Here is a 57,007-nt window from a genome sequence, read left to right as displayed (position 1 = left end):
CCGTAGGCCGCATCCCGGTACGGGACGTACGGCCGGCCGTGGAGCGCGGGAGGCATCCGGCGAAGGCGGTCGTCGGGGAGACCTTCGAGGTCACCGCCACCGTGTTCCGGGAGGGCCACGACGCCGTGGCCGCCAACGTCGTGCTGACCGATCCGAAGGGCCGCCCGGGTCCCTGGACGCCGATGCACGAGCTCGCGCCGGGCTCCGACCGCTGGGGCGCCAAGGTGACCCCGTCGGCGGTGGGGCTCTGGACGTTCCATGTGGAGGCCTGGAGCGACCCGGTGGCCACCTGGCGGCACACCGCCCGGATCAAGGTGCCGGCCGGGATCGACGTCGGGCTGGTGCTGGAGGAGGGCGGCGAGCTGTACGAGCGCGCCGCCGCCGGTGTGCCCGACCCGTCGGAGCGGTCGGCACTGCTCGCCGCCGCCGAGGCCCTGCGGGACGACTCCCTGCCTCCGGTGTCCCGGCTGTCGGCGGCCTTCGCGGCCAATGTGGACGCGGTGCTCGGCCGGTATCCGGTGCGGGATCTGGTGACGGCGTCGGAGGCGTTGCCGTTGCTGGTGGAGCGGGAGCGGGCGCTGTTCGGGTCGTGGTACGAGTTCTTCCCCCGGTCGGAGGGCACCCCGGAGCGGCCGCACGGGACGTTCGAGACGGCGGCGCGCCGGCTCCCGGCGATCGCCGCGATGGGCTTCGACGTCGTGTATCTCCCGCCGATCCATCCGATCGGGACGACGTTCCGCAAGGGCCCCGACAACACGCTGTCCGCCGGCCCGGACGATGTCGGGGTGCCGTGGGCGATCGGCTCGCCCGAGGGCGGGCACGACGCCGTGCACCCGGAACTGGGCACGATCGAGGACTTCGACCGGTTCGTGGCCCGCGCGCGGGAGTTGGGGCTGGAGATCGCGCTGGACTTCGCGCTGCAGTGCTCGCCGGACCATCCGTGGGTGTCCAAGCATCCGGAGTGGTTCCACCACCGCCCCGACGGCACGATCGCGTACGCGGAGAACCCGCCGAAGAAGTACCAGGACATCTACCCGATCGCGTTCGACGCGGACATGGACGGGCTGGTCGCGGAGACCCTGCGGATCCTGCGGCACTGGATGGGCCACGGGGTGCGGATCTTCCGGGTGGACAATCCGCACACCAAGCCGGTGGTGTTCTGGCAGCGGGTCATCGCCGACATCAACCGCACCGACCCCGATGTCATCTTCCTGGCGGAGGCGTTCACCCGCCCGGCGATGATGCACACGCTGGCGCAGATCGGCTTCCAGCAGTCGTACACGTACTTCACCTGGCGGACCGGCAAGCAGGAGCTGACGGAGTATCTGACCGAACTGTCGGGGGAGGCGGCCGCCTACATGCGGCCCAACTTCTTCGTCAACACCCCCGACATCCTGCACGCCTACCTCCAGCACGGACACCGCCCCGCCTTCGAGGTCCGCGCCGTCCTGGCCGCCACCCTCTCCCCCACCTGGGGCGTCTACAGCGGCTACGAACTGTGCGAGAACACCCCCCTGCGCGAAGGCAGCGAGGAGTACCTCAACAGCGAGAAGTACCAGCTGCGCCAACGCGACTGGGAGACCGCCGAACGCGAGGGCCGCACCATCACCCCCCTCATCACCCGGCTCAACACCATCCGCAGGTGCCACCCTGCGCTCCACCGGCTGCGCAATCTGCGCTTCCACCACACCGACAACGACGCCCTCATCGCGTACAGCAAACGCACGGGCCCCGACACGGTGCTGGTGGTCGCCAACCTCGATCCTCAGCACCCCCAGGAGGCCACGGTCTCGTTGGACATGCCGCACCTCGGGCTGGACTGGGACGCCTCCCTGTCCGTGCTCGACGAACTGACGGGTGAGACCTACCGCTGGGGCAGGGCCAACTACGTACGGCTGGAGCCCGGTAGGGCCCCCGCACACGTCTTCCACGTCCAGGCATCGCCACCGCAGATCGGAGGGTCCTCCACCTCATGACCGTCAACGAGCCCGTCCTGGACACCTTCGAGGACACCCCCGTCAAGGACCGTGATCCCGACTGGTTCAAGCGCGCCGTCTTCTACGAGGTCCTGGTCCGCTCCTTCCAGGACAGCAACGGCGACGGCGTGGGCGACCTCAAGGGCCTGACCGCCAAGCTCGACTACCTGCAATGGCTCGGCGTGGACTGCCTGTGGCTGCCGCCCTTCTTCAAGTCCCCGCTGCGCGACGGCGGCTACGACGTCTCCGACTACACCTCCGTGCTCCCCGAGTTCGGCGACCTCGCGGACTTCGTGGAGTTCGTGGACGCCGCGCACCAACGCGGGATGCGGGTCATCATCGACTTCGTCATGAACCACACGAGTGATCAGCACCCGTGGTTCCAGGAGTCCCGCAAGGACCCCGAAGGCCCCTACGGCGACTACTACATGTGGGCCGACGACGACAAGGCCTACCCCGACGCCCGCATCATCTTCGTCGACACCGAGGCCTCCAACTGGACCTTCGACCCGGTCCGCAAGCAGTACTACTTCCACCGCTTCTTCTCCCACCAGCCCGACCTCAACTACGAGAACCCGGCCGTGCAGGAGGAGATCCTCTCCGCCCTGAAGTTCTGGCTCGACCTCGGCATCGACGGCTTCCGCCTCGACGCCGTCCCCTACCTCTACGCCGAGGAAGGGACGAACTGCGAGAACCTCCCGGCGACCCACGCCTTCCTCAAGCGGGTCCGGCGCGAGATCGACGCCATGTACCCCGACACGGTGCTGCTGGCCGAGGCGAACCAGTGGCCCGAGGACGTCGTCGACTACTTCGGCGACTACGCCTCCGGCGGCGACGAGTGCCACATGGCCTTCCACTTCCCGGTCATGCCCCGCATCTTCATGGCGGTGCGCCGCGAGTCCCGCTATCCCGTCTCGGAAATCCTCGCGAAGACCCCGGCGATCCCGTCGGGCTGCCAGTGGGGCATCTTCCTGCGCAACCACGACGAGCTGACCCTGGAGATGGTCACCGACGAGGAGCGCGACTACATGTGGGCGGAATACGCCAAGGACCCCCGCATGCGCGCCAACATCGGCATCCGGCGCAGACTCGCACCCCTGCTGGACAACGACCGGCACTCCATCGAGCTGTTCACCGCCCTGCTGCTCTCGCTGCCCGGTTCGCCGATCCTCTACTACGGCGACGAGATCGGCATGGGCGACAACATCTGGCTCGGCGACCGCGACGCCGTCCGCACCCCCATGCAGTGGACGCCCGACCGCAACGCCGGCTTCTCCACGTGTGACCCCGGACGGCTCTGCCTGCCGACGATCATGGACCCGGTCTACGGCTACCAGGTGACGAACGTCGAGGCGTCGATGTCCTCGCCGTCCTCGCTGCTGCACTGGACCCGGCGCATGATCGAGATCCGCAAGCAGAACCCCGCCTTCGGACTCGGCTCCTACACCGAGCTGAACTCCTCCAACCCGGCCGTCCTCGCCTTCCTGCGCGAGTACGAGGACGACCTGGTGCTCTGCGTGCACAACTTCGCCCGCTTCTCGCAGCCCACCGAACTCGACCTGCGCGAGTTCAGCGGACGCGTCCCCGTCGAACTGTTCGGCGGCGTCCGCTTCCCCGCCATCGGCGAGCTGCCGTATCTGCTGACCCTCGGGGGCCACGGCTTCTACTGGTTCCGGCTCACCCGAGTCGCATCCCGCATCGGCAGACGATCTTGAGCCTGAGCTTCGAGCGACTGCCGAGGAAAGGACGCGTCACCATGCAGAAGACCGCAATCGCCCGACCGGGCCGTACCACCGACGCCGGCCCCATGGCGTCGCTCTCCGGCCTGCTGCGCGAATGGCTGCCCCGGCAGCGCTGGTTCGCCGGCAAGGACCGGCCGGTCACGGACCTCGCCCTGCTGTCCATGACCGAGCTCTTCCCGGGCTGTCTGCACCTGCTGGTGCACGCCGGTCACTCGGCCGTCCCCTCCCCCGGCGGCGCCCCGCCGGCCGGCGACTGCTACCAGCTGCTGCTCGGCGTACGGCAGCATCCGTCGCCGCGGCTCGGCCGGGCGCTGATCGGTAGGGCGGAGGAAGGCCCGCTGGCCGGGATGACGGTCTTCGACGCGCTGCAGGACCCCCGCTCGGCGCAGCTGCTCCTGGAGCGGCTGCGGCATCCCGGGGCCGCGGGTCCGCTGCGCTTCGAGGGCGATCCGGCCGTGCCGGTGCCGGCCGGTCTCGTGCCCCGGCTGCTGGACGCGGAGCAGTCCAACTCCTCGCTGGTGTACGGCGACGCGTTCATCCTGAAGCTGTTCCGGCGCATCCAGCCGGGGGTCAACCCCGATCTGGAGCTGTCCGGGGCGCTGGCCGGCCAGGGCTGCCGGCGGGTGCCGGCCCCGGTGGCCTGGTTCCGTACGACGAGCCCCTGGGAGGCCACGCTCGGGGTGCTCCAGCCGTTCCTGCGGAACGCCTCGGACGGCTGGACGCTGGCGCTCTCGGCGCTCGCCTCCGGTGACGAGTTCACCGCCGAGGCGCGCCAGCTGGGCCGGGCGACGGCCGAGGTGCATCTGGCGCTGGCGTCGGCGTTCCCGTCCCGGGCGCACGGCGAGAACAGCCGGATGGCGGCGGCCATGACGGAGCGTCTGGAGCTCGCCGCGCACTTCGTGCCCGCGCTCCAGCCCCATGTCCCCGGGCTGCGCACGGCCTTCGGCGCGCTCGCGGGCTGCGACCCGGGCCCGCCGGACCAGCGCATCCACGGCGACCTGCATCTGGGGCAGGTGCTGCGGGCCGGGCGGGAGTGGTTCGTCATCGACTTCGAGGGCGAGCCGTCCCGGCCGCTGGCGGAGCGGCGTGGTGTGCACTCCCCGGTACGCGACATCGCCGGGATGCTCCGCTCCTTCGACTACGCCGCCCGGCAGCGCCGCCCGTGGCGTCCGGAGTGGGCGCGCCGCTGCCGCGAGGCCTACTGCGCGGGCTACGCGTCGCTCGCCGGATGGGACCCGCGCAAGAAGCACGGACTGCTCCGTGCCTATGAGACCGACCGCGCCGTGTACGAGGTGCTGTACGAGGCCCGGCACCGACCCGACTGGTTGCCCGTACCTATGGCGGCGATCGAACGCCTCGCCGTGAGAGGAGCCTGACCGATGGCCCTGCACGAGACCTCGCGCCCCGAGTCCGCCGGAGCCAGCCGGAGCCTGACCGCCCCGGCCCTGGATCCCGGCGACCGCGACCGCCTGCTGGCGGGCACCCACCACGATCCGCACGCCCTGCTCGGGGCGCATCCCGTCCCCGGCGGGATCGCGGTGCGCGCGCTGCGCCCGTTCGCGCGGTCGGTGAGCGTGCTGGTGGACGGTGAGCGCACCGCGCTGGTCTCGGAGGGCGGCGGGCTGTTCTCCGCGCTGCTGCCGCTGCCGCGGATCCCCGCGTACACGCTGCTGGTGTCGTACCAGGAGGACGGCGGCGACGAGCACGAGACGCATGATCCGTACCGCTTCCTGCCGGCCCTGGGCGAGCTGGACCTCCATCTGATCCGGGAGGGCCGGCACGAGGAGCTGTGGAAGGCGCTCGGCGCCGAGCCCATGGAGCACCAGGGCGTGGCCGGCACCCGCTTCACCGTCTGGGCGCCGAACGCGCAGGGTGTGCGGGTCGCCGGGGACTTCTGCCACTGGGACGGGACGGCGTTCCCGATGCGGTCCCTCGGCGCGTCCGGGGTGTGGGAGCTGTTCCTGCCCGGCATCGGTGAGGGCACCCGGTACAAGTTCGAGATCACCTCCCGGTACGGCCACCGCTTCCTGAAGGCCGACCCGATGGCGCGGCGCGCGGAGGTGCCGCCGGACACGGCGTCGATCGTGCACGCCTCGCGCTACGAGTGGGGCGACGCGCGGTGGATGGCGCACCGCGGCGACGTCCCGGTGCACGAGGCCCCGTTCTCCGTGTACGAGGTGCATCTGCCGTCGTGGCGGCCGGGGCTGACGTACCGGCAGCTCGCCGAGGAGCTGCCCGCGTATGTCGCCGACCTCGGTTTCACGCATGTCGAGCTGATGCCGGTGGCGCAGCACCCGTTCGCGGGCTCGTGGGGCTACCAGGTCACCGGGTTCTACGCGCCCCTGTCCCGGCTGGGCGGTCCCGACGACTTCAAGTACCTGGTCGACTCGCTGCACCGGGCCGGGATCGGCGTGATCATGGACTGGGTCCCGGCGCACTTCCCGAAGGACGACTGGGCGCTGGCCCGGTTCGACGGGGACCCGCTGTACGAGCCCGGGGACGCCCGGCGGGCCGAGCACCCGGACTGGGGGACCTTCGAGTTCGACTTCGGGCGGACCGAGGTGCGCAACTTCCTGGTCGCCAACGCGACGTACTGGTGCGAGGAGTTCCACATCGACGGCCTGCGGGTGGACGCCGTCGCCTCCATGCTCTATCTGGACTACTCGCGTGAATCCGGGGGGTGGGCGCCCAACGCCTACGGCGGGCGGGAGGACCTGGCCGCGATGGCGTTCCTGCAGGAGATGAACGCGACGGTGTACCGGCGCAATCCGGGTGTCGTCACGATCGCGGAGGAGTCCACGGCGTGGGGCGGGGTGACCCGGCCGACGGACAGCGGCGGGCTGGGCTTCGGGCTGAAGTGGAACATGGGCTGGATGCACGACTCGCTGGAGTACATCGCCAAGGAGCCGGTGCACCGCAAGTACCACCACAACGAGATGACGTTCTCGATGGTGTACGCGTACAGCGAGAACTACGTCCTGCCCATCTCGCACGACGAGGTCGTGCACGGCAAGCAGGCGCTGGTGTCGAAGATGCCCGGGGACTGGTGGCAGCGGCGGGCCAACCACCGTGCCTATCTGGGCTTCATGTGGGCCCACCCGGGCAAGCAACTGCTGTTCATGGGGCAGGAGTTCGCGCAGGGCGCGGAGTGGTCGGAGGCGCACGGCCCGGAGTGGTGGCTGACGGACCCGGGGTACGCCTCGGCCGGGGACCACGTCGGGGTGCGTGATCTGGTCCGTGATCTCAACACCGTGTACCAGGCCACCCCGGCGCTGTGGCAGCGGGACACCGATCCCGCCGGCTTCCAGTGGTCGCTGGGGGACGCCGCCGACGACAACGTCTTCGCGTTCCTGCGGTACGACGCCGAGGGCGCGCCGCTGTTCTGCGTCTCGAACTTCTCGCCCGTGGTCCGGCACGACTACGCCCTGTGGGTCCCGGACCACGTCACGGCGTGGCGCGAGACCCTGAACACGGACGCGGCGCGGTACGGCGGCAGCGATGTCACCAATCCCGGCCCGCTCAAGCCGGAGGACGGGCGGCTGCGGCTGACGCTGCCTCCGCTGGCCACGGTGTGGCTCACACCGGGTCTCTGACGGGCCCCGGTCCGGGTCCAAGGATCAGGTCAGAAGATCAGGATCAGGGCGTAGACGAGGAAGAACGCGGCGATCAGGGCCGTGCCGAGGAGGATCAGGGTCAGGGGGGCCTTGGCCCACCCGGTGGGCGGGTTGTGGGTCTCCCGGGGGCCCGCTCCGGACATGCTGCTCTCCGCGGGCGGGGTCTCGCCGGGCGGTACGGAGCCGCCCGGTTCGAGGCCGGTGGTGCGCTCGGGTTCCGGGTCGGGGTTGGAGGGCCGACCGGGTTCTGAATCGGGTTGGGGGGTCGCGTGTGTCATGCCCTCCGGGTTCCCCCATGCGGCCGAGATCACCGAACGACGTCAATTGTCAGATCAGGGCACCGCGCGCTCCCGGCTGGGCTAGATTCGGGCGACGCCGATAACAGAGCTCATCGGTGATGTCACACCCGGTACATATCAGGAGCAGCGCATGCGCGACCTCGGCCTCGCTCCCCCGCCCGTTCGCCCGCTGACTGGAGGGCTCGCCGACAGCCTCTTCGAGACGGCCGCCACCGATCCCACGCTCCCGTTGCTCGCGCGCCGCCCCCACCCCTCCTCCTCCACATGGGAGGAGGTGACCGCCGTGGAGGTGCGCGACGAGGTCACCGCGGTCGCCAAGGGCCTGATCGCGTCCGGGATCTCGCCGGGCCACCGGGTGGCCGTGATGGCCCGCACCCGCTACGAGTGGACGGTGTTCAGCTACGCGCTGTGGGCGGTGGGCGCCGAGGTGGTGCCGATCTATCCGACGTCGTCGCGCGACCAGGTCGAGTGGATCCTCCGGGACGCCGAGTGCGTGGCCGTGGTGGTCGAGGACGAGCAGGCGATCATGACGGTCGGCTCGGTGTGCGGGACGCTGCCCCGGCTGCGGCATGTGTGGCAGCTGGACGCCGGCGGGCTCCAGCAGCTCGTCGAGGCGGGCGAGTTCGTGCCGTTCGCGACGGTGGAGTCGCTGCGCCGGATCGTGCTGCCGGACTCCACCGCGGCGATCATGTACACCTCCGGCACGACGGGCCGCCCGCTGGGCTGCGCGCTCAGCCACCGGGGTCTGGCGAGCCCCTGCGACACGCTCCTCGCCGGGTGGGGCCACACGGTCGTGCCGCCCGGCGAGCGGCAGGGCTCGGTCCTCGCCTTTCTGCCGTTCTCCCATGTGTACGGGCTGCTGGTGCAGGGGCTGTGCGTCCGCGGCGGGCTGCTGATGGGGCACGAGCCGGATCTCAGCGGGGAGGCGCTCGCCTCGGCGCTGCGGACGTTCCGGCCGACGTACTTCACGGCCGTCCCGTCGATCTTCGAGAAGATCTACAAGAACTTCCTGCGCACGGCGCAGCAGTCCGGCCGGGGCGCGCTGTTCGAGCGGGCCGCGGACACCGCCCGGGACTTCGCGGCGGCGCTGGAGCGCCACCGGCTGGGCGGCGGGCCCGGCCCCGGCTTCGATCTGCGGCTGCAGCACGCCCTGTACGAGCGGACGGTGTACCGCAAGCTGCGGGAGGCGCTGGGCGGGCGGATCTGCCGGGCGACCTCCGGCGGCTCCCCTCTCAACCGTGAACTGTCGCTGTTCTACGAGGGCATCGGCATCTATGTGAACGACGGCTACGGCCTGACCGAGACCTGTGGCGGGGTGACCGCGCAGCCGCTGGGCCGGGAGATGTCGGGCACGGTGGGTCAGGCGCTGCCGGGCGTGGACATCAGGGTGGCCGACGACGGGGAGATCCTGGTGCGCGGGCCCTCGGTGTTCCAGGGCTACGTCAACAACGAGGCCGCGACACGGGCCGCGTTGCGCGGCGGCTGGCTGGCGACCGGGGACCTCGGACGGCTGGACTCCGACGGCTACTTGACGATCACGGGCCGCAAGAAGGACGTCATCATCACGAGCAGCGGAAAGAGCGTCTCGCCGGCGCTCCTGGAGCAGCGGCTGCGGCAGCATCCGCTGGTCCACCAGGCCGTGGTGGTGGGTGACAACCGGCCCTGTATCGGGGCGCTCATCACGCTGGACCCGGAGTTCCTGGCGTTCTGGCGGGACTCCCTGGCGGCCCGCAGCGACGCGCGGGCCCGCGAGGCACGGGAGGAGAACGCGCTGCGGGAGGAGATCGGCCGGGCGGTGGCCGCCGCCAACAGCGCGGTGTCGCGCCCGGAGTCGATCCGGGTGTTCCGGGTGCTGCCGGAGCCGTTCGACGTGGCCAGCGGGCTGCTGACGCCGTCGATGAAGCTGCGCCGGGACGCGATCGTGCGGCACTACGAGGCGCAGATCGACGCCATGTACCAGGCGCGGTCGCGGATGCCCCGGGAGCATCTGTCGGACGACGTGGCGCACTGGGACGAGGGGGACAGCGTCTTCGGCTGAGTCACCGGGCGGGCTCACTCGCCCGTGGTCAGCCGGACGACGCCGGACCGCTCGCCCAGGACGAAGGCGCGGACGCGGTAGGCCGCGCCGCGTTCGCCGGGCAGCGGGAGGAAGTCGGTGGCCTCGGTGTCGGGGGCGAGCACGGCGACCGGGTCGTACCGGTCGCCGTCCCTGGGGCGCAGTTCCAGGAGGTGGCCGTCCTCGCCGCGTGCGCGGTCGGTCCAGGTGAGGTGCTGGGCGCCGTCCGGTCCCGTTGTCCGGCGGGGCCGGGTGGTGGGGCCGGTGTAGGGGCGCAGCCGGTAGTGGAAGGTGGTGTGCGGCATCAGGTCGGGGTGGCGGTAGGTGGTCACCTGCGGGGCCAGGTACTGGAGCACCGTCCAGGGGCCGGCCTCCTCGGTGGCGAACTCCAGGACGTGGCCGGCGACGCCGGGGCGGGTGTCCCGCCAGCGCAGGTCGACGTCGGTGGGGGTGGTGAGGGCGCCGGTCAGGGACAGGGCCGGGGGTGTGCCGGCGGAGCAGGCCGGCAGCGCCAGGATCAGCGCCGCCGGCACCGCGACGAGCCTTCCTCTCATACGGCGGCCGCTACTTGCGCCAGAAGCGGATGTTGCTCCACTCCACGGTGGCGGTGCCGTTGCCGCTGTTGGTGCGGTAGGCGCCGAACTTGTCGTAGAAGCTGCCGCCGGGGCTGGCGTAGGTGTGCTTGAGGGAGCCGTTGATGTAGGTGCGGTGCTGGGAGCCGACCTGGTGGACGGTGTTGACCCGGACGGTCGCGCCGACGGTCCCGGCGTTCGACAGGGTGGTGCCGCCGTGGACGGCGTACAGACGGCCGCCGCGTTCGACGGCGAGCATGAAGTACGGGCCGGAGGCGGACTCGTGGAACGTCTGCTTGAGGCTGATCCGGGTGCCGTTCAGGCCCGTGATGCGGAAGTAGCCCTCGAACTGGCGGGTGCCTCCGGTGTAGGTGGCGTAGCGGCGTTCAGCCCGTTGGTCGCCGCTCGCGGTGGAGCAGGTGAGCCGGAAGGTCAGGCCGTCGATCTGCCCGCACCCCCGCTCCTGCTCGGTGAAGGTCGGCGACACGGACTGCCAGCCGCCGGGTTCGACCTCCGCGGCGGCGGGTGGTGCGGTGAGGAGCGCCGTGGCGCACAGGGCGGGGGCGACGGCGAGGGTGAGGGTGCGCAGGCGTGGGAGCATCCTGCCTCCTGTCCGGGTGGGGGGTGACCGTGCGTGTGGTCATGAGTGTGAACGACGGTCCCGTATTTGGACGAGCGCTTCGGAAGGTAGGTCCGGACCAACGGACCGTCAAGAGGCCGCGCACACACGTCTTTGCCGTCCGGACCGGTGTAGGCGGGGGCGAGCCGGGGCACAGTGGGCGGCGTCGCGTTCATCTGCCTGCCGCGCCCGGCTGGCGGAACGCCCCGGGGCGCGGTGGGATCGAGGCGTGCGAAGCAGCGATTCAGGGGCAGGCGAACGACATCGAGGCAGACCGCCTGGAGCCGCAGAAGGGATGATCAGCGTGACACGACCCAGGATCCTGGTGGTTGGCGCGGGCTTCGCGGGAGTCGGATGCGTACGCCGGCTCGAACGCAGGCTCTCCCCCGACGAGGCCGAGATCACCTTGGTGACCCCGTCCTCCTTCCAGCTCTATCTGCCGCTGCTGCCCCAGGTGGCCTCCGGTGTGCTGACCCCGCAGTCCATCGCCCTGTCCCTGCGCCGCAGCCGCAGGTACCGCACCCGGATCATCCCGGGCGGCGCCATCGGCGTGGACCTCGCGGCCAAGGTGTGCGTGGTGCGCACCATCACCGACCGCATCGTCAACGAGCCGTACGACTACATCGTGCTGGCGCCCGGCAGTGTCACCCGCACCTTCGACATCCCGGGGCTCGTCGACCACGGGTTCGGGATGAAGACGCTGGCGGAGGCCGCCTATCTGCGCGACCACGTCATCTCGCAGCTCGATCTCGCCGACGCCTGCCAGGACCCCGCCGAGCGGGCCGCCCGGCTGCAGTTCGTCGTGGTCGGCGGCGGCTACGCCGGCACCGAGACCGCGGCCTGCCTGCAGATCCTCACCCACAACGCGGTCAAGCGGTATCCGCGGCTCGACCCGCGGCTGATCAAGTGGCATCTGATCGACGTCGCCCCGAAGCTGATGCCCGAACTCGGCGACAAGCTGGGCCGGGACGCGCAGGAGATCCTGCGCCGGCGCGGTATCGAGATCTCCCTCGGCGTGTCCATCGCGAAGGCCGGGCCCGAGGAGGTCACCTTCACCGACGGCCGGGTGGTGCCCACGCACACGCTGATCTGGACCGCCGGTGTCGTCGCCAGCCCGCTGATCGGCACGCTCGGCGCGGAGACCGTCCGCGGCCGGCTCGCGGTCAACGCCGAGATGCGGCTGCCCGGGCACGACGGTGTCTTCGCGCTCGGCGACGCCGCCGCGGTGCCGGACGTGGCCAAGGACGAGGAGGGCGCGGTGTGCCCGCCGACCGCCCAGCACGCCATGCGCCAGGGCAAGGTCGCCGCCGACAACGTCATCGCGTCGATGCGCGGTCAGTCGCTGCAGCCGTACGAGCACAAGGACCTCGGGCTGGTCGTCGACCTCGGCGGGTTCGACGGGGTGGCCAAGCCGCTCGGCGTCGAGCTGAAGGGGCTGCCCGCGGTGGTCGTGGCCCGCGGCTACCACTGGTCGGCGCTGCGCACCAACGTCGCCAAGGCCCGCGTCATGACGAACTGGCTGCTCAACGCCGTCGCCGGGGACGATTTCGTGCGCACCGGGTTCCAGGCGCGCCGGCCCGCCAAGCTGAAGGACTTCGAGTTCACCAACGCCTATCTGACGCCGGAGCAGCTCAAGAAGCAGGTCACCGCGCAGGGCGGGGGTGGGACCGCCGACGGGCCGGCGTAACGGGGCGGCCGGGGCGCGGCCGACGACGGACCAGCGAGGCGGGGAAGTGAGCGGGACGGCGTGAGGGCAGCGGAGGAGACGGTCCGGACGCGACTGAGGGACCGCGTCGCGGCCTCGGACCCCGGTCTGCTGAGACTGGCGGCGGCCCTGCGGCCGGTGGGGTCGATCGCGCTGACCGTCACGGTGCTCACGGTGCTCGGCACCGATCTGCCGCACCTGGTGACCGGGGCGCTGGTGGCGATGGTGTCCACCTTCGCCATCCGTGAGAAGCAGCGCTCCAAGCAGGCGGTAACCCTGGCACTGGGGCTGCCGGTGGCGCTGGCGTCGATGACGCTGGCGTCGCTGCTGCACCACCGGCTGCTGGCCGGTGACCTGGTCTTCGTGCTGCTGATCTTCTGTGCCGTCTACGGACGCAGATTCGGCGACCGGGGCACCGGGCTCGGCCTGATCGGCTTCCAGATGTACTTCGTGGCCCTCTTCGTCGGTGCCACGCCCGGTCAGCTGCCCGAGCTGTACACCTCGGTCGCGGTGGGCTTCGGGTGCAGTGCGCTGATCCGGTTCGCGGTGATCCCGGAGACACCGGTCGGGGTGCTAGAACGGCTGCGGGCCGCCTTCCGGGCCCGGATGGCGCAACTGCTGGACGCGCAGATCGAACTGCTGGACGCCGGTCCCGAGGAGGCGGACCGGGCGCTGCGGCGGGTGCGCGAGGGCACCGCGCGGCTGCACGAGACCGCGCTGCTGATCCAGGGGCGGCTGTCGGACGGCACCGCCGACGAGGCGGTGGCCCGGCTGGTCCAGCGGCGGATCGCGGACGCGGAGATCGCCGCCGAGCGGCTGGGCCTGTCGCTGCTGCGGGCGCGCGGCGCCGAGCGGGTGGACACGCTGGCGCTGCATCTGCCGGGCGCGCCGGTGCCCTCGGGCGGCCGGCAGCCGGTGCGGGAGGAGGCGACGGAGACGCTGCGCCGCGACCTGGACGCCCTGCGGGTCCTCGTGCTGCGTCCGGCCGAGGCGGGCGGCGGGACGGGCGTGGCCCAGCTGCGCAACCGGCTCCTCGGCTACCGCGACGAGGAGAACGTGCCCGTGGCGTCCCCGGCCGTGCAGGACGCGTTCCGCGCCGTCGGCGAGACCGCGCGGGCCGTGCTCGGGCTGCGGATCGCGCTGGGCGGGGCCCAGGACGAGTCGGACGACTCCCCGGCGACGGCGCGTTCGCGGGAGGAGCTGGACGCGGAGGACGCCGTCCTCGACGCGGACGAGGAGGAGGCCAAGGAGGAGCCGACCGGGCTGGAGCGGCGCACCACCCGGGCCGCCGTGCAGGTCGCCGTGGGGTCGCTGCTGGCCATGGTCGGCGGGGAGCTGCTGTCCCGGGACCGCTGGCACTGGGCGGTGCTGACCTGCTGGATCGTGTTCCTCAACACCGCCTCCACGGGCGAGATCCTGGTCAAGGGCTCCCGCCGGCTGCTCGGCACGGTGCTGGGCGTCCTGGCGGGCATCGTGCTGGCGGGTGCCGTCGGGCACCACACGTGGACGGCGTTCGCGCTGGTGCTGCTCTGCGTGTTCGCGATGTTCTACTCGGCGCCCCTGTCGTACACGCTGTCGTCGTTCTTCGTGACGGCGGCGCTCGGGCTGCTCTACACGCTGCTGCACACCTACAGCCTGTCGGTGCTGGTGCTGCGGATCGGGGAGACGGCGCTGGGCGCGGTGTGCGGGGTGATCGCGGCGGCGTTCGTGCTGCCGGTGCAGACCGACCGACGGACCAACGACCTGCTCGCCACCGTGCTGCGCCGGCTCCGCGAGGTCACCGACAGCGCCGTGGAGCAGCTCAGCGGCGGGCCGCCCGGGGACCTGATGGACCAGGCCCGCGACCTGGACCAGGCGCTGGCCGATCTGCGGGCCGCCGTGCAGCCGCTGACGCATCCGGCGACGCCGCTGCGGGCCCGCAAGGAGACGGCCCGCTATGTCGTCGCGCTGCTGGAGACGTGCGCGTACCACGCACGCACCCTGGCCGCGACGACCGAGCTGCTGCTCAGCCGCCCCTCGATCGTGCCCGACCCCCGGCTGCGCGCCGCGACCGGCCGGATCGGGCGGAATCTGGAGGCGATCACCGCGCATGTCACCGAGGAGCACACGGACGCCGTGATCGAGACCGGGCCGAGCATCGCCTCGCTGCTGGGTCCGAGCACTCCGCTCCCGCCTGGTCAGGGCCGGGTCACCGACCATGTGCTGCGCCATCTGCAGCGCCTGGACGAGGCGGTGACCGGTCTGGCCCGTCCGCTGGACGTGCCGGTGAAGACGTCGGAGGGATGAGCGCATCGGGCTTTCGCTGGGTAGGCGGTGTGCATGACCGATGTCGTGGACGCAGACGAACTGTTGCGGCGGATGCAGCGTGCGCGGGCGTGGGCCCGGCAGGAGGAGCGGACGTGGCGGGGGCGGAGCGAGCATCTGCGCGCCACCGACCCGGAGGGGGCGCGGGACGCCGCCGTACGGACGCTGACGTACGAGGCGGTGCTCACCGTGCTGGACGAGATCCTCACCCCGGGAAAGCACGCGGAGCAGCCGTGAGAACGGGAGCCGAGTGAAACGGGTCACGTACCCCGGTCTCGATTACCGAGACGCCGAGGAAATGGTTTACGGTTCATCCATACGTGGTCACGGGGTCGACCGCATCCGTCCCCCCTGAACCACCTCTGACAGCCCTGGCTGGCTTCCCCCGTCCAGCCAGGGCTTTTTCATGCCCTCGCACACCGTGCCGCACCGGTCCGGGACCGGAATGTCCGGCCGCCGAGGTGCCCACCGCCGCCGCAGCCGCTCCAATGGACGCAGGGAAACACCGGAATGCCGTTCGTCGGTGAGGAGCCCCCTGCCATGACCAAAGCGATCAAACTGCTGACCGCCCTACCGCCGCCCCAGCGTGAGCGCCTGATGGAGCTGGCCCGGGAGACGTCCTTCCCGGAGGACACCCGGATCTTCGAGGCGGGCGGCACGGCCGACTGCTTCTGGGTCATCCGCTCGGGAGCCGTCACCCTGGACCAGCAGGTGTCGCCCCTGCAGCGGATCACCGTGGCCAGCCTGGGCGCCGGCGACCTGCTGGGCTGGTCCTGGCTGTTCCCGCCGTACCGGTGGGACTTCGGCGCGGAGGCCTTCAGCCCGGTGCGCGCCTACGAGTTCGAGGCGGCGGCGGTGCTGCGGCTGTGCGACGAGGACACGGCGCTCGGGCTGACCCTGGTGCGGTACGTCGCCGAGATCCTCGCGCACCGTCTGGAGATGACCCGCGGGCAGCTCATGGAGCGGCACGCCCTGGCGCGGCGCACCCTGTACTGAGCGTCAGACGCGGTAGCGGCGCAGCGCCGGCACCGCCGCGGCCAGGCCCAGCATGAGGACGACGACGAGGAGGCCGCCGCCCGCCGTCGCGGCGCGCGGGCCGAACGCCGAGCCCGCCGTGCCGTGCAGGACGTCGGCCAGACGCGGGCCGCCCGCGACGACGACCGTGAACACGCCCTGCATCCGCCCGCGCATCTCGTCGCTCGCGGCGGACAGCAGGATGGCTCCGCGGAACACCATGGACACCATGTCGGCGACCCCGGCCAGGGCGAGGAACACCACCGCGAGCCACAGGCTCCCGCTGAGCCCGAAGCCGGTGACGGCCACGCCCCAGGCGACGACCGAGCCGATCACCATCCAGCCGTGCCGACGGGCCCGGGAGAAGGTCCCGGAGAACAACCCGCCGGCCACCGCGCCGATCGGGATGGCCGCGAACAGCAGCCCGAGGGCGAGCCCTTCGCCGTACGAGCCGTACGTCTCGCTCGCGAACTGCGGGAACAGCGCGCGGGGCATGCCGAAGACCATCGCGATGATGTCGGCGAGGAAGGACAGCAGCAGCACCTTGTGCAGCGAGATGTAGCGGAAGCCCTCGGCGATCTCCCGGACCCCGGCGCGGCGCCGGACCGCGGCGGCCAGGGGCGGCAGCGCGGGCAGCCGGTACACCGCCCACACCGTGACGCACAGCGCCAGGGCGTCCAGCAGGTACAGCTCGGGCAGGCCGACGACGGGGATCAGCACGCCGGCCAGCAGGGGTCCGACGACCTGGCCGGTCTGCATGACGGTGGAGCCGAGGGCGTTGGCGGCGGCCAGCTCGTCCTCCGGCACCAGCCGGGCGATCGAGGCGTTGCGGGCCGGGGAGTTGAGCCCCCAGAACGCCTGCTGGAGCGCGAGCAGGACCATCAGCACCGCGACCGACTCCAGCCCGGCGGCGGCCTGGAGCCAGAACAGCACCGAGGTCACGGCTATCCCGATGTTGGTGATCAGCAGCAGCCGGCGCCGGTCCATGCTGTCGGCGATGGCGCCGCCCCACAGCGCGAACACCGTGAGCGGCACCAGCCCGGCGAGGCTCGCGGCGCCCACCCAGGCCGAGGACCCGGTGATGTCGTAGACCTGCTTGGGCACGGCGACCGCGGTGAGCTGGCTGCCGACCGCCGTGACGATGGTCGAGGTCCACAGCCGCCGGTAGGCGGGGCGGCGCAGCGGCCGGGTGTCCATGGCCCAGCGGCGCCAGCCGCGGGGTGCGGCGGGCGCCTCGGAGGGTTCCTTCTCCTGCGGTGTGGTACTGCTTTCGCTGGTGTCCACGGGGTCCCTGGATGCTCGCTACATCTTTCTCGTCCGGGGATCACTATCGCAGCACCGGCCGGGTGTTCGGACGGGCGTCTCAGGTTCCGGCGATCAGGGAGGCGCCGAGGGCGATCATGGTGACGGCGATCACCGCGTCCAGCACCCGCCAGGCACCCGGCCTCGCGAGGTGGCGGCTCAGCAGGCGGGCGCCGAAGCCGAGCGCGGCGAACCAGCACAGGCTGGCGGCGGCGGCGCCGAGTCCGAACGTCCAGCGCAGCGGGCCCCGATCGGCGGCGATGGTGCCGAGCAGGAAGACGGTGTCGAGGTAGACGTGCGGGTTGAGCCAGGTCATGGCGAGGCAGGTGAGCACCGCCCGCCGTCGTGAGCCCGCCGTGTCGCCGTCGGTGACGAGGGCGCCGGCCGGGCGCAGCACACGGCGGGCGGCCAGGACGCCGTAGCCGAGCAGGAACACCCCGCCGACCCAGGCGACCGCCGTCAGCACCCCGGGCCACGCCACGACCACCGCGCCGACGCCCGCCACGCCGAGGGTGATCAGGACCGCGTCGGACAGGGCGCAGATGCCGACGACGGCGAGGACCGCGTCACGGCGGACCCCCTGGCGCAGGACGAAGGCGTTCTGCGCGCCGATGGCGACGATCAGGGAGAGGCCGGTGCCGAATCCGGCGACGGCGGTGGTCAGGGCGCTTGTCATGCCGTCGACGGTAGGCAGACGATCTCCTCGCGTACAGCTAAAGATTCTTACGTATCCTTAGCTCTCGTGAAGATGGAGCTGACCGAGCTGCCGCTCGACCAGGTGCGGACCCTGCTGGCGGTGGTGGACGAGGGCACGTTCGACGCGGCCGCCGCCGCCCTGCATGTGACGCCGTCGGCGGTGAGCCAGCGGGTCAAGGCGCTGGAGCAGCGCACCGGGCGGGTGCTGCTGGTGCGGACCAAACCGGTGCGGCCGACCGAGTCCGGCCAGGTCGTCGTCAGGTTCGCCCGCCAGCTGGCCCGGCTGGAGCGCGACGCGCGGGCCGAGCTGGGCATGGACGGGACCGCCGAGGCGACGCGGGTGTCCGTCGCGGTGAACGCCGACTCGCTGGCCACCTGGTTCCTGCCCGCCCTGACCCGGGTGCGCGAGGAGCCGCCGCTCTGCTTCGAGCTGCGCCGCGAGGACGAGAGCCGGACGGCGACCCTGCTGCGGGAGGGCCTGGTGATGGCCGCGGTGACCTCCTCGGCCGAGCCCGTCGCGGGCTGCTCCGTTCGGGCGCTGGGCCGGATGCGCTATCTGGCCGCCGCGAGCCCGGAGTTCACCGAGCGGTATCTGACCGGGCCACTGGCTCAGGCGCTGGCGCGGGCTCCCGTGATGACCTTCGACCGCAGCGACGACCTCCAGGACGCCTTCGTACGCGGGCTGCGGGACGGGGCCGCGCACGCGGGGCCCACGCGGCACCGGATGCCGACCTCGGAGGGGTTCCTGACGGCCGTGCTCGCTGGACTCGGCTGGGGCCTGATCCCCGAGGTGCAGGCGGAGCCGCTGGTGACGGAGGGGCGCCTGGTCTCCCTGGCGCCGGACCGGCCGGTGGACGTCCCGCTGTACTGGCAGCAGTGGAAGCTGCACTCGCCGGCACTGGTCACGGTGACGCAGGCGGTGCTGGACGCGGCGCGCGAGGCGCTGATCTAGGGCGAACGACCTAGGCGCGGCAGGCGGCGAGCCGGGCTTCCGCCGCCTCCAGCAGCAGTTCGAGGGCCGTCGGATAGGCGCTGGTCACCATCTGCCGGGCCAGCAGCGGCGCCGCCTCGGCGATCCGGGGATGCGTCGTGCGCGGCAGCCGGGCGTACGTCGAACGCCACTTCTCCTCGTCGGCGCGCAGCGACGCGCTCGGCAGGGTCAGCGACGCCGCGTCCAGCGCGGCGAAGGCCAGCGTCTGGTCGATGAAGGCGTGGTAGAGGCGCACGGTGTCGGGCAGCGGGAAACCGGCGGTGCGCAGGATGTCCAGCACGGTCTCGTCGGCGGCGAGTTCGTTGGCCCGGCCCGTGACCCGGCTCGTGGTCAGCACGGCGGCGTGCGGGTGGGCGACATAGGCGGCGTGGATGCGGGTGCCGACGGCCCGCAGGTCGGCACGCCACTCCCCCGTGGGCTCCCAGCCCTCCAGCGCGCGGCCGATCAGGGCGTCCCCGATGGCCAGGGTCAGATCGTCCATGCCCCGGAAGTAGCGGTACAGCGTGCTCGGGTCGGCGTCCAGGGCCAGGCCGAGCCGGCGGGCGGTCAGTCCGGCGCTGCCGTGCTCGGCGAGCATCCGCAGCGCCGTGTCGACTATGAGGCCCTCCGACAGCACCGTGCCGCTCCTGGTGGGGCGACGCCTGCGCCGCTTCTCCTCCGGTACGACCGGTTTGGGCATGGCGTCCTCCATCCTTATGCCAACGGCATTGACCTTACGTGCCGGGGCGGCGTTGTATCCCACCCGGGGCCCCACCACGTCGTCCACCGTCAGTCGAGGGAGTCTTGTCATGCGTGTACTGCTCGTGGGAGCCGGCGGAGTGGGTACCGCCATCACCCGGATCGCCGCCCGGCGTCCCTTCTTCGAGGCGATGGTCGTCGCCGACTACGACCCGGCGCGCGCCGAGGCCGCCGTCGCCGCGCTCGACGGCGACGCCCGCTTCAGCGCCGAGCGCGTCGACGCGAGCGACGAGCCGGCCGTGGCCGCGCTGCTGGAGCGGCACTCCTGCGACGTGCTGCTCAACGCCACCGACCCGCGGTTCGTGATGCCGCTGTTCCAGGCCGCGCGCACCGCCGGGGCCACCTATGTCGACATGGCGATGTCGCTGTCGAAGCCGCACCCCGATCGCCCGTACGAGGAGTGCGGCGTCAAGCTCGGGGACACCCAGTTCGAGCAGGCGGCGGACTGGGAGAAGGCGGGCGCCCTCGCCCTGGTCGGCATGGGCGTGGAGCCCGGCCTCTCGGATGTGTTCGCCCGGTACGCGGCCGACGAACTCTTCGACGAGATCGAGGAGATCGGGGTGCGCGACGGCGCGAACCTCACCGTCGAGGGCTATGACTTCGCCCCCTCCTTCAGCATCTGGACCACCATCGAGGAGTGCCTCAACCCGCCGGTCGTCTACGAGAAGGACCGCGGCTGGTTCACCACGGCGCCGTTCAGCGAGCCCGAGGTGTTCGACTTCCCGGAGGGCATCGGCCCGGTGGAGTGCGTGAACGTCGAGCACGAGGAGGTGCTGCTCATGCCGCGCTGGGTCGACGCGCGCCGGGTCACCTTCAAGTACGGCCTCGGCCAGGAGTTCATCGACACCCTGAAGACCCTGCATCGGCTGGGACTCGACAGCACCGAGCCGGTGACCGTGCCGAGCGCCGACGGGCCGGTGCGGGTCTCCCCCCGGGACGTCGTGGCCGCGTGCCTGCCGGACCCGGCGACCCTGGGCGAGCGGATGCACGGCAAGACGTGCGCGGGCACCTGGGTGCGGGGCGTCAAGGACGGCAGGCAGCGCGAGGTGTACCTCTACCACGTGGTCGACAACCAGTGGTCGATGAGCGAGTACGGCTCCCAGGCCGTGGTGTGGCAGACGGCCGTCAACCCGGTCGTCGCCCTCGAACTCCTGGCCGGCGGCGCCTGGTCGGGGGCGGGCGTCCGGGGACCGGAGGCGTTCCCGGCCCGCCCGTTCCTCGATCTGCTCACCGAGTACGGCTCCCCGTGGGGCATGCGCGAACAGTGACGTGATTTCACGGGGTGCCGCCGGGTTTCACCGCGGGTCGACAGGCGACTCGAAACCGAGTAATTCCTCCACCGAGGGCACGTCGACGATCGCAGGTGACTTTTGATGGACGACTGGCGAGACCACGCCGCCTGCCGCCATGAGGACCCCGACCTCTTCCATCCGATCGGCACGTCGGGGCCGACCCTGATGCAGACCGAGGAGGCGAAGGCCGTGTGCCGGCGCTGCCCGGTACGGGAGCCGTGTCTGCGCTTCGCGCTGGACATGGAGCAGTCCACCGGGATCTGGGGCGGCACGAGCGAGACGGACCGGCGGGCCCTGCGCCAGCGCGCCGGCTGAGCGGGGGGACCGCCCACCCCCCTCACTCGGGCGGTTCCCCGGCGGGCAGCCGCAGCGTGAACACCGCGCCCTCCCCCGGCGCACCGGCCGCCCCGACCGTGCCCCCGTGCGCGGCGGTCAGCTGCCGCACGATCGGCAGTCCGAGCCCGCTGCCTCCGGTACGGCGGCTGCGGGACTTCTCCGCGCGCCAGAACCGCTCGAAGACATGCGGCAGATCCTCGGGCGCGATCCCGGTCCCGGTGTCGGCGACCTCCAGCACCACCTCGTCGCCGTCCCGCCCGGCGGAGAGCGTGACCGTGCCGCCGGACGGGGTGTGCCGCAGCGCGTTGGACACGAGGTTGCCCAGCGCCTGACGCATCCGGACGGGGTCGGCGTCCAGCCAGGGAGTACCACGCACGGCGGTGCCCAGCGTGACACCGGCCGTGTCCGCCGCGACCTGGTGGGCGGCGGCGACCTGGCCGAGGAGTTCGTCGGCGCGAACGGGCTCACGGTGCAGGCGCAGGGTGCCCGCGTCGGCGGCGGCGAGGTCCTGCAGGTCGTCGATGACCCGCTGCAGGACAAGTGCCTCCTCGTGCAGCGAGGCCAGCAGGGCGGGGTCCGGGTCGACGACGCCGTCCCGGGTGACCTCCAGCCAGCCCCGGATGTTGGTGAGCGGGCTGCGCAGCTCGTGCGCGATGTCGCTGACCATGGCCTTGCGCTGGGCCTCCAACCGCTCGCGGCGCTCGGTGAGTTCGTTGAAGGCGGCGGCGAGGACGCCGGTCTCGTCCCGGGTGGTGACGGGGACCCGCACATGCCGTTCGGGCGGCTCCTGTGCGGCGGCGGTCAGCGCGCGCAGCGGCCGGACCAGCCGGGTGGCGACCACCGCGGAGACCACGACGGTGACCGCGAGCACCAGCCCGGCGACACCGACCACCTTCGCCTTGTTCGCCGGTGACATGTCGAAGCGGACGGCGGTGGTGTCGCCGCCGCCCAGGAACAGCTCCGCCACGGGAGCGACATACGGGTCGAGTTGGGCCCGGCGGGCCTGGTCGGTGCAGTGCTGGGCGGCGGCCCTGTCCCACTGCTCGCCGGGGGTGGACGGTTTGCCCGTGAGGTACCGGGGGGTGAGGCCGAAGCCGGTGACGTCGACGCCGATGGCCTGCGGCGCCGGCCCCGCCGTGCCCTGCTTCTCCAGGCAGGCGGTGATACGGGCGGAGAGGTCGTCGAGGGCCTTGTCCTCGGTCGGCGTGGGGGTGTTGAGCCGTCCGTCGGCGCACTCCTCGGGGACCGTGCCGCCCGCGACGGGCCCGTCGTGGTCGGTGACGACCGGCCGGCCGCTCGGCGCGCGCACGATCACGGTGTCGTAGCCGTTGCGGGCGAAGCACTTCCGCCGTTGCCCGGCGAGCACGTCCAGCTTGGCCCGTTCGCCGGCGCTGAGCCGGTACGGGCCCACGACCCGCGGGTCGACTCCGGTCCGCTGGGCGCCGCGCTCGGTGAAGGTGTCGACGCGCAGCGGGTCGAGGGTGGCGGCGGCGCGCGGGGGCAGCGGGGTGCCGGGCGCGGCCGAGTCGGCGACGACCGTACGGTCCCGGGTGGTCAGGGCGATCCGCCGGCCGGTGCGGTCGGCCAGCTCCCGTACGGTCCGTTCGACGCCCCGCCAGTCGGCGTGGGTGGCGGCGTATCCGCTGAGCCGGGCGAGGACGTCCATGTCCTCGGCGAGGACCTGCCCCTGCTCCTCGCGCAGCGCCCGGGTGGTGGTCGCCACCGCCAGCCAGGCGGTCGCCGCCACCGAGCAGACGGCGATCAGCACCGAGGCGACCAGCAGCCGGACCAGCAGGCGCTTGCGCCACGGGATGCGCCGGTTCATCAACGGCCCCCGCTGAGCTTGTAGCCGACGCCGAACACGGTCAGCAGGCGCGCGGGCCGGCGCGGGTCGGCCTCGATCTTCCTGCGCAGGTTCATGATGTGGACGTCGACGGCCCGTTCGGTGGAGGCCCGGTCGGTGCCCCGCGTGCACTCCAGCAACTGCCGCCGGGAGAAGACCCGTTCGGGTTCGGCGGTCATGGCGAGCAGGATCTGGAACTCGGCCGGGGTGCACTCCACCGGCGTCCCGTCGCACCGCACCTCGTGCCGGACCGGGTCGACGCTGATCCCGGCGGCCCGGACGACGGGGTCCTCGCGCCGGCCGTCGGCGCGGCCGCCGCGCCGCAGCACGGTGCGGATGCGGGCCATCAGCTCGCGGGGGCTGTACGGCTTGGTCATGTAGTCGTCGGCGCCGAGTTCCAGGCCGAGCAGGACGTCGTCCTCCGCGGACCGGGCCGTCAGCATCAGCACCGGGATGTCCGGGTCGTTGTCGCTCCGGCGCAGCACCCGGCAGACGCCGAAGCCGTCGATCACGGGCAGCATCAGGTCCAGGACGACGAGGTCGGGCCGCAGTCTGCGGGCGGCGTCGAGGGCGGCCGGCCCGTCATGGACCACGGTCGCGGTGTGGCCCTCCGCGAGCAGGGAGCGGCGTATGAGCTCGGCCTGCATCGTGTCGTCCTCGGCCACCAGTACATGTGCGCACACGCGGCGGATCCTAAGCGGTCGGCGGAAACGGTCGGCGGCGGCGGTCAGCGGGCGAGTGAGGCGGCGTCGCCCATGACGACGACCGGGTGCCGGCCGGGGTCGAGCGTCCGCAACAGGGCGCGCATGTGCGCGCGGGACAGGCTGACGCAGCCCTGGGTGGGACCGCCGTGGTCGACGTGCAGCCAGATCCCGCCGCCGCGCCCGGCGCCGAGCGGCCGGGTCCAGTCGAGCGGGGTGGTGCCAGGCCGGCGGTTGTAGTCGATGGCGATGACGTAGTCGAAGGAGCCGGCGAGGGGTTCGCCCTCGAAGCCGGTGCCGGTGGCGGTGAAGCCGCGCCCCTGGTCGTACGGCAGCCTGGTCCCGGGGTCGGGCCGCAGACCCCCGGCGTCGCTGAGGGTGAACACGCCGACGGGTGAGCGCAGATCGCCGGCGCGGTGGTGGTCGGTCCAGCCGCGCAGCGCGTTGTGGGCGGGCCAGCGCTCACCGGCCTGCCAGCCGGTCGCGGTGCCTTCGTACAGGACGACGTCGGAGCGGGCGGAGTCCCTGCCGTGTCCCGTGACGACGACGGCCTGCCGGGCCTCGGCCGGGACCTGGGCCAGAGTCGTGGGGCCGAGGCCGGGGAGCTGCCGTGGGAGGGGGGTCGCCGTGGCGGTGGGCCGGGACGGGGCGGTCGTGGTGCGGTGGGGTGCCGGGGGCCTGTCGCCGGTCGTCGCCACCGCTCCGGTGCCGCATCCGGTCAGCAGCAGGGTGGTGGCCAGCAGGACGGCTCGGGGCTTGTGCGGGATCATGTGACGACCCTGACGGACAGGTGTGAGGAACTCGTCAGGTCGCACACGGCGTGTCCGGCGCCGTCGCCCGTCCGAGAGAAAGGCCCGGTCATGAGCGTTCGCGTCCGCCGCGTCTACGAGCCGCCCGAGCCGGGGGACGGTGTGCGGGTGCTGGTCGACCGGCTGTGGCCGCGCGGTCTGTCCAAGGACGCGGCCCGGGTCGACGAGTGGCCCAAGGGCCTCACCCCGTCGACGGAGTTGCGCCGCTGGTACCACGCGGGCGAGGGCTCCTACGAGGAGTTCGCGGGCCGGTACGAGGCCGAGCTGGACGCCCCGGAGGCGGCCGATCTCCTGGCCCGGCTGCGGGAGACGGCGCATGAGAAGGACGTGACGCTGCTGACGGCGTCGAAGACGCCGGAGACGAGTCACGCGGCCGTGCTGGCCCGCCTTTTGGAGGCGGGCCAGCGCTAGAAGGCCGACCGGGCTCAGCCCACCTGGCGGGCCGCCGCGCGTCCTGCCGCGCGTCCGGAGAAGAGGCAGCCGCCGAGGAAGGTCCCCTCCAGGGCGTTGTAGCCGTGGACACCGCCGCCGCCGAAGCCGGCGACCTCGCCGGCCGCGTACAGGCCGTCGATGGGGGTCCCGTCGGTGGCCAGGGCGCGTGAGTCCAGGTCGGTCTGGATGCCGCCGAGGGTCTTGCGGGTCAGGATGTGCAGCTTGACGCCGATGAGGGGGCCCGCCGCGGGGTCGAGGATCCGGTGCGGGGTGGCGACGCGGCCGAGGCGGTCGCCGATGTAGCGGCGGGCGTTGCGGATGCCCTGGATCTGGGCGTCCTTGCTGTAGGAGTTGCCGATCTGCAGATCGCGGGCCTCGATCTGGCGCCGGACGGTCTCCGCGTCGAGCAGCGGCTTGTCCGTCAGCTGGTTCATCTTCTCGACCAGTTGCTCCAGGGTCGGGGCGGTGACGAAGTCGGCGCCGTGGCGCAGGAAGGCGGCGACCGGGCCGGGGGCGCCCTTGCCGAGGACGCGCTCCTTGAGGAACCCGGCGCGGTCCTTGGCCGTGATGTCGGGGTTCTGCTCGGAGCCGGAGAGGGCGAACTCCTTTTCGATGATCTTCTGGGTGAGGATGAACCAGGAGTGGTCGTATCCGGCGATGTCCGCGTCGGTGCGCAGATGCCGGAGGGTGCCCAGGGTGTCGTAGCCGGGCAGGCAGGGGTCGGGCAGCCGGCGGCCGAGGGCGTCGAACCACAGGGAGGACGGGCCGGGCAGGATGCGGATGCCGTGGCCGGGCCAGATCGGGTCCCAGTTCTGGAGGCCCTCGGTGTAGTGCCACATGCGGTCGCGGTTGACGAGGCGGACGCCGGCCTCGGCGCTGATGTCGAGCATGCGGCCGTCGACGTAGGCGGGGACGCCGGTGACCATCTCGGTGGGCGGGGTGCCGAGGCGCTCGGGCCAGTAGCGGCGGACGATGTCGTGGTCGGCGCCGATGCCGCCGGTGGTGACGACGACGGCCTGGGCGGTCAGCTCGAACTCGCCGACGGCGTCGCGGTTGGAGGCGACTCCGCGCGGCGAGGTGTCGTCGGCCAGGACGGTGCCGCGTACGCCGCGTGCGGTGCCGCCGTCGACGACCAGCTCGTCCACCTGATGCCGGTGATGGAAGGTGAGCAGCCCGTCGCGCGCGGCCTGCTTCGCGTACCGGACGAAGGGCTCCACGACTCCGGTGCCGGTGCCCCAGGCGATATGGAAGCGGGGCACCGAGTTGCCGTGGCCATGGGCGCGCAGATCGCCGCGCTCCGCCCAGCCGACGGTGGGCAGGAAGCTGATGCCGTGCCCGTCGAGCCAGCCGCGCTTCTCGCCGGCCGCCCACTCGACGTACGCGCGGGCCCAGCGCACCGCCCAGGAGTCCTCGTCCTCGAGCCGGTCGAAGCCCGCGCTGCCCTGCCAGTCGTTCCAGGCCAGGTCGAAGGAGTCCTTGATGCCGAGGCGCCGCTGTTCGGGCGAGTCGACGAGGAACAGCCCGCCGAAGGACCAGAAGGCCTGCCCGCCGAGGTTGGCGGCGTTCTCCTGGTCGACCAGGGCCACGCGGCGGCCCCGGCTGGTCAGTTCGTGCGCGGCGACGAGTCCGGCGAGTCCCGCTCCGACGACGATGACGTCGGCGTCCATGGCGACCGTCCCTTCCCTAGGCGGTGGTGCGCTGTCCGGTGGTGTCGCTGCCGTCGGTCAGCAGCGCGGTGAGCAGCCGGCCCAGCCAGGCGCGGGCGTGCTCGGTGTCGCGGTCCAGCAGCAGCTGGGTCGTGACGCCGTCGTACGCGGCGACCACGGCGTGGGCGGCGCCGTCGGTGCCGCCGAGCACGGCGGGCAGTGCGGTGTGGCCGCTTGCGCGGGCGAGCCGGTCGGCGATCGCGGCGCGCAGCCGGGCGCGGTGTTCGAGCAGGGTGGCGGCGACGGCGGGGTCCCGGGCGGCGTGCACCAGGAAGTCCGTCTTGACCAGCAGCCAGTCCCGGTCCAGGAGCAGCACCTCGGTGACCCGGTCCACGGCGGCGGGGACGTCGAGGCCGGGGCCGTCGACGGCGAGCGCCCCGGCGACCTGGTCGGCGATGAGGTCGGCGCGCTGCCGGTAGAGGGCGAAGAACAGCTCGTCGAGGCTGTCGAAGTTGGAGTAGAAGGCGCCCCTGCTGTAGCCGGCGGCCTCGCAGACCTCCTCGATGGAGACGTGTCCGAACCCCTTGGCGGCGAACACGGCGAACGCGGCGTCGAGCAGGTTGGCCCGGGTGCGGACACGGCGTCTGGTGACGCGTCTCGTCGTCTCCCCCACACCCATGTCGGACCTCCGTTCGATACGGGAATGTATCCGATACACCAACGTATCCAACAGGGGTGCGGAGCGGTCGCAAAGAAAGAGCGACCGCCCTATAGGAACAGATTTTCGATTAAGGAGTTACGCTGGATCCATGGCCACGCACCTCCAGGGCTCCCTGTTCGACCAGACCGACGAGCTGCGGCTCGGCTCCCTCGACGGGATCCACCGCACCCGGCTCGCCCACGGCGCCTGGATCGACGTCCTGCCCGGCTGGCTCGGCGGGGCGGACGCCCTCTTCGAGCGGCTGGCCGCCGACGTCCCCTGGCGCGCCGAGCGGCGCACCATGTACGACCAGGTCGTCGACGTGCCCCGGCTGCTCCGCTTCTACGGCGCCGGCGACGCCCTCCCCCACCCCGTGCTGGACGAGGCGCGCGAGGCGCTGTCCGCGCACTACGCCGGGGAGCTGGGCGAGCCGTTCACCACGGCCGGGCTCTGCTACTACCGCGACGGCCGCGACAGCGTCGCCTGGCACGGCGACCGGATCGGGCGCGGCTCCCGGCAGGACACCATGGTCGCCATCCTGTCCGTCGGCGCGCCCCGGGACCTGCTGCTGCGGCCCGCGCGCGGCGGCGGCGAGACGATCCGCCGGCCGCTCGGGCACGGCGATCTCATCGTGATGGGCGGCTCCTGCCAGCGGACCTGGGAGCACGCCGTCCCCAAGACGACCCGCGCCACGGGACCGCGCATCAGTGTGCAGTTCCGGCCGCACGGCGTGCGCTGAGGCGGAGAGGCGGCCGACCGAGGCGCACGCACGGGGGGCCGCCTCCGGTGGACGGTGCCGGAGGCGGCCCTTCCTCTGGGCGCGCCCGGTCCTGGCCGCCACACTGGGCCGGGTGAGCGCCCAGCCGCACGTGCCGGACACCGCCTCCCGACGCACCGAACTCGACACGCTCCGGGTGTGCGTCGTGCTCGGCCTCGTCCTCTTCCACTCCGCGCTCGTGTTCTCCCCGGACGACGACTTCTACGTCAAGAACGCGCGGACCACCGACGTCGTGACCGTGCTCGCCGGCTTCGGGGTCGTCTGGGCCATGCCCATGCTGTTCCTGGTCGCCGGGCTCGGCTCCCGGCACTCGATCCGGCGGCGCGGCCCCGCCCGGTTCACCCGGGAGCGGCTGCTGCGCCTGGGCGTCCCGCTGGTCTTCGGCACGCTCGTGCTGTGCCCTCTCCCCCAGTGGCTGCGGCTGCGGGCCGCCGACGCCGGCTACGACGAGCCGTACTGGCGGTTCTGGCCGCGCTTCCTCACCGTCCGTCCTGACCTGGCCGACTTCCCGTTCGTGCTCGACGGGGAGCATTTCGAGACCGGGCATCTGTGGTTCGTCGTGCTGTTGCTCACGTTCAGTCTGCTGCTCGCCCCGGTGGCGGCACCGCTGGCGGCCCGGACCGAGGGCTGGGCGGGCTCGGTGGAGCGCCGCCCCGCGCTGCTTCTGCTGCCGGCGCTGCCGCTCGCCGCGATCGACGCCTTCCTCGGTATGGAGGAGGGCTTCGCGGGCTGGAACCGCTGGGCGTACCTGGTGTTCTTCCTGGCCGGTTACACGCTCGCGGACGACCCGCGTGTCCGGGCCGCGCTGCGGCGGCTCGCCGTGCCGGTGGGGGTGTGCGGGCTCGTCCTGTTCGCCGGGACCGCGCCCGGGTTCCTCGGACTGGACGAGCCGTTCACCGAGGCGAGCCCGTTCGCGTGGGCGACCCGGGCGGTGTTCGGGGCGGCGGGCTGGTGCTGGGTCCTGGCCCTGCTCGGCCTGCTGGACCGGCCCCGCGCCGCCCGGCCGCCGTCGCGGGCGCTGGTGTATCTGGGGGTGGCCGCGCTGCCGGTCTATGTGCTGCACCAGCCCGTGGTGGTCGCCGTCGCCTACGGCGTGGTGGGCCTGCCGGGGCCGATCATCGTCAAGTACGCGCTGATCGTGGCCGGTTCCCTCGTGGCGATCCTCGCCCTGTACGAGCTGCTGGTAGGCCGGACGCGGCCGACGCGGTTCCTCCTCGGGATGCGCACCGCCGCCCCTCGGCCCGCTTCGTCACCTTGATCTGCTTTGCTGTGCACGTCGGTCACGGACCTCACCACGCGGGACGATCATGCGGACGGATGTACGGCACATCGCGGACGGCACCTATCTGGTGCACGGAAGCAACACCAACTGGGTCATCCTCACCGAGGGAGACGCGGTCACCCTGATCGACACCGGGTACCCCGGGGACCGGGCGGCGCTCCTCGCCTCGCTCGCCGAGGTGGGCAGCGCGCCGGAGGCGGTCCAGGCGATCCTGATCACGCACGCGCACACCGACCACCTGGGCAACGCCGAGTACCTGCGCGCCACGTACGGCACTCCGGTGTATCTGCACGAGGCCGAAGTGCCGCACGCGCGCCGGGAGTTCCTGCACCAGGTCGGCGTCGGGACCGTGCTGCGCAACGGCTGGCGGCCGGGTGTGCTGCCGTGGGCCGTGCACGCGCTGCGCTCCGGCGGCACCGCGCACGTCCCGGTCGCCTCCCCGGAGCCGTTCCCGCGCTCCGGCCCGCTGGACCTGCCCGGCCGGCCGGTCCCCGTGCACACGCCCGGCCACACCGACGGCCACAGCGCCTACCACCTGCCCCAGGCGGGCGTGGTGATCTCCGGTGACGCCCTGGCCACCGGTCACCCCACCTCGCGCATCGAGGGCCCGCAGCTGCTGCCGGAGATGTTCGACCGTGAGCGGTCCCGGGCGCTGGCCTCGCTGGACGTGTTCGAGAAGCTCGACGGGCACGTCCTGCTGCCCGGGCACGGCCCGGCCCACACCGGTTCCGTCCGGGACGCGGCCCTTCAGGCGCGGGAGCGGGCGTCATAGGGTGAGGTGATCGATCACCGGACCGAGGACGGCTCATGGCACTCCAGATCAGCGCGACGAATCCGGAGCACCCGGCCCTCCTGCTGGAGCTGCCGTGGCAGGTGCCGCTGGAGGAGTGGCCGGAGGACCTCCTGGTCCCGCTGCCGCGCGGCATCTCCCGGCACATCGTGCGCTACGCGCGCGCCGGCGACGAGGTGATCGCCGTCAAGGAGCTGGCCCAGCGCCCCGCCCTGCGGGAGTACGAACTGCTGCGGGACCTGGACCGGTTGGGCATCCCGGCGGTCGATCCGCTGGCCGTGGTCACGGGCCGTACGGACGCCGCCGGTGACCCGCTGGAGTCCGTGCTGGTCACCCGGCATCTGGGCGGCTCGCAGCCGTACCGGTCGATGTTCGAGACGACGATGCGCCCGGCCACCATGCACCGGCTGATGGACGCGCTGGCCGTGCTGCTGGTCCGCCTCCATCTGGCGGGGTTCGCCTGGGGCGACTGCTCGCTGTCCAACACGCTGTTCCGGCGGGACGCGGGCGCCTACGCGGCGTATCTGGTGGACGCGGAGACCGGCGAGCTGCACCAGCGGCTCAGCGACGGGCAGCGCGACTACGACCTGGACCTGGCCCGCGTCAACATCAGCGGTGAGCTGCTGGACCTGGAGGCGTCCGGGGCGCTGCACCCCTCCGTGGACCCGATCGAGTTCGGCGCCGAGATCTGCGCCCGCTACCGGTCCCTGTGGCAGGAGCTGACCCGCACCTCGGTGTACCCGGCGGGCAAGTACCACTACATCGAGCGCCGGATACGCCGGCTGAACGACCTCGGGTTCGACGTCGCCGAGATGCAGATCGGCCAGACCGGCGACGGCGCCTCGGTCACCTTCGTGCCCAAGGTCGTCGACGCCGGCCACCACCAGCGGCAGCTGCTGCGGCTGACGGGCCTGGACGCCGAGGAGAACCAGGCCCGCCGGCTGCTGAACGACCTGGAGAGCTGGATGGCCGGCCAGGACGACCTCGCCGACGGCGCCCGCCCCGAGGTCCTCGCCCACCGCTGGGTGCGCGACGTGTTCCGGCCGACCGTGCGGGCGGTGCCGCCGGAGCTGCGCGGCGCCATGGACCCGGCCGAGATCTACCACGAGCTGCTGGAGCACCGCTGGTACCTGTCGGAGCGGGCGCAGCGCGACATGGACTGGGACACGGTCATCGAGGACTACATCACGACGATCCTGCCCAAGGCCCGCGAGACGCTGCAGCCGACCACCGCCGACTGACTCAGGCGTGCGGCACCACGGCCACCGGGCACGGCGCGTGGTGCAGGACACCGGACGCCACCGAGCCGATCCGGGCACCCACGGCCGTACGCCGGGCGCGCCGGCCCACGACGACCAGCTGGGCACGGGCCGCGACCGACAGCAGCACCTGCCCGGCGCTGCCCATCTCGACGTGCTCGACGACATGCACGTCCGGGAACCGCTCCCGCCACGGCCGCAGCGCCTCCGCCAGCGCCTTCTTCTCGTACGGCTCGAGACCGCCGGCCTCGTCGAGGAGCTTCAGGGAGCCGGGGCTGTAGGCGAACAGCGGCGGCAGCGTCCAGGCCCGTACGGCGCGCACGGTGGCGCCGCGCGCCGCCGCCGTCTCGAAGGCGAACTCCAGGGCGCCGGCGCTGTCGTCCGCGTCGCCCTGCTGGCCCACGACGATGTCGTGCCCGGCGACCTCGGCCGAGGCCTGGTCGTCGGCCCGGACCAGGACGACGGGCCGCTCCGCCTCGGCGACGACCTGCTGTCCGACCGAGCCGAGCAGGAAGCCGACGACCGCGGCCCGGCCGCGCGTGCCCAGCACCAGCATCTCGGAGGCGGCGGTGGCGGCGAGCAGCGTCTCGACGGACCCGCCGTCGACGACCTCGGTGGTGACGTCCAGCCCGGAGTACCGCTCCGTGACCGACCGCGCGGCCTCCGCCAGCCCGTCCCGCGCCCACCCGGCCTGTGTGTCCGCGTCGACGTCGGCCATCGCCTCGTGCTCGTGGAACCGCCAGGCGTGCACCACACGCAGGGCCAGCCCCCGGCGGACCGCCTCCCGGGCGGCCCAGGCCAGCCCCTTGAGACTCTCCTCCGATCCGTCCACCCCTGCCGTGATCGGGCGCGTCATCGCTGTTGCCTCCTGATGTCGTGGTGACGTCCGTCAGGCCCAGTCTTCACCACCCCTCCACCACCGGGGCGAGGCGGGGCGGCCGCCGCATACCTGAGCGAAGCGCGCGGATCGAACATACGATGGCCGGGAGTCGACTCGGCGGCAGTGCCTCGCGGACGCTCGCCGCCTCGTCGAGAACGACACCCGGGGTGGGAGACGTATGACTCAGGCCGCCGACGCAGCGCGGACCGTCATCCTGACCGTGGACGACGACCCGGGGGTCTCCCGGGCCGTCGCCCGTGATCTGCGACGGCGCTACGGCGAGGCGCACCGGATCGTGCGCGCCGAGTCCGGCGAGTCCGCGCTGGAGGCGCTGCGCGAGCTGAAGCTGCGCGGCGATCTCGTGGCGGTGATCCTTGCCGACTACCGGATGCCGCAGATGAACGGCATCGAGTTCCTCGAACAGGCCCTGGACGTGTACCCGGGGGCGCGGCGGGTGCTGCTGACCGCGTACGCCGACACCAGCGCGGCGATCGACGCGATCAACGTCGTGGACCTCGACCACTATCTGCTCAAGCCGTGGGACCCACCCGAGGAGAAGCTGTACCCGGTCCTCGACGATCTGCTGGAGGCGTGGCGGCGCAGCGACTACCGGCCGGTGCCCAGCACCAAGGTGGTCGGGCACCGCTGGTCGGCGCGGTCCTCGGAGGTACGGGAGTTCCTGGCCCGCAACCAGGTGCCGTACCGCTGGTACTCGGCGGACAGCCCCGAGGGGCGGCGGCTGCTGGCGGCGGCCGAGCAGGACGGGCAGCGACTGCCGCTGGTGGTGACGCCGGACGGCACACCGCTGGTGGCCCCGGAGGCACCCGAGCTGGCCGCGAAGGTCGGGCTCGCCACCACGCCGACCGCCGACTTCTACGACCTGGTCGTCATCGGCGGCGGTCCCGCCGGGCTCGGCGCGGCCGTGTACGGGGCGTCCGAGGGGCTGCGGACGGTACTGGTGGAGCGGTCGGCGACCGGCGGGCAGGCCGGGCAGAGCTCCCGCATCGAGAACTACCTGGGATTCCCGGACGGGGTGTCGGGCGCACAGCTCACCGACCGGGCCCGCCGGCAGGCCGCGCGGTTCGGCGCGGAGATCCTCACCGCGCGCGAGGTGACGGGCCTGGAGGCGTGCGGCGCGGCGCGGGTGGTGCGGTTCTCGGACGGGTCGGCGGTCTCCGCGCACAGCGTGATCCTGGCGACGGGTGTCACGTACCGGCAGCTGATGGCACCGGGCTGCGACGACCTGACCGGATGCGGGGTGTACTACGGGTCGGCGCTGACCGAGGCCCCGGCGTGCCAGGGCCAGGACGTGTACATCGTGGGCGGGGCCAACTCGGCCGGGCAGGCGGCGATGTATCTGTCGCGGGGCGCCAAGTCGGTGACGCTGCTGGTGCGCGGCGAGTCGCTGGCGGCGTCCATGTCGTACTACCTGATCCAGCAGATCGAGGAGTCGCCGAACATCTCGGTGCGGACCCGGACGGTCGTCGACGAGGCGCACGGCTCCGACCATCTGGAGCAGCTGACGCTGCGCGACCTGGACAGCGGGCGGACCGACCGGGTGGACGCGCAGTGGATGTTCGTGTTCATCGGCGCGGCCCCGCTGACGGACTGGCTGGACGGGACGGTGCTGCGCGACCGGCGCGGGTTCATCCTGGCGGGGCCGGACCTGACGGAGGACGGGCGGCCGCCGGCGGGCTGGGAGCTGGACCGGCCGCCGTACCACCTGGAGACCAATGTGCCCGGGGTGTTCGTGGCGGGCGACGCCCGCTCGGAGTCCGCGAAACGGGTCGCGTCCGCCGTCGGAGAGGGAGCCATGGCCGTCATGCTCGTCCACCGGTATCTGGAGCAGTCATGAGCGAGGCGTGCCTGCCGTGCGAGCCCGCGGAGATCGGCTCGCTGTTCCTGTTCGAGAAGCTGACGCCGGAGCAGCTGGGCCGGCTGTGCGAGGCGGGCAGGGTGGAACGGTACGAACCGGGGCCCGTCTACACCGAGGGCGAACCGGCCACCTGCTTCTACGTGATGATCGAGGGCACGGTGGTGCTGTACCGGCGGGTCGGCGGGGACGACGTGGAGGTCACCCGCACCTCGCAGCGCGGGGTGTACGCCGGGGCCATGCAGGCGTACCTCGGCGACCGGGTGCGGCAGGTCTACAACAACTCGCTGCGGGTCACGGAGCCGACGCGGTTCTTCGTGCTGCCCTCCGACACGTTCGCGGCCATCATGCAGGAGTGGTTCCCGATGGCCGTGCATCTGCTGGAGGGGCTGTTCTTCGGGTCGAAGAGCGCCCAGCAGGCCATCGGGCAGCGTGAACGGCTGCTCGCGCTCGGCTCGTTGTCCGCGGGGCTGACGCACGAGCTCAACAACCCGGCCGCGGCGGCCGTACGGGCCACGGAGGGGCTGCGGGAGCGGGTCGGCAAGATGCGGCGCAAGCTCGGCATCATCGCGCAGGGCACCTACTCCCCCGAGGTGATGGCGAACCTGATCGAGATGCAGGAGCGCACCGCGGAACGGGTCGCCAAGGCACCCGCGCTGAGCCCGCTGGAGGCCGCGGACCGGGAGGACGCGCTCACCGACTGGCTGGACGACCACGACATCCCGGAGGGCTGGCGGATCGCGCCGACCTTCGTGCAGGCCGGTGTCGACGCGGACTGGCTGGACCAGGTGGCGGCTGCGGTGGACGAGGACATCCTGCCGAACGCGATCGGCTGGCTGAACTACACCGCCGAGACCGAGCTGCTGATGGACGAGATCAAGGACTCCACCGCCCGGATCTCGCATCTCGTCGACGCCGCCAAGCAGTACTCCCAGCTGGACCGGGCTCCGTTCCAGAACGCCGACGTGCACGAACTCCTCGACAGCACCCTGCTGATGCTGTCGGGGAAGATCGGTTCCCGGATCGAGGTCGTCAAGGAGTTCGACCGGACGCTGCCGAAGATCCCGGCGTACCCGGCGGAGCTCAACCAGGTGTGGACGAACCTCGTCGACAACGCGGTCTCCGCGATCAACAGCGCGGGCGGCGAGGGGACACTGACCGTGCGGACGGCCCGGGAGAACGACCGGCTGCTCGTGGAGTTCCGTGACACGGGGGTCGGCATCCCGGCGGAGATCCGCGACCGGATCTTCGATCCCTTCTTCACGACGAAACCCGTGGGCGAGGGCACCGGCCTCGGCCTGGACATCTCCTGGCGGATCGTGGCCGACAAGCACCACGGCGCCATCCAGGTGCGGTCCGAGCCGGGCGACACCCGGTTCCAGGTGCTGCTGCCGCTCACCACCGAGGAGGTCACATGACCGGCATCGACGGCGTCGACCCGAGCGTGCCGCCGAGCGGCAGCGGCTGCGGCGAGTGCGACGCGGCGGGCGGCTGGTGGTTCCATCTGCGGCGCTGCGCGCAGTGCGGGCACGTCGGGTGCTGCGACAGCTCCCCCGCGAAGCACGCCACCGCGCACTACCGGGAGACCGGTCACCCCGTGGTGCAGAGCTTCGAGCCGGGCGAGACCTGGTACTGGAACTACGCGACGGACGAACTGTTCGAGAGCGGGCCGGATCTGGCGCCTCCGGAGAGCCATCCGGCCGGGCAGCCGGCGCCGGGTCCCGAGGGGCGAGTGCCGGCGGACTGGGCGAAGACCCTGCGCGGCTGAGCCCCCGCCGAAAAGCCGGGGGGCCATCCGCGGGCCTGGTGGCAGGATGTGTGCGTGCCACAGCCCTCCTTCAGTACGCCGTTGATCGGCCGGAACCCCGAACTCGCCCGCCTGTCCGGGGTCCTGGAACGCGCCCGCGCCGGGGACGCCCGCGCGGTCCTGGTCGCCGGGGACGCCGGGGTGGGCAAGACACGGGTGCTGGGCGAGGCCGCGGGGCTGGCCGCCGCCGCCGGGACGACCGTGCTGACCGGGCACTGCGTCGACCTCGGTGACGTCGGGCTGCCGTATCTGCCGTTCACGGAGATCGTGGGGACGCTCGCCGCCGACGAGCGGTTCGCGGACGTCCTCGCCGCCCATCCCGTGGTCGGCCGGCTGCTGGGGGGCGGCACGGACGCCGTGCAGGACCGGCTGCGGCTGTTCGAGGGGGTCGCGGGGCTGCTGACCGACCTGGCGGAGCGGGCGCCGGTGCTGCTGGTCGTGGAGGACCTGCACTGGGCGGACCAGTCGTCGCGGGATCTGCTGCGGTTCCTGCTCAGCCGGGGCACGCTCCAGCGGGCCGCGGGCGGCGCGCCCGGCCGGCGGCTCGCCGTGCTGGCGTCGTACCGGGCGGACGATCTGCACCGCCGTCATCCGCTGCGGCCGCTGCTCGCCGAACTGGTGCGGCTGCCCGCCGTCGAGCGGCTCGAGGTGCGGCCCCTCGCCGATGTCGAGGTGACCGAGCTGGTCCGGGCCGTGCAGGACCGGCCGCTGCCGGACAGCACCGTGCGGCGGATCGTGGAACGGGCCGAGGGCAACGCGTTCTACGCGGAGGAGCTGGTCGCGGCCACCGACGGCGGGGGCGACGGGGTGCCGAGCGCGCTGGCCGACGTCCTGCTGATCCGGTTCGAGCAGCTGTCCGACACCGCCCAGCAGGTGCTGCGCACGGCGGCCGTCGCGGGGCGCCGCGTCGAGCACGACCTGCTGCGCGGCGCCGTGGGGCTCCCCGAGGACGAGCTGGAGGCGGCGCTGCGCGAGGCCGTCGGACGGCAACTGCTGCTGCCCGGCGACGGCGACACGTACGCGTTCCGGCACGCCCTCGCCCGCGAGGCCGTGTACGCGGATCTGCTCCCCGGCGAACGGGCCCGGCTGCACGGCACATTCGCCCGGCTGCTCGCCGGACGCGGCCGCTCCAGGGAGACCGCCGCGGAGCGCGCCCACCACTCGCGCGAGAGCCACGACCTGGCGGCGGCGCTGGCCGCCTCGCTGGAGGCCGCCGAGCACGCCCACCAGCTGGGGGCGCCCGCCGAGGAGCTGCGGCATCTGGAGACCGCCCTGGACCTGTGGGCGTCCGTGGAGCCGTCGGCGCGGCCCTCGGGCGAGGGCACGGACCGGGTGACGCTGACGCTGCGCGCGTCGGCGGCGGCCGCGCACGCCGGGGCCGCACACCGGGCGGTCGCCCTCACCCGCTCCGCGCTCGCCGGCGTCCAGGACTCCGACCACGAGCTCGCCGCCCGGGTCCGGTACACGCTCGCCGGCAATCTGCTCGGCGTCGACAGCCTGACGGCGGCGTTCTCCTACAGCAGCGAGGCGCTGGCCCTGATCCCGGCCGACCCGCCGTCGCGGACCTGGGTGTGGGCGGCGGCCACCCATGTCCTGGCGGCCCGCCAGGTCGGCGAGAACGAGACGGCACTGCGGGTGGCCCGCCAGGCACTGGCCGTGGCCGAGCGGCTCCAGGTGCCGGACGCCCGGGCGGACCTGCTCATCTCCCTGGCCATCCTGGAGAGCGGCGGGCGCGGCACCCCCGAGGGCCGGGCGCGGCTGCGGGAGGCCCGGGACGCGGCGCGCGGCGCGGGCAACGCGCCGGTGGAGCTGCGGGCCCTGTTCAACCTGGCCATCGGCTGCTTCGAGTCCGGTGAGCTGGAGGAGAGCGTGTCCTGGCTGCGGGAGGGCCTGGAGCGGGCCCGGCGCGCCGGGCTGTCGTCGTCGCCGTATCCGCTGGAGATGCGGTATCTGCATCTGCTGGTGCTGTACACGCTGGGCCGCTGGGACGAGTGCGCGGCCTGCGCCGCCGAGGACGCCCCGGTGCTGCCGGCGGCGGGCGCGTTCGCGGCGGGCCCGGCGCTGTACGTCGCTCTGGCGCGCGGCGACGCGGATGTCGTGGAGCGGACGCGTCCGCTCGCGGAGGGGCCGTTCGACTGGATGGGCCGGCTGGTGGCGAGCATCGTGCTCACCGACGAGGCGGCGCTGCGCGGCGACCCGGAGGCGGCGGTCGCGCGGATGCGTACGGGGGTGGCCGATCTGACCGACGACGCGGGAGCCCTGCCGGACGCCACGGTCCGGCTGGCCGCGCTCGCCCTCGCGGCCGTCGCCGACCGGGCCGCGGCGCTGCGCGCGGGCGGTGACGCGGAGGAGCTGCGCCGCTGGACGGACACGGCTACGGAACTGGTGGAGCTGGCGCGGACGACGGCGCATCGGGGCGCCGACGGCAGCGCGCAGGGCCCGGAGGGCAGGGCGTGGCTGGCACGTGCGGAGGCGGAGTGGACGCGGGCGGTGTCCGGGCCGGACGCCGGGGCGTGGGCGGAGGCGGTCGAGGCGTTCGCCTCCGGCGACGGGTACGAGCGGGCGCGGTGCCGGCTGCGGCTCGCGGAGGCGCTGCTCGTGGCGGACGACCGGGAGGGCGCCGCGGCCGAGGCGGCGGAGGCCCGGCGGACGGCGGTACGGCTCGGCGCGGCCCCGCTGCTGGAGCGGGTGGACGCCCTGATCCGCCGGGGCCGGCTCGCGGAGCAGCGCGCGCCGGGCTCGTCCCCGCTGACGGCCCGGGAGCAGGACGTGCTGCGGCTCCTCGCCGCCGGCCGGAGCAACCGGCAGATCGGCGAGGAGCTGTTCATCGCCGGCAAGACGGCGAGCGTCCACGTCTCCAACATCCTCGCCAAGCTGGGTGCGGCGAGCCGTACGGAGGCGGTGGCGATCGCCTACCGGGAAGGGCTGATCGGCCGTGAGGAGGCCGTGGGCTGACCTCCCCGGCCGGAGATCCCGGTCGGAGATCCCGGTCAGGGCTCCCGGTCGCAGTCGAGCGCCGTCGGGTCGACGGCGTCGGCCATGGCCTGCATGCCCTTGTCGTTGGGGTGGAGATGGTCGCCGCCGTCGAGGGCGGGCAGCATCCTCGCCGGGTCGTAGGGGCTGCGCAGGACGCGGTCGAAGTCGGTGACGGCGTCGAACAGCCCGCCGTCGCGGATGAACGCGTTGACCTCCTGCCGTACGGCCTCGGCGGCCTCGTCCCATTCGCCCCAGCCCTTGAAGGGGCCGACGGTCGCGCCGACGACGCACTTCCCGGCCGCGTGAGCCCGCTCCACGATCGTCCGGTAGCCCTCGATCATGTCCTCGGCCGTGACGCCCGAGTGCGCCTTGATGTCGTTGACGCCCTCGAAGAGGAACACGGTCCGTACGCCCGGCAGGGACAGGACGTCCCGGTCCAGCCGGTTCAGCGCGCTCTGCCCGGCGCCGTCGGCGAGGACCTTGTTGCCGGAGATCCCCTCGTTGGCGACACCCTGGACGGGCGTGTCCATACGGTGCAGCCGGCGGGCGAGGTAGTCGGGCCAGCGGCGGTTGAGGTCGGTGCTGGACTGCCAGCCGTCGGTGATGGAGTCGCCGAGCGCCGCGACCGCGGCGGTGCCGGCCCGGGGCCGTACGGAGACGGCGTCCAGGTACAGCCAGGAGCCGGTCGGTGTGGTCCAGGCGGCGCCGCTCTCCTCGGCGGTGTGGTCGCCGTCGGCGGTGTAGGAGGTCGCCATGGCCATCCCGTGCCCGGTGGCGGGTCCGGCCGCGTCCGGGCTGTGCAGGCTGACGACCAGGTCGGTGGCGGCGGGCAGCGAGCCGGGCAGCGGGTCGCTCCACACGGTGGCGCCGGCCGGCAGGGTGACGGTGGGCGCGCCGCCGAAGGTGAGCCGCCGGTTGCTGCCCCGCCGCAGCTCGGCGCCCTGCTTGCGCAGGCCGGCGTGGACGCTGTCGAAGGTGATCGGCCGGTCCCCGAACGCGTTGGACAGCCGGACCCTCGCTCCGGTGCCGCCGACGCTGGTGTGCACGACGAGCCGGTGGCTGCGGCCCGCGACGCCGGTGCCGAGGGCGTCGGCGCTCGCCGCCCAGGTGGCGACGTCGCGTGGGGCGGTGTCCGCCCGGGCGGGCGGGGCCGCGCAGACGAGCACCGCGAGCAGGGCGGCCGCCGCCGGAACCGCGCCCCTCACCGGGCGAGCCCGTCGATCGTGACGGAGGCACCCGGGCGCAGGGTGATCTGGCGGGTCCTGCCGCCGTGGGCGACGGTCGTGGTGCGCCCGCCGACGCTGCGGACGGTGACACGGGTCGGTTTCCCGTCCCGCCAGCGCAGGTCGACCTCGAAGCCGCCGCGTGCGGGGACGCCCTCGATACGGCCGGAGGCGGCCCAGGCGTCCGGGAGCGCGGGCAGCAGCTCGATGTGCCCGGGCCGGGAGTACAGCAGCATCTCGACCATGGCGGCGGGGGTGCCGAAGTTGGCGTCGATCTGGAAGATGCCCCGGCCGCGTTCCGCCTCATAGATGTCGAAGAGGTTGGACGCGGTGCCGTTGCGGCCGTCGGTCGAGGGGCGCAGGTTGTTCACGATCACCCGGTAGGCGTTCTCGGCGTTCTTCAAACGGGCCCAGCAGGCGCCGCGCCAGGCGTTGGCCCAGCCGAAGTTCTCCATGCCGCGCGCGGTGAGCAGGGCGGTGGCGCCGGCGACGAGGTCGGCCGGGGTGGAGCCGTCGGGGCGGATGCGGTCACCGGGGAACAGGTTGATCAGCGGGGACAGGTGCCGGTGGGTGGTCTCGCCGAGGTTGTCGGGGGACATCCACTCCTGGAGCCAGCCGGTGGTGGGGCTGACCTCGGGCAGATACAGCTTGCGGCGCAGGGCGGCGACGGTGTCGGCGAACGCGCGGTCCCGGCCGAGTGCGGCGGCGGCCGTGCAGAAGTTCCCGAAGAGCGTCCAGACGACCTCCTGGGCGTAGGTGATGCCGCGGGCGTCCTGCGGGCCGTGCTCCGGGGACCAGTCGTGGTCGTCCACCAGCACCTCCTTCGAGGTGCCGGGGAGGGTCACGGTGAGCAGCCGTGCCTCCCAGAACTCGCAGGCGCCCTTGAGCAGCGGGTAGATCTTCTCCAGGTAGGCGCGGGAGCCGGTGTACTCGTAGTGCTCCCAGAGGGTGGTGCAGAGCCAGGCGTTGCCGGCCGGGTGCCACCACCAGCCGCTGCCGCCGTAGGGGTTGGTGGAGAAGGCGACGGCCCAGCCGGCGGTCCTGCCGCTGGTGTTGCGGAAGCGGTTGCGCGGGTCGTCGAAGCGCCGCCGGGTGACGTCGGTCCAGGCGGGGAGCTGGGCGAGACAGTAGTCGGCGAGGGCGTCGAAGCAGGACGACAGGCCCGTGCGGTCGGCCATCCAGTAGTTCATCTGGATGTTGATGTCGGTGTGGTAGTCGCCCATCCAGTCCGGGTCGTTGCCGTCCAGCCACAGGCCCTGCAGGCCCAGGGGCAGGCTGTCGCGCGAGCCGCTGATCATGAGGTATCGGCCGAACTGGAGGTAGGCCGCCTCGAGTTCGGGGTCGGGCTCGGCGTCCCGGGCGCGGGCGTGCAGCCGCTCCCAGGTGTCGAGGGCGCGCTGGCCGGCGGAAGAGGTGCCGAGGGAGAGCCCGAAGCGGCCGTACAGGGCGCGGTAGTCGGCGACATGGGTGCGCCGCAGGGCGTCGGCGGGTACGGCCGCGGCGGCGCGGGCCTTGGTACGGGCGAGGCGTTCGGGGTCGACGGAGGGGTCGCGGAACCCGGCGGCGGCGTCGGGCGCGTAGTCGGTGCCCGCGCAGACGACGACGGTGAGGTCCTTGCAGCCGGCGAAGTCGACGCGGGTGCCGCGGACGGTGACCTTGCCGCCGGTGCCGCGGGCCTCGACGGCGGCACCGTAGCGCAGTCCGTTGGGCAGGGCGGCCCCGAAGGACCCGGCGGTGTCCGGTTGTTCGCCGTGGGTGCCGGTGAGGGTGATGCTGCCGGTGTAGCGGCCGCCGCCGCTCTGGGTGAAGTGCAGGACGATGACGTCGTCGGGGTGGCTGGCGTACATCTCGCGCCGGTAGGTGACGCCGGAGCGGACGTAGGAGCTGGTGACCAGGCCCTGTGCGAGGTCGAGGGTGCGGCGGTAGCCGTCGACGGCGCCGAGGTCGTGGTCGGGGATGTCGACGGTGAGCCTGGCGAGGAGGGTGAAGGAGCCGAAGTCGCCGCGGCCGTAGGGGAACTGGCCGTCCTGGTCGAGGGTGTCGTTGAGGCCGCCGGTCCACATGGTGGCGTCGGTGATCAGCAGCAGCTCGCGGCCGGGGTCGTTGCTCGCGAGGGCGCCGATCCGGCCGTTGCCGACGGGCAGTCCCTGTTCGATCAGGGAGCCCTCGTCGCCGGGGGCCTGCCACCACAGCCGCTCCCGGGCCGCGTCGGCGGGCAGCGGGACCTCGGCGGGGCGGTCCTTGGGGGCGGCGGAGGCGGTGAAGGCGGGCAGGCCGCCGAGGGCGGCGGTGAGGCCCGCGGTGGTGGCCAGGGAGAGGACGCCGCGTCTGCTGGGGTCGTGCGGGCTGGGATGCATCAGGGCTCCGGGGTGCGTCCGGGCCGGGGCCCGGCGCACGGCCGGGCCCCGGCGGGGGGTCAGAGGGAGGTCGGTACGTCGATCCGGTCGATGTCCGGCGCGTAGCCGGTCCCGCTGTCGAACGTGATCGTGTTGCTGCCGGCCTTGAGCTTCACGGGCACGTACACGCTGTTGACGGTCCCCCAGTCGCCGGTGGAGGCGAACCGGTGGCTGGTGCCGCCGCCCCCGTTCGCGGAGACGAGGACGGACCTCGGGTCGCCGCTGACATAGGCGACCTCGACCTGGTAGACGCCGGTCTCGGGGACGACCACGTCCTCGACGGTGACCTTGCCGCCGGTGTAGAGGTTGCCGACCTTGTGGCCGTCGGAGCAGGCGGAGCAGCCGGCCACGACGGCGTTGCCGGCGAGGGTGCCCGCCTCGGCCTCGTGGGCGGTCCAGGCGAGCCGGGTGCCGCGCGGGGTGACGGTGAACAGACGGGAGCCGTGGGCCGGGAGGGCCTGGGTGATCTTGTCGGTGCGGGTGCCGAGGTTCTCCTTGTTCCACATGTCGCGCACCGTGGCGCGGCCCTTGAAGCCGAGGGTGGCCCAGTCGGCGGTGACGGCGGCGGGCGCGTCGGCGAGGTTGAACAGGGCGACGGTGTAGGTGCCGTCGGGGTTCTTCGCGGCCCACACCTGCTGGGCGTCGGACGTGGTGACGGGCTCGGCGGGCGGGGCGTCGCTCTGGTTGATCGCGATGACCTCGCGGTCGGTGAGCAGCTTCAGGCCGTAGGCGTCGAGCCGGGTGAGGTCGTCGCCGGTGAAGAGGGGGGACTTGGCGATGGCCCACAGGGTGGCGTAGCTCTGCCGCTCGGCCTTGGTGAGGCCGTCCATCTCGCCGTTGCCGACGTTGAGGGAGTCGAGGTCGTTCCAGCCGCCGGGTCCGGCGTGGTCGGTCCAGGCGGGGGCGTCGTCCCAGCGGTCGTCGACGGAGTTCTCCCAGGAGACCAGCGTGTTGCAGTAGCACTCGACGTCGGTGTCGATGCGCCAGCCGTTGGAGTACTTCTTCCAGTCGGCGACGTGCCCGTAGTCCAGGGACCAGGACAGCTCCAGGTGGATGGGGCGGCCGGTGGACCCGATCGCCTGGTGCCAGGCGGCGACGTCGGGGACGTTGTCGTAGTTGTCGCCGCTCTTGAAGGAGCCGGGGCCCACACCGTCGAGCTTGAGGAAGTCGTAGCCCCAGTCGGCGAACATCCGTGCCTGGGAGTCGATGTACTTCTGCGCGCAGGGGTCCGAGAAGTCGATCTTGTAGGCGCTGTCCCAGCCGTTGGTGGTGCGCAGGTCGTCGTACACGATGTCGCCGGTGGTGCAGCCCTCGGCGTTCCAGATCGGGTTCTTCCCGTCGCCGTAGGCGCCCTTCTCCAGGCCGACCGGCAGATAGATGCCGGCCTTGAGGCCCTTGGCGTGGATGCGGTCGGCGACGGCCTTCATACCGCTCGGGAAGCGCACCGGGTCGGCCTGCTGGCGGCCGTACTCGTCGAAGTGCGGCTGCCAGGACCAGTCCATCCACCAGCCGGCGTCGATGTTGACGTACTCGTAGCCGTACTTCTTCAGCTTGGCGGCCATGGCGTCGGTCTGCTTGAGGACGTTCGCCTCGGAGAGATAGCTGTAGTCGCCCTTCGGGTTGAGGCCCGGGTACTTCGACGATTGCATGGTCCAACTGGTCCAGCCCATATAGGGCTTGGCGGCGACGGCGGGCGCGGCCGGGGCGGGCGGGGGCGCGGCGGCGGTGTCGGCCCGGGCGGCGGGGACGGCGGCGGTGACACCGGCGGTGAGCGCCAGCACCACGAGGGCTCTGAGGGCGCGTGCGGGCAGGGCGGAGTACGAGGATGACCGCATGGGTCGTACCTCCAGGGGGTCGGTTCAGCGGCTCGGGGGCTGGTCGTCGGCTCGGATGAAGGACTGGATCGCGGTGGCGGCGGCCCCGCGCGCCCACTCCTCGAAGGGCAGCGGGCGGGTCTTGACGTCGCACCGGGCGGCGGAGCCGAACGCGGCCGCGGCGAAGGCGTCGCGGATCTGTTCGGCGAACAGGTCGTAGGCGGCGAGGCCCTCGCCGGAGATGATCACGCGTTCGGGGCCGAGCAGATTGGCCACGGTGGCGATGCCGCGGCCGATGGCCTCGCCGGCCCGGGCGTAGGCGTCGCGTGCCACGGGGTCCCCGGCGTGCGCGAGGGCGACGGCCTCGGCGACTCCGGCGACTTCGACGCCCGCGGTGTCGCGGATACGGCGGAGGATGGCGGCGTCGCCCGCGATCGCCTCCACACAGCCCCGGTTGCCGCAGTGGCAGGGCGGTCCGGCCGGGTCGACGGTCACATGGCCGATCTCCCCGGCGACACCGTGGGCGCCGGCGACGACCCGGCCGTGCACGACGAGGCCGCAGCCGATGCCGGCACCGACGGTGACCACGGCGAAGTCGGACAGCCCGACGCCGGCGCCGAACCACTGCTCGGCGACGGTGAGCGCGCGGACGTCGTTGTCGACGGTGACCGGCAGCCCGGTGGCCTTGCCGAGGAGGCCGGCGAGGGGGATGTCCCGCCACTCCAGGAACGGCGACCAGCGGACGACGCCGGCGGCGCGGTCCACGTCACCGGAGACGGCGACACCGAGGCCGAGGACGGGGGTGCCCGACTCCTCAGCCTCGGTGCGCAGTTCGGCGACCAGGTCGGCGACCCGGGCCAGGACGTCCTCGGCCTCCCGCCCGGGGAGCGGGGCGTGCCGGGCGGCGCGGATACGGCAGCACAGGTCGGTGAGGACGGCGATGATCTCGTCGCCGGTCACCTTGACGCCGACGAACAGTGCCCGGGAGCCGTCCACCCGCACCGGGTTGGCGGGCCGGCCGAGCGCGGGGCGGGTCTGCTCCTCCGTCTCCTCCACCAGGTATCCGGCCTCGATCAGCGGGCGGACCGCCTTGGTGACGGCGGCCGGGGACAGTCCGGCCCGGCGGGCCACCTCCAGACGGGTGATCGGCCCGTGGCAGAGGACCGTCGTGAAGATCTGCGAGGCGGCCGGCGTGTGCGCCGGGAACGTCTCGGCGTCGCGGATCGAGGACATGCCGGGAACCTAGAGTCATTATTTTCCGCCGTCAATAAAAGAAGCAGGATTGGTCCGTGACGGCCTCTCGGCGCCCGGCGACTCCCTCCCGGTGACGGAACATGTGTCCAACTGTGCGTCGTGCGCGGCGATCTGACGGCATAGGAGAAAGTTGTGCCGGACGCACACGATGATCGACGACCGCCGCTCCTCGGGGCGGCGACGGGAGGAACACCGGATGGTCTCAGCAACGGTGGCCAGGGCGACGGCAGCGGCGGCGGCCCTCGCGACGCTCATGGCCGTGCCCGCCCACGCGGCGGTGCCCGGCGCGCGGGCGGAGGCCCTGCCCGCGCCGGACGCCACGGGCGTGTGGAACGTGCTGCGCGCGGCGCAGCGGCAGGGCGCGCCCGGCGCGATCGCCCGGCTCGACGACGGGGACACGGTCCGCTGGGCGACCGTCGGGGTGGCCGACCGCGGGACCGGGCGCGCCCTCGGCAACGCCGACCGGTTCCGCATCGGCAGCGTCACCAAGACCTTCTCGGCGGTCGTCCTGCTCCAGCTCGCCGACGAGGGGAAGCTGTCGCTCGACGCGCCGGTCAACCGCTATCTGCCGAAGCTGCTGCCCGACGACCGCATCACGGTGCGGCATGTGCTCAGCCACCGCAGCGGGCTGTACGACTACACCAACGACATGTTCGCCAAGACCGTGCCCGGCTTCGAGGCGGTGCGCACCAAGGTCTTCACCTACCGCCAGCTGGTGAAGCGCTCGCTGGCCAAGCCGCGCACGACCGCGCCGGGCGGCGCGTACTCGTACTCCAACACCAACTTCGTGGTCGCGGGCCTGCTCATCGAGAAGCTGACCGGGCACTCGGTGCGGACCGAGTACCGGGACCGGATCATCGGCCCGCTGAAGCTGAAGGACACCTTCTACGTGCACCCGGGGACGAAGATCCCCGGCCGGCACACCCGCGGCTATCTCACCCCGGACACCGCGGGCGCGGCGCTCGTGGACTCCACCGAGCAGACGGTGTCCTGGGCGCAGAGCGCGGGTGCGGTCATCTCCACCACGAAGGACCTGCACCTCTTCCTGTCGGCGCTGCTGGGCGGCCGGCTGACGTCCAGGGCGGGGCTGACCGAGATGCGGCGGATGGTGCCGGCGGGCACCGGCCAGGCGTACGGGCTCGGGCTGCGGCGCCGCGATCTGTCGTGCGGGGTCTCGGTGTACGGGCACACGGGTGCCGTCCAGGGCTACTACACGGTCGCGTTCGCGTCGAAGGACGGCAGGCGCAGCCTGACGGCACTCGCCAACACGTCCAACAACGGCACGGTCCTCACCACGATGCTGGGCGCGCTGGAGTCGGCGTTCTGCGGCAAGAAGACGAAGGCGCGGGCGCGCACGACGCGGGCCGAGCGCTACGAGGACGTGGCGCCCTCGGTGCCGGTGAACCGGCCTGCGGCCACCGACTCCTGACGGTCGGTCATGTTGCGGTCCGTCGGGTGCGGCCCGGCGGACCGCCGTCGCGCACCGGCCGATTCCGACGCGATCTTGGCGGAAGGGGGCCGTCCGGGACACGATGCCCGCCATGAAGGGTGACCTCTTTTCCAGTGAGCACATGGTCGGCCCCGCCACCGCGCCGGGCATGACCGTCGAGAACGCCAAGACCATCCGCTACGCGGTGAACGGCGAGATGCACGCCCGGCAGGGCGCCATGATCGCCTATCGCGGCAATCTGCAGTTCGAGCGCAAGGGCCAGGGCGTGGGCGGCATGCTCAAGCGGGCCATGACCGGTGAGGGCCTGCCGTTGATGGCGGTGCGCGGGCAGGGCGAGGCGTGGTTCGCGCACGAGGCGCAGAACTGCTTCATCGTCGAGGTCGAGCCCGGTGACGAGTTCACGGTCAACGGCCGCAACGTCCTGTGTTTCGACGCCTCGTTGTCGTACCGGATAGCGACGGTGAAGGGGGCGGGCATCGCCGGGGGCGGCCTGTTCAACAGCGTCTTCACCGGGCAGGGCCGGCTGGGCCTGGTGTGCGAGGGGTCCCCGCTGGTCCTCCCCGTCACGCCCGAGTACCCGGTGTACGCCGACACGGACGCGGTGGTCGGCTGGACGGCCGGGCTGCGGACCTCGCTGCACCGGTCGCAGTCGCTCGGCTCGATGCTGCGCGGCGGGTCCGGCGAGGCGGTGCAACTGATGCTGGAGGGCCAGGGATACGTCGTCGTACGGCCGAGCGAGGTGACGCCCCAGCAGAGCTGAACCCCCCGCTCGAGGTGATCTGCGCCTCCCGAGCAACCCCGCCCGATCCTTCGACGTCTTGATCGACGACAAGTGAAGCCCTGGCCTCCTCTTCCGGCCAGGGCTGGTTCTTCACGCTCTATACACGCCATGTATACCCGTCACGTATACGCACCTTGTATACACCGAGCGTATACATGACGGGTATGCCGATCGAAAGGCATCGATGTACGGCAAGGCTTTCGCCCCGGAGTACCAGGGCGCTCTGACCACCCTGTCCGTGAACGCGTCCCTCACCGACGTACTGGCCGCCGGCACCGAGCAGTTGAGAGCAGCCGAGCGGGCCGGGGAGCACGGTGAGGCGGCCCGTTCGGGCCTCGCGGTCGCCGAGGCGCACCGGCGGCTCGGGCAGGTCGCGGACGCCGAGCGGGCCTGGAAGAAGAGCTACCGCGCCGCCCGCGCGGCCGGTGACGAGGGGGCCATGGCCTGGGCCCTGTGGAGCGGCGGCACCCTGGCCCGCCAGCGCGGCGGGTTCCCGCTGGCGCGGCGGCTGCTCCAGCTCGCGGCGGACCTCGGCGAGCGCTCCGGTGACGTCGTGGTGCGCGGTTACTCGCTGGCCGGGCTGGCCGAGACCGGGCGAATCCAGGGCGACTACGACGCCGTCCACCGGCTGCACGAGCAGTTGCTGGCCGAGGCCCGGCGGCGCGGCGAGGCCCGGCACACGGTGTGGGCGCTGGAGGGCATCGCGCAGATCCACCGCAACACCGGGTCCTACGACACCGCGTACGCCCTGTTCGAGGAGGCCGCCGAGATAGCCGCGCGGGCCGAGGACCGGCGCGGGCACGCCTGGGCGTTGCGCGGCCTCGCCGACGTCGTCTCGGTGCGCGACGGCGACACCGAGCGGGCGCTGTCGCTGCTGTCCGAGGCCGAGGCGACCTGCCGCGCGATGCGGCTGACCAGCGCGCTGGCCTACAACCACAAGATGCGCGGCAACGTCCTCTATCGCGCGGGCCGGCACGAGGAGGCCCGGGAGCAGTACGGCCTGGCGCTCGCGGAGTTCCGGGAGATGGGCGAGCCGCGCGGGGAGGCGCTGTCCCGGCTGGGACTCGCCAAGGCGCTGGCCCGGCTGGGCCGCGACCGCGCCGAGACGGCGGCCGAACTCGCCGACCTGGCCGTGGTCATGGACCGGATCGGGCTCCGGCACGCCCGCGCGATGGTGACGCAGGCCCAACGAGAGTTCTGCTCCGGCGAGCCGACCGTGGTGGACGCGGAGACGGCCGGCGTCGGCGCGGAGACGGCGGGCGCGACCGCGGAGACGGCGGGTGTCCGGTGAGCGCGCTTCCGACGCCGGTCCGGGCGCCGGAGAGCGCCCCGCCGGCCGCCGACGTCCACCGGACCCTGGAGCGGTGCCGGGCCCTGGTGGCGCCCGCGCTGCGGGACGCCGTCGCGGGCACGCATCCCTGGGTCGGCGAGATGGCGGCCTACTCCTTCGGCTGGTGCGAGGTGGGGGGTGCGCCGTCCCGCTCCTCCGGCGGGAAGGGCGTACGGCAGGCCCTGGCCGTGCTCGGCGCCGAGGCGGCCGGCGCGCCCGGAGGCGCCGCCGTGCGGGGCGCGGTCGCGGTGGAACTGGTGCACGCCTTCTCGCTGTTGCACGACGACATCATGGACGGCGACGAGTCACGGCGTCGCCGGCCCACCGTGTGGAAGGCGTACGGCACCGGGCCCGCCGTCCTCGCCGGGGACGCGCTGTTCGCCCTGGCCGTGGAGACGCTCGCCGACGCGGGTGCCCCGGCGATGCGGCTGCTGTCGCGGGCGCTGCGGGACCTGGTGCACGGGCAGGCCGACGATCTGCTGTTCGCGTCGCGCCCCTGGACCGGCCCCGAGCGGGTGCGCCTTCGGGAGTACCGGACGATGGCCGAGCACAAGACGGGTGCGCTGCTGGGGTGCGCGGTCGCGCTGGGCGCCGCTCTCGGCGGGGCGCCGCCCGCGACGGTGGCGGCGCTCGACCGGGCCGGACGGCATCTGGGCGTCGCGTTCCAGGCCGTGGACGACGTCCTCGGCATCTGGGGCGATCCGGCGGTCACCGGCAAGCCCGTGCACGGCGATCTGCGCGAGCGCAAGAAGACCTTCCCGGTGCTGGCGGCGCTCGACTCCCCCGCCGCCGGACGGCTGTCCGCCCTGCTGGAGTCGTCCGCCGCCCCGTCCGAGATCGCGGACCTGATCGACCGGGCGGGCGGCCGTACGGCGACCCTGGCGGAGGCCCGGCACCAGGCGGCGGCCGCCCGCGCGGCCCTGGACACCGTGCCCCTGGCGCCCGGCCCCGCCGCCGAACTGCGCTCCCTGCTCGACTTCGTGATCCGCCGCGAGCAGTGAGCGCGACGCCGCCCGTCCCGCCGCCGTCGGCGGCGGCACCCCGGGCACCCAGCCGCCAGGCCACCGGCTTGACCAGGGGCGGATCGCGAGGAAGGGTGCCGGAGGGTGCGGGCGTCGGCCCGTGCCGGAAAGGTGAGTGTCTTGATCGGGATCTCCGATGTCGAAGCCGCGGCCCACCTCGTCGCCGGGCATGTCGTCCGTACGCCTACCGTGTCCAGTCCGGGCCTGTCCGCCCTGCTCGGCGTGCCGGTGACGGCGAAGCTCGAACTCCTGCAGCGCACCGGCTCGTTCAAGGCGCGCGGCGCCACGGCGAAGCTGCTGTCGCTCAGCGAGGCCCAGCGCGCGGCCGGGGTGGTGGCGGTCAGCGGCGGCAACCACGGGATCGCGCTGGCGATGACGGCCGCCGCGCTCGATGTGAAGGCGACCGTGGTCATGCCGCGCACAGCGCCCGAGCGGGCCGTCGAGATCGCCCGGGACGCCGGGGCCTCGGTGCGGCTGACGGACGACATGGACGGCGCCTTCTCGCTCGTGACCCGGCTGCGGGACGAGGGCCTGACCCTGGTGCACCCCTTCGACGACCCGCTGGTGGTCGCCGGTCAGGGCACGGTCGGGCTGGAACTCGCCGAGGACGCCGACGAGTTGACGGACATCGTGGTCAGCGTCGGGGGCGGCGGGCTGATCGCCGGTGTCGCGGTGGCGCTGCGGGCCCGGCGTCCGGACGTGCGGATCTGGGGTGTGGAGACCGAGGGTGCGGAGGCGATGTCGGCGGCGCTGGCGGCGGGCGGCCCGGTGCCGGTGAAGCTGTCGTCGATCGTGTCCACGCTGAGCGCGCCGAGCGTCTCGCAGCTGACGTACGACCATGTGTCCGCGCTCGTGGACGAGGTGCTGGTGGTGCCGGACCGGGAGGCGGTGCGCGGGGTGCTCGACTTCGCCGAGCACGCCAAGGTGTGGACGGAGCCCGCGGCGGGAGCCCTGCTGCCGGCCGCGCGGCGGGTGCTGGAGCGGGTCGGGGTCGGCGCACGGCTCGGTCTGGTGGTGTGCGGCGGTAACGCGACGACCGCGGATGTCGGCCGCTGGGCGGAGGATTTCGGCCTTCACTGAGCATTCCCGGCGGAATTCCCCTGCCTTTTCGAAAGCTTACTCCAGCGTCAGGAAAGCGGGGAAAAGAAAACGCCCTTTCCATGGCCTTTCGTTGAACGGACCGGGTGACGGCTCCCGTACTTCCTGTGAGATATGGGAGCCAGGTGTTCAGCGAGGGATGGCCATGGTCAAGGCACGCGTCTCCACTTCCGAGTTGGTCGCCGGACGGTACCGCCTCGTCGATGTCGTGCATCGCGAGACGAACCGGGTGAGCTATTCCGGCGAGGATCTGGAAACCGAACACGCGTGCCTTCTCACCCAGATCGGCCTGCCCCTCGACCAGGATCCCGACAGCGCACGGCGCGCTACCTCGCGCATTCTGCGGACGTCGGAACGGATGGCGCTGCTGCGGCCCGGCCGGGTGGCCGCCGTCCTGGACGCCGTCGAGGACGCCGGGAGCCTGTGGATCGTCACCGAGTGGATCGAGGGCACGCCGCTCGGCGAACTCCTCACCCGGCAGGGCACGTTCGACTACACCCGGACCGCCCGGATCGGCCTGGAGCTGCTGGACGTCCTGGAGGCCGCGCATGTCGCGGGCATCACGCACGGCGAGCTGAGCCCCGGCCAGGTGTTCGTGGGCGCTGAGGACGCCGTGGTGGTCACCGGCTTCGGGCTGGCCGGCGCCACCCTCTCGCCGCGCCTCGCGGCACCGTCGTACGCCTCGCCCGAGCAGGCCCGTGACGAACGCGTCGGGCCCGCGTCCGACCTGTGGGCGCTCGGCGCGATCCTCTACTCGATGGCCGAGGGCCGTCCGCCCTACCGGGAGCGGGACCGGCCCGAGGCCACCCTGAAGGGCGTGGACCGGCTGCCGCTGCGCGCCCCGGTGCGGGCGGGCCCGCTCACCCAGGCCGTGCAGGGCCTGCTGCGCAAGGACTCCCGGGAGCGGCTGGGCCGGTCCGTGGTCCGCGACGCCCTCGTCCGCGTCCTGCGCGAGGAGCCCGGGGCGGCCCTCGAGGACGAGGCGCGCCCCCGGTCCGGGGCCGGGCTCCTGGGCGGCAGACGCACCCTGCTGTTCGGTATGGCCCTGGCGGTGGTCACCGTCGCCGCCGCCGTCCTCGTCGCGACCGGCGGCGGCTCGGACGCGCCGGACGCGCCGGAGGCCGCCGCGAGTCCCACCCCGACCGCCGGGACGGGCGGCGCCGCACCCGCGCCCAGCGCCCCGCCGTCGGAGGCGGGCACACCGGGCCCCGGCCTCCCCGCCGGCTACCGCACGTACACCTCCCCCGACGGCTTCTCCGTCGCCCTGCCGCAGGGCTGGAAGCCGCTGTCCACGACCCGGGCCGCCGATCTGGCGTACCGGGTGTTCCTCGGCACCGAGGACGACCCGCGCCGGCTCGCCGTCACCTACAGCGAGCGGCTGGAGCCGGACCCGGTGGCCGTCTGGCGGGACGACGTACAGCCCGCGCTGGCACGGTCGGACGGCTTCCAGCGGATCGGGCAGATCGAGGCGACGACCTACCAGGGGTACGAGGCCGCCGACATGGAGTGGCTGTCGCAGAAGGACGGCGTCCAGGTGCGCACGTTCGGGCGGGGCTTCCTCCTGGACGACCACCGCGGGTTCTCGCTGCGCTGGTCGACCCCGGCGGAGGACTGGGACACCCCGGGCAACCGGGAGGCCCTGGACGTGTTCCTGCGGACCTTCCGGGTGCCCGGGGACTGAGCCGTCAGGCCGGGGCGCACATCCTGAGCAGGCGCGAGCCGTGCAGGGGCTCGGTGCGCCAGCGGGCGGTGAAGGCGCGCTCCTTGAGCGAGCAGGTCACCTCCAGGTGGTGCGGGGTCTCCAGGAAGGCGACGTCGAGGGCGAGGGTGTCGGCGTCGGTCCAGCCGCCGCTCACCGCGGTGGGTACCGGCCCCTCCGTGACCGTCCAGCCGGGGCCGCCGAGCCGCACCCTCAGCGGTTCGCCGTCCTCGGTGAACGTCAGGTCCCAGCCGCCGTCCCGCTCGGCGAGGTCGACGGCGCTCACCTTCGGCAGGGCCGCGTGGACCTCGTCGCCGGGGGTGAAGGCGCCGTGCCAGGACTCGGCCCGCTCGACGGGCGCCGGTTCGCCGGGGGCGGGCGGCAGGGCGAGGGCGGCCAGCCGGTGGGCCAGCGCCGTGTCGGCCTGCTCGGCGCCGTCCGCCGGGGCGCCGCCGAACGCGGGCAGCAGATGTTCCCAGACGAGGTTCAGCAGGCCCGGCATGTCCCAGGTGTCGGCGGTGGTCACCACCACCGCGTCGTGCTCGGGCAGCACCACGCAGAACTGGCCGAGGGCGCCGTCGCCTCGGTAGCCGTGCCGGGACATCCAGAACGACAGGCCGTAGCCCCGCTGCCAGTCGTCGCCGGGCATCCCGCCGGCCGACGGGATCTGGGCGCGGGTGGCCTCGGCGACCCACTCCTCGGGCAGCAGCCGTTCGCCCTCCCAGACGCCACCGCGCAGATACAGCAGGCCGAGCCGGGCGACGGCGTCGGTGGTGGCGTGCAGTCCGCTGAAGCCGAGTTCACGCCCGTCGCGGTGGCGCAGCCAGGCCACGTCGCCGATGCCGAGCGGGTCGAACAGACGGGGTCGCAGATAGTCGGTCAGCGACTGCCCGCTCACCCGCTGGACCACGGCGGACAGCGTGAAGGTGGCGGGCTGGTTGTACGCGAACACGGTCCCGGGGTCGTGCGGCGGCGGCTCCAGCAGGAACCCGCGGACCAGGTCGTCGCGGTCGCGTTCCCGGGCGGCGAAGATCATGTCGGTGTCGTGCCCGGTGGCCATGGACGCCACGTGCCGCACGAGGACGGCCCGGCTGCGCGGGTCGGTGATCTCGGCGTCGAGCTCGGGGAAGAAGGAGATCACCGGGTCGTCGAGCCGGAGCAGCCCCTCGCGGGCGGCGATGGCGGCCGCGGTGGCCGTGAAGCTCTTGCTGATCGAGTAGAGCAGGTGCCGGCGCCCGGCGGTGTACGGCGCCCACCACCCCGAGGCCACGACGTGGTCGTGCCGCAGGATCATCAGGCTGTGCGGTTCGATGCCGGGGGCGGCGTCGACGGCGTCGAGGAAGGCGAGGACACCGGAGGCGTCGACACCCTGGGCGGAGGGCGGGCTCGAGGGCAGCGGGCGAACAGACATACGTGCATCCTGCACCGGCGCCCGGACCGGAGCGAAGGGTTTCGCGCCCCGCGTTCCGCACCCCCGTCGGCCGTGCCCCGTTTTCCACCACGGTGTCCGGGGACTCGGGGCCCATGGTGCAGATCGGATACACGATGATGACCGAACAGGCCGGCCCCCGTGAGCTGGTCGACCATGTGGTCCGTGCCGAGGAGGCGGGCTTCGACTTCTCCGTCACCTCCGACCACTACTTCCCCTGGCTGCGCTCGCAGGGGCACTCGCCGTACGCGTGGGCCGTGCTGGGCGCCGCCGCCCAGGCCACGTCCCGGATCCCGCTGATGACGTACGTGACCTGCCCGACGTTCCGCTACCACCCGGCCGTCGTGGCGCAGAAGGCGGCGACCCTCCAGCTGCTGTCCGAGGGCCGGTTCCGGCTGGGACTCGGCTCGGGCGAGAACCTCAACGAGCACGTCGTGGGCGGCGGCTGGCCGTCGGTGGACGTACGGCACGAGATGCTCGAGGAGGCGGTGGAGGTCATCCGGGCGCTCTTCGAGGGCGGGCACGTCAACCACCGGGGTACGCACTTCGACGTGGAGTCGGCCCGGCTGTGGGACCTGCCCGACGAGCCCGTGCCCATCGGCATCGCGGTCTCCGGCGAGCGGTCGTGCCGGCTCGCGGGCCGGCTCGCCGACCTCGTGATCGCCACCGAGCCCAAGCCGGAGCTGCTGTCCTCGTTCGACCGGCACGGCGGTACGGGCAAGCCCCGGGTGGGCCAGCTCCCGGTCTGCTACGACCCCGACCGGGACGCCGCGGTCAAGCGCGCCCACGACCAGTTCCGGTGGTTCGGCAGCGGCTGGAAGGTCAACTCCGAGCTGCCGCACCCGGACTCCTTCGAGGGGGCCACGCAGTTCGTCACCCCGGACGACGTGGCGGAGGCCATCCCGTGCGGCGACGACCCGGACGCCTTCGTCGAGGCCGTCCGCCCGTACGCGGAGGCCGGGTTCACCGAGATCGCCCTGGTCCAGATCGGGGGCGACGCGCAGCTGCCGTACCTCGACTGGGCGCGTACGACGCTGCTGCCCGCGCTGCGGAACGCCTTCGGCTGACCGGGCGTCCCCGCCGCCGCTCACTCGGTGTCGGTGTAGCGGCGGCGGGTCCACAGGGGCAGCACGAACCAGCACACGACGTACCAGATGACGATGCCGGTGACGATCCACGGCACGGAGTCGTCGTGTGTGGCGACCCGCAGGATCAGCAGCAGCGAGGACGCCATGGTGATCAGGAGCAGGACCAGGCCGACCAGGGTCAGCCGGGACGCCCACTCCACCGCCTGGGGTTTGATCCGGCGGCCGGACACCAGCCGGTGCAGCGACACCGGGCCGATCAGGGTGCCGGTGGCGGCGGCCCCCACGACGACGGTGAAGATGTAGATCGACTGGTCCATGGACCGCAGGTCGTCGTACTTCGACGTGAACACGACGGTCAGCAGGAAGCCGAAGAGGATCTGCACGCCCATCTGGGCCACGCGCACCTCTTGAAGGAGCTCGACCCACATGCGGTCGGCCCGTTCGTCCTCGGTCTCGTTGCGTCCTCTGCGCCTGGTCGTGCCGTCCTCGGTGTCCGTCACCGTGTCCTCCCGCGTCCTGACGAGGCGAGCCCTCAGAACTGCGGGTACCCGCTGGGCGGGGTCCTGTCCCGGCCCCCCGCCCAGTGGGGCCTCACCAGCGGCTCTCGACCTGGTCCTTGATCCGGCGGTCGTAGAGGTCGCGGATCGCGGTGAGCGTGTCCTCGCCGAGGTCCGGCAGCGCGGCGGCGGCCGCGTTGGCGCGGGCCTGCTCGGGCGAGCGGGCGCCCGGGATGACCGTGGTCACGCCGGGCTGCTGGACGATCCAGCGCAGCGCCAGCTGGGCCGGGGTCCAGCCCTGCGGGGCGAGCGCGGAGAACTCGGCCGCGGCCTCGACGCCGGTGGCGTAGTCGACGCCGGAGAAGGTCTCGCCCTGGTCGAAGGCCTCGCCGTGCCGGTTGTAGGTGCGGTGGTCGTTCTCGGGGAAGACGGTCTCCTTGGTGTACCGGCCGGACAGCAGCCCGGAGGCCAGGGGCACCCGGGCGATGATGCCGACGCCCGCCTCGCGGGCCGCCGGCAGCACCTCCAGGAGGGGCTTCATCCGAAACGCGTTGAGGATGATCTGCACGCTGGCCACACCGGGCCGGGCGATCGCGGCGAGGGCTTCGGCGCAGGTCTCCACGCTGACGCCGTAGTGGGCGATGCGCTCCTCCGCGACCAGGGTGTCCAGGGCGTCGAAGACCTCGTCGGTGGAGTAGACGGGGGTGGGCGGGCAGTGCAGCTGGACCAGGTCGATGCGGTCCGTGCCGAGGTTGCGCCGCGACCGGTCGTTCCAGGCGCGGAAGTTGTCCAGGACGTAGTTCTCGGGGATCTGGTCGACGCGGCGGCCCATCTTGGTCGCGACGAGGACGTCCAGGTCGGGCCGGTCGCGCAGGAACCGGGCGATGGTCTGCT

47 protein-coding genes (2 of these 47 running past the window's edge) are annotated in these 57,007 nt (G+C 72.9%); 28 read left to right on the top strand and 19 right to left on the bottom strand.

All coding sequences use genetic code 11. From position 1 onward, the window contains the following. The 4 genes in view from KBY32_RS03740 to glgB are tightly spaced (at most 41 nt apart) and all read left to right on the top strand, a layout consistent with a single transcriptional unit that may run on beyond the window. Positions 1-1,976, top strand: the 3' portion of a protein-coding gene (locus KBY32_RS03740; protein ID WP_210978845.1) for an alpha-1,4-glucan--maltose-1-phosphate maltosyltransferase. 40 nt of this gene lie to the left of the window's left edge; 1,976 of the gene's 2,016 nt are visible here — the last part of the coding sequence; the start codon falls outside the window, past its left edge; the stop codon is at positions 1,974-1,976. Then, entirely contained in the window at positions 1,973-3,691 is a 1,719-nt protein-coding gene (gene treS, locus KBY32_RS03735; protein WP_210978844.1) for a maltose alpha-D-glucosyltransferase, read from the top strand. The genes KBY32_RS03740 and treS overlap by 4 nt, the downstream gene beginning before the upstream one ends. Positions 3,692-3,732: 41 nt before the next feature. Next, entirely contained in the window at positions 3,733-5,094 is a 1,362-nt protein-coding gene (locus KBY32_RS03730) for a maltokinase (protein ID WP_210978843.1), read from the top strand. 3 nt (positions 5,095-5,097) lie between these two features. Beyond that, complete coding sequence (gene glgB, locus KBY32_RS03725) at positions 5,098-7,311, top strand: 1,4-alpha-glucan branching enzyme (RefSeq protein WP_210978842.1); 2,214 nt, start codon at positions 5,098-5,100, stop codon at positions 7,309-7,311. 29 nt (positions 7,312-7,340) lie between these two features. Here the strand turns inward: glgB and KBY32_RS03720 are convergent, their stop codons facing one another. Then, positions 7,341-7,610: a DUF6480 family protein gene (locus KBY32_RS03720; RefSeq protein WP_210978841.1), complete on the bottom strand. Its 270-nt coding sequence runs from the start codon at positions 7,608-7,610 to the stop codon at positions 7,341-7,343. A 151-nt stretch (positions 7,611-7,761) separates the two neighbouring features. Here KBY32_RS03720 and KBY32_RS03715 point away from each other — a divergent pair, with 151 nt between their 5' ends. Beyond that, on the top strand, positions 7,762-9,669 hold the full coding sequence (locus KBY32_RS03715; RefSeq protein WP_115506965.1) for a long-chain fatty acid--CoA ligase: 1,908 nt from the start codon (positions 7,762-7,764) through the stop codon (positions 9,667-9,669). 14 nt (positions 9,670-9,683) lie between these two features. Here the strand turns inward: KBY32_RS03715 and KBY32_RS03710 are convergent, their stop codons facing one another. Together KBY32_RS03710 and KBY32_RS03705 are read right to left on the bottom strand one after the other, a co-directional pair. Next, positions 9,684-10,241: a fibronectin type III domain-containing protein gene (locus KBY32_RS03710; protein ID WP_210978840.1), complete on the bottom strand. Its 558-nt coding sequence runs from the start codon at positions 10,239-10,241 to the stop codon at positions 9,684-9,686. Positions 10,242-10,251: 10 nt separating this feature from the next. Continuing rightward, the gene (locus KBY32_RS03705; RefSeq protein WP_108709975.1) at positions 10,252-10,860 is read right to left on the bottom strand and encodes a hypothetical protein; all 609 of its coding nucleotides are present in this window, start codon (positions 10,858-10,860) and stop codon (positions 10,252-10,254) included. A gap of 313 nt (positions 10,861-11,173) precedes the next feature. On the opposite strand from KBY32_RS03705, the gene KBY32_RS03700 reads away from it, so the two are divergent. The 4 genes from KBY32_RS03700 to KBY32_RS03685 all read left to right on the top strand — a co-directional run bounded on the left by KBY32_RS03700 (position 11,174) and on the right by KBY32_RS03685 (position 15,883). Continuing rightward, positions 11,174-12,565: an NAD(P)/FAD-dependent oxidoreductase gene (locus tag KBY32_RS03700; protein WP_210978839.1), complete on the top strand. Its 1,392-nt coding sequence runs from the start codon at positions 11,174-11,176 to the stop codon at positions 12,563-12,565. A gap of 60 nt (positions 12,566-12,625) precedes the next feature. After that, positions 12,626-14,869: an FUSC family protein gene (locus KBY32_RS03695; RefSeq protein WP_210978838.1), complete on the top strand. Its 2,244-nt coding sequence runs from the start codon at positions 12,626-12,628 to the stop codon at positions 14,867-14,869. A gap of 33 nt (positions 14,870-14,902) precedes the next feature. Further along, a complete protein-coding gene (locus KBY32_RS03690; RefSeq protein ID WP_055624390.1) occupies positions 14,903-15,124 on the top strand; it encodes a hypothetical protein in 222 nt (73 codons plus the stop codon). A gap of 303 nt (positions 15,125-15,427) precedes the next feature. Continuing rightward, positions 15,428-15,883: a cyclic nucleotide-binding domain-containing protein gene (locus KBY32_RS03685; protein ID WP_210978837.1), complete on the top strand. Its 456-nt coding sequence runs from the start codon at positions 15,428-15,430 to the stop codon at positions 15,881-15,883. 3 nt (positions 15,884-15,886) lie between these two features. Here KBY32_RS03685 and KBY32_RS03680 read toward each other — a convergent pair whose 3' ends face one another. Both KBY32_RS03680 and KBY32_RS03675 read right to left on the bottom strand, forming a co-directional pair. Beyond that, positions 15,887-17,185 (bottom strand): MFS transporter, encoded by a 1,299-nt coding sequence (locus tag KBY32_RS03680; RefSeq protein WP_210978836.1) that lies wholly within the window; start codon positions 17,183-17,185, stop codon positions 15,887-15,889. A gap of 79 nt (positions 17,186-17,264) precedes the next feature. Beyond that, positions 17,265-17,879 (bottom strand): LysE/ArgO family amino acid transporter, encoded by a 615-nt coding sequence (locus KBY32_RS03675; RefSeq protein ID WP_210978835.1) that lies wholly within the window; start codon positions 17,877-17,879, stop codon positions 17,265-17,267. 72 nt (positions 17,880-17,951) lie between these two features. Between KBY32_RS03675 and KBY32_RS03670 the strand changes: the two genes are divergently transcribed. Then, positions 17,952-18,851 carry a LysR family transcriptional regulator ArgP gene (locus KBY32_RS03670; RefSeq protein ID WP_210978884.1) on the top strand — a complete coding sequence of 300 codons (900 nt, stop codon included), beginning with the start codon at positions 17,952-17,954 and terminating at the stop codon, positions 18,849-18,851. Positions 18,852-18,861: 10 nt separating this feature from the next. Here the strand turns inward: KBY32_RS03670 and KBY32_RS03665 are convergent, their stop codons facing one another. After that, positions 18,862-19,569: a TetR/AcrR family transcriptional regulator gene (locus KBY32_RS03665; protein ID WP_210978834.1), complete on the bottom strand. Its 708-nt coding sequence runs from the start codon at positions 19,567-19,569 to the stop codon at positions 18,862-18,864. A gap of 109 nt (positions 19,570-19,678) precedes the next feature. Here KBY32_RS03665 and KBY32_RS03660 point away from each other — a divergent pair, with 109 nt between their 5' ends. Both KBY32_RS03660 and KBY32_RS03655 read left to right on the top strand, forming a co-directional pair. Beyond that, on the top strand, positions 19,679-20,896 hold the full coding sequence (locus tag KBY32_RS03660; protein WP_210978833.1) for a saccharopine dehydrogenase family protein: 1,218 nt from the start codon (positions 19,679-19,681) through the stop codon (positions 20,894-20,896). Positions 20,897-21,001: 105 nt separating this feature from the next. Beyond that, positions 21,002-21,235, top strand: a complete 234-nt coding sequence (locus tag KBY32_RS03655; RefSeq protein ID WP_055624394.1) for a WhiB family transcriptional regulator — start codon at positions 21,002-21,004, stop codon at positions 21,233-21,235. Between the two features lie 22 nt (positions 21,236-21,257). Here the strand turns inward: KBY32_RS03655 and KBY32_RS03650 are convergent, their stop codons facing one another. The 3 genes from KBY32_RS03650 to KBY32_RS03640 are packed head-to-tail and all read right to left on the bottom strand — an operon-like array spanning position 21,258 to position 24,570. Then, positions 21,258-23,081: a cell wall metabolism sensor histidine kinase WalK gene (locus KBY32_RS03650; RefSeq protein ID WP_210978832.1), complete on the bottom strand. Its 1,824-nt coding sequence runs from the start codon at positions 23,079-23,081 to the stop codon at positions 21,258-21,260. Continuing rightward, the gene (locus KBY32_RS03645) at positions 23,081-23,782 is read right to left on the bottom strand and encodes a response regulator transcription factor (RefSeq protein ID WP_210978831.1); all 702 of its coding nucleotides are present in this window, start codon (positions 23,780-23,782) and stop codon (positions 23,081-23,083) included. The genes KBY32_RS03650 and KBY32_RS03645 overlap by 1 nt, the downstream gene beginning before the upstream one ends. 44 nt (positions 23,783-23,826) lie before the next feature. After that, positions 23,827-24,570, bottom strand: a complete 744-nt coding sequence (locus tag KBY32_RS03640) for a L,D-transpeptidase family protein (protein ID WP_210978830.1) — start codon at positions 24,568-24,570, stop codon at positions 23,827-23,829. Positions 24,571-24,660: 90 nt separating this feature from the next. Here KBY32_RS03640 and KBY32_RS03635 point away from each other — a divergent pair, with 90 nt between their 5' ends. Next, complete coding sequence (locus KBY32_RS03635) at positions 24,661-25,020, top strand: DUF488 domain-containing protein (RefSeq protein WP_210978829.1); 360 nt, start codon at positions 24,661-24,663, stop codon at positions 25,018-25,020. A 14-nt stretch (positions 25,021-25,034) separates the two neighbouring features. Here KBY32_RS03635 and KBY32_RS03630 read toward each other — a convergent pair whose 3' ends face one another. Together KBY32_RS03630 and KBY32_RS03625 are read right to left on the bottom strand one after the other, a co-directional pair. Beyond that, complete coding sequence (locus KBY32_RS03630; RefSeq protein WP_210978828.1) at positions 25,035-26,708, bottom strand: FAD-binding dehydrogenase; 1,674 nt, start codon at positions 26,706-26,708, stop codon at positions 25,035-25,037. Positions 26,709-26,724: 16 nt separating this feature from the next. Beyond that, a complete protein-coding gene (locus KBY32_RS03625; protein WP_210978827.1) occupies positions 26,725-27,366 on the bottom strand; it encodes a TetR/AcrR family transcriptional regulator in 642 nt (213 codons plus the stop codon). A gap of 130 nt (positions 27,367-27,496) precedes the next feature. Here KBY32_RS03625 and KBY32_RS03620 point away from each other — a divergent pair, with 130 nt between their 5' ends. From KBY32_RS03620 to KBY32_RS03605, 4 genes are all read left to right on the top strand, one after another. Then, positions 27,497-28,126 carry an alpha-ketoglutarate-dependent dioxygenase AlkB gene (locus tag KBY32_RS03620; protein WP_055624401.1) on the top strand — a complete coding sequence of 210 codons (630 nt, stop codon included), beginning with the start codon at positions 27,497-27,499 and terminating at the stop codon, positions 28,124-28,126. 112 nt (positions 28,127-28,238) lie between these two features. Next, the gene (locus KBY32_RS03615) at positions 28,239-29,423 is read left to right on the top strand and encodes an acyltransferase family protein (RefSeq protein ID WP_210978826.1); all 1,185 of its coding nucleotides are present in this window, start codon (positions 28,239-28,241) and stop codon (positions 29,421-29,423) included. Positions 29,424-29,472: 49 nt separating this feature from the next. Then, complete coding sequence (locus KBY32_RS03610; RefSeq protein ID WP_115506983.1) at positions 29,473-30,219, top strand: MBL fold metallo-hydrolase; 747 nt, start codon at positions 29,473-29,475, stop codon at positions 30,217-30,219. A gap of 35 nt (positions 30,220-30,254) precedes the next feature. Continuing rightward, positions 30,255-31,478 carry a DUF4032 domain-containing protein gene (locus tag KBY32_RS03605; RefSeq protein ID WP_210978825.1) on the top strand — a complete coding sequence of 408 codons (1,224 nt, stop codon included), beginning with the start codon at positions 30,255-30,257 and terminating at the stop codon, positions 31,476-31,478. 1 nt (position 31,479) lies between these two features. Here KBY32_RS03605 and KBY32_RS03600 read toward each other — a convergent pair whose 3' ends face one another. After that, complete coding sequence (locus KBY32_RS03600; RefSeq protein WP_055624404.1) at positions 31,480-32,352, bottom strand: universal stress protein; 873 nt, start codon at positions 32,350-32,352, stop codon at positions 31,480-31,482. A gap of 202 nt (positions 32,353-32,554) precedes the next feature. Between KBY32_RS03600 and KBY32_RS03595 the strand changes: the two genes are divergently transcribed. From KBY32_RS03595 to KBY32_RS03580, 4 genes are read left to right on the top strand one after another with little or no spacing between them, the layout of a single operon-like run. Then, the gene (locus tag KBY32_RS03595; protein ID WP_210978824.1) at positions 32,555-34,231 is read left to right on the top strand and encodes an FAD-dependent oxidoreductase; all 1,677 of its coding nucleotides are present in this window, start codon (positions 32,555-32,557) and stop codon (positions 34,229-34,231) included. Next, positions 34,228-35,667, top strand: a complete 1,440-nt coding sequence (locus tag KBY32_RS03590; RefSeq protein ID WP_115506985.1) for an ATP-binding protein — start codon at positions 34,228-34,230, stop codon at positions 35,665-35,667. The genes KBY32_RS03595 and KBY32_RS03590 overlap by 4 nt, the downstream gene beginning before the upstream one ends. Then, positions 35,664-36,017: a UBP-type zinc finger domain-containing protein gene (locus tag KBY32_RS03585; RefSeq protein ID WP_115506986.1), complete on the top strand. Its 354-nt coding sequence runs from the start codon at positions 35,664-35,666 to the stop codon at positions 36,015-36,017. Before KBY32_RS03590 ends, KBY32_RS03585 begins: the two co-directional genes overlap by 4 nt. Positions 36,018-36,071: 54 nt before the next feature. Then, entirely contained in the window at positions 36,072-39,011 is a 2,940-nt protein-coding gene (locus KBY32_RS03580; RefSeq protein WP_210978823.1) for an AAA family ATPase, read from the top strand. Positions 39,012-39,046: 35 nt separating this feature from the next. Here the strand turns inward: KBY32_RS03580 and KBY32_RS03575 are convergent, their stop codons facing one another. Genes KBY32_RS03575 through KBY32_RS03560 form a run of 4 tightly spaced genes read right to left on the bottom strand, consistent with a single transcriptional unit; the run spans position 39,047 to position 45,698 of the window. Then, positions 39,047-40,237 carry an SGNH/GDSL hydrolase family protein gene (locus KBY32_RS03575; RefSeq protein WP_210978822.1) on the bottom strand — a complete coding sequence of 397 codons (1,191 nt, stop codon included), beginning with the start codon at positions 40,235-40,237 and terminating at the stop codon, positions 39,047-39,049. Then, a complete protein-coding gene (locus KBY32_RS03570; protein ID WP_210978821.1) occupies positions 40,234-42,612 on the bottom strand; it encodes a glycoside hydrolase N-terminal domain-containing protein in 2,379 nt (792 codons plus the stop codon). The genes KBY32_RS03575 and KBY32_RS03570 overlap by 4 nt, the downstream gene beginning before the upstream one ends. 59 nt (positions 42,613-42,671) lie before the next feature. Next, on the bottom strand, positions 42,672-44,486 hold the full coding sequence (locus KBY32_RS03565) for a CBM35 domain-containing protein (RefSeq protein WP_210978820.1): 1,815 nt from the start codon (positions 44,484-44,486) through the stop codon (positions 42,672-42,674). A 24-nt stretch (positions 44,487-44,510) separates the two neighbouring features. Continuing rightward, positions 44,511-45,698, bottom strand: a complete 1,188-nt coding sequence (locus KBY32_RS03560) for an ROK family transcriptional regulator (protein WP_210978819.1) — start codon at positions 45,696-45,698, stop codon at positions 44,511-44,513. A gap of 217 nt (positions 45,699-45,915) precedes the next feature. Between KBY32_RS03560 and KBY32_RS03555 the strand changes: the two genes are divergently transcribed. The 6 genes from KBY32_RS03555 to KBY32_RS03530 all read left to right on the top strand — a co-directional run bounded on the left by KBY32_RS03555 (position 45,916) and on the right by KBY32_RS03530 (position 53,081). After that, positions 45,916-47,148, top strand: a complete 1,233-nt coding sequence (locus KBY32_RS03555; protein ID WP_210978818.1) for a serine hydrolase — start codon at positions 45,916-45,918, stop codon at positions 47,146-47,148. 112 nt (positions 47,149-47,260) lie between these two features. Next, entirely contained in the window at positions 47,261-47,929 is a 669-nt protein-coding gene (locus KBY32_RS03550) for an AIM24 family protein (RefSeq protein WP_210978817.1), read from the top strand. 205 nt (positions 47,930-48,134) lie between these two features. Next, a complete protein-coding gene (locus KBY32_RS03545; protein ID WP_210978816.1) occupies positions 48,135-49,241 on the top strand; it encodes a tetratricopeptide repeat protein in 1,107 nt (368 codons plus the stop codon). After that, the gene (locus KBY32_RS03540) at positions 49,238-50,281 is read left to right on the top strand and encodes a polyprenyl synthetase family protein (protein ID WP_210978815.1); all 1,044 of its coding nucleotides are present in this window, start codon (positions 49,238-49,240) and stop codon (positions 50,279-50,281) included. The genes KBY32_RS03545 and KBY32_RS03540 overlap by 4 nt, the downstream gene beginning before the upstream one ends. Positions 50,282-50,422: 141 nt before the next feature. Next, positions 50,423-51,382 carry a threonine/serine dehydratase gene (locus KBY32_RS03535; protein WP_210978814.1) on the top strand — a complete coding sequence of 320 codons (960 nt, stop codon included), beginning with the start codon at positions 50,423-50,425 and terminating at the stop codon, positions 51,380-51,382. 157 nt (positions 51,383-51,539) lie between these two features. Beyond that, positions 51,540-53,081 carry a serine/threonine-protein kinase gene (locus tag KBY32_RS03530; RefSeq protein WP_210978813.1) on the top strand — a complete coding sequence of 514 codons (1,542 nt, stop codon included), beginning with the start codon at positions 51,540-51,542 and terminating at the stop codon, positions 53,079-53,081. Between the two features lie 4 nt (positions 53,082-53,085). Here KBY32_RS03530 and KBY32_RS03525 read toward each other — a convergent pair whose 3' ends face one another. Continuing rightward, positions 53,086-54,510 (bottom strand): serine hydrolase, encoded by a 1,425-nt coding sequence (locus tag KBY32_RS03525; RefSeq protein WP_210978812.1) that lies wholly within the window; start codon positions 54,508-54,510, stop codon positions 53,086-53,088. A gap of 113 nt (positions 54,511-54,623) precedes the next feature. Between KBY32_RS03525 and KBY32_RS03520 the strand changes: the two genes are divergently transcribed. After that, on the top strand, positions 54,624-55,595 hold the full coding sequence (locus KBY32_RS03520) for an LLM class F420-dependent oxidoreductase (protein WP_210978811.1): 972 nt from the start codon (positions 54,624-54,626) through the stop codon (positions 55,593-55,595). A gap of 20 nt (positions 55,596-55,615) precedes the next feature. Here KBY32_RS03520 and KBY32_RS03515 read toward each other — a convergent pair whose 3' ends face one another. Both KBY32_RS03515 and KBY32_RS03510 read right to left on the bottom strand, forming a co-directional pair. Beyond that, positions 55,616-56,116 (bottom strand): DUF6328 family protein, encoded by a 501-nt coding sequence (locus tag KBY32_RS03515; RefSeq protein WP_210978810.1) that lies wholly within the window; start codon positions 56,114-56,116, stop codon positions 55,616-55,618. Between the two features lie 91 nt (positions 56,117-56,207). Beyond that, positions 56,208-57,007 carry the 3' portion of an aldo/keto reductase gene (locus KBY32_RS03510; RefSeq protein WP_055624420.1) on the bottom strand. 184 nt of this gene lie beyond the right edge of the window, so only the last 800 of its 984 coding nucleotides appear in the window; the start codon falls outside the window, past its right edge — the gene reads right to left on this strand; it ends in the stop codon at positions 56,208-56,210.

The sequence above is a fragment of the Streptomyces sp. RK62 genome (assembly GCF_018070255.1).
Lineage (GTDB): Bacteria > Actinomycetota > Actinomycetes > Streptomycetales > Streptomycetaceae > Streptomyces > Streptomyces nigra.
This window is presented reverse-complemented; position numbering and strand designations above follow the sequence as displayed.

Coding starts and splice junctions, on each gene's coding strand:
- treS (WP_210978844.1), top strand. CDS start 1,973: ATGACCGTCAACGAGCCCGTCCTGGACACCTTCGAGGACACCCCCGTC.
- KBY32_RS03730 (WP_210978843.1), top strand. CDS start 3,733: ATGCAGAAGACCGCAATCGCCCGACCGGGCCGTACCACCGACGCCGGC.
- glgB (WP_210978842.1), top strand. CDS start 5,098: ATGGCCCTGCACGAGACCTCGCGCCCCGAGTCCGCCGGAGCCAGCCGG.
- KBY32_RS03720 (WP_210978841.1), bottom strand. CDS start 7,610: ATGACACACGCGACCCCCCAACCCGATTCAGAACCCGGTCGGCCCTCC.
- KBY32_RS03715 (WP_115506965.1), top strand. CDS start 7,762: ATGCGCGACCTCGGCCTCGCTCCCCCGCCCGTTCGCCCGCTGACTGGA.
- KBY32_RS03710 (WP_210978840.1), bottom strand. CDS start 10,241: ATGAGAGGAAGGCTCGTCGCGGTGCCGGCGGCGCTGATCCTGGCGCTG.
- KBY32_RS03705 (WP_108709975.1), bottom strand. CDS start 10,860: ATGCTCCCACGCCTGCGCACCCTCACCCTCGCCGTCGCCCCCGCCCTG.
- KBY32_RS03700 (WP_210978839.1), top strand. CDS start 11,174: ATGATCAGCGTGACACGACCCAGGATCCTGGTGGTTGGCGCGGGCTTC.
- KBY32_RS03690 (WP_055624390.1), top strand. CDS start 14,903: ATGACCGATGTCGTGGACGCAGACGAACTGTTGCGGCGGATGCAGCGT.
- KBY32_RS03685 (WP_210978837.1), top strand. CDS start 15,428: ATGACCAAAGCGATCAAACTGCTGACCGCCCTACCGCCGCCCCAGCGT.
- KBY32_RS03675 (WP_210978835.1), bottom strand. CDS start 17,879: ATGACAAGCGCCCTGACCACCGCCGTCGCCGGATTCGGCACCGGCCTC.
- KBY32_RS03670 (WP_210978884.1), top strand. CDS start 17,952: ATGGAGCTGACCGAGCTGCCGCTCGACCAGGTGCGGACCCTGCTGGCG.
- KBY32_RS03665 (WP_210978834.1), bottom strand. CDS start 19,569: ATGCCCAAACCGGTCGTACCGGAGGAGAAGCGGCGCAGGCGTCGCCCC.
- KBY32_RS03660 (WP_210978833.1), top strand. CDS start 19,679: ATGCGTGTACTGCTCGTGGGAGCCGGCGGAGTGGGTACCGCCATCACC.
- KBY32_RS03655 (WP_055624394.1), top strand. CDS start 21,002: ATGGACGACTGGCGAGACCACGCCGCCTGCCGCCATGAGGACCCCGAC.
- KBY32_RS03650 (WP_210978832.1), bottom strand. CDS start 23,081: ATGAACCGGCGCATCCCGTGGCGCAAGCGCCTGCTGGTCCGGCTGCTG.
- KBY32_RS03640 (WP_210978830.1), bottom strand. CDS start 24,570: ATGATCCCGCACAAGCCCCGAGCCGTCCTGCTGGCCACCACCCTGCTG.
- KBY32_RS03635 (WP_210978829.1), top strand. CDS start 24,661: ATGAGCGTTCGCGTCCGCCGCGTCTACGAGCCGCCCGAGCCGGGGGAC.
- KBY32_RS03630 (WP_210978828.1), bottom strand. CDS start 26,708: ATGGACGCCGACGTCATCGTCGTCGGAGCGGGACTCGCCGGACTCGTC.
- KBY32_RS03625 (WP_210978827.1), bottom strand. CDS start 27,366: ATGGGTGTGGGGGAGACGACGAGACGCGTCACCAGACGCCGTGTCCGC.
- KBY32_RS03620 (WP_055624401.1), top strand. CDS start 27,497: ATGGCCACGCACCTCCAGGGCTCCCTGTTCGACCAGACCGACGAGCTG.
- KBY32_RS03610 (WP_115506983.1), top strand. CDS start 29,473: ATGCGGACGGATGTACGGCACATCGCGGACGGCACCTATCTGGTGCAC.
- KBY32_RS03605 (WP_210978825.1), top strand. CDS start 30,255: ATGGCACTCCAGATCAGCGCGACGAATCCGGAGCACCCGGCCCTCCTG.
- KBY32_RS03600 (WP_055624404.1), bottom strand. CDS start 32,352: ATGACGCGCCCGATCACGGCAGGGGTGGACGGATCGGAGGAGAGTCTC.
- KBY32_RS03595 (WP_210978824.1), top strand. CDS start 32,555: ATGACTCAGGCCGCCGACGCAGCGCGGACCGTCATCCTGACCGTGGAC.
- KBY32_RS03590 (WP_115506985.1), top strand. CDS start 34,228: ATGAGCGAGGCGTGCCTGCCGTGCGAGCCCGCGGAGATCGGCTCGCTG.
- KBY32_RS03585 (WP_115506986.1), top strand. CDS start 35,664: ATGACCGGCATCGACGGCGTCGACCCGAGCGTGCCGCCGAGCGGCAGC.
- KBY32_RS03570 (WP_210978821.1), bottom strand. CDS start 42,612: ATGCATCCCAGCCCGCACGACCCCAGCAGACGCGGCGTCCTCTCCCTG.
- KBY32_RS03565 (WP_210978820.1), bottom strand. CDS start 44,486: ATGCGGTCATCCTCGTACTCCGCCCTGCCCGCACGCGCCCTCAGAGCC.
- KBY32_RS03560 (WP_210978819.1), bottom strand. CDS start 45,698: ATGTCCTCGATCCGCGACGCCGAGACGTTCCCGGCGCACACGCCGGCC.
- KBY32_RS03555 (WP_210978818.1), top strand. CDS start 45,916: ATGGTCTCAGCAACGGTGGCCAGGGCGACGGCAGCGGCGGCGGCCCTC.
- KBY32_RS03550 (WP_210978817.1), top strand. CDS start 47,261: ATGAAGGGTGACCTCTTTTCCAGTGAGCACATGGTCGGCCCCGCCACC.
- KBY32_RS03545 (WP_210978816.1), top strand. CDS start 48,135: ATGTACGGCAAGGCTTTCGCCCCGGAGTACCAGGGCGCTCTGACCACC.
- KBY32_RS03530 (WP_210978813.1), top strand. CDS start 51,540: ATGGCCATGGTCAAGGCACGCGTCTCCACTTCCGAGTTGGTCGCCGGA.
- KBY32_RS03525 (WP_210978812.1), bottom strand. CDS start 54,510: ATGTCTGTTCGCCCGCTGCCCTCGAGCCCGCCCTCCGCCCAGGGTGTC.
- KBY32_RS03520 (WP_210978811.1), top strand. CDS start 54,624: ATGGTGCAGATCGGATACACGATGATGACCGAACAGGCCGGCCCCCGT.